This window comes from Longimicrobium sp., assembly GCA_036389795.1.
In the GTDB taxonomy this organism is placed as follows: Bacteria; Gemmatimonadota; Gemmatimonadetes; order Longimicrobiales; family Longimicrobiaceae; genus Longimicrobium.
Window position 1 is genome coordinate 1 of the sequence record DASVWD010000069.1, and the last position, 44934, is coordinate 44934.

36 protein-coding genes are annotated in these 44934 nt (G+C 73.3%); 27 read left to right on the top strand and 9 right to left on the bottom strand.

Features of this window, described 5'->3' with window-relative positions; all coding sequences use genetic code 11:
• Window positions 1–340: 340 nt before the first annotated feature.
• Window positions 341–2065: an amidohydrolase gene (locus VF746_08315; protein ID HEX8692406.1), complete on the bottom strand. Its 1725-nt coding sequence runs from the start codon at window positions 2063–2065 to the stop codon at window positions 341–343.
• 631 nt (window positions 2066–2696) lie between these two features.
• Between VF746_08315 and VF746_08320 the strand changes: the two genes are divergently transcribed.
• From VF746_08320 to VF746_08330, 3 genes are all read left to right on the top strand, one after another.
• Window positions 2697–5171, top strand: coding sequence for a hypothetical protein (locus VF746_08320; protein HEX8692407.1), 2475 nt, complete (start codon window positions 2697–2699; stop codon window positions 5169–5171).
• A 1-nt stretch (window position 5172) separates the two neighbouring features.
• On the top strand, window positions 5173–5475 hold the full coding sequence (locus VF746_08325; GenBank protein HEX8692408.1) for a DUF1360 domain-containing protein: 303 nt from the start codon (window positions 5173–5175) through the stop codon (window positions 5473–5475).
• Window positions 5476–5603: 128 nt separating this feature from the next.
• On the top strand, window positions 5604–5804 hold the full coding sequence (locus VF746_08330) for a hypothetical protein (GenBank protein HEX8692409.1): 201 nt from the start codon (window positions 5604–5606) through the stop codon (window positions 5802–5804).
• Between the two features lie 81 nt (window positions 5805–5885).
• Here the strand turns inward: VF746_08330 and VF746_08335 are convergent, their stop codons facing one another.
• Together VF746_08335 and VF746_08340 are read right to left on the bottom strand one after the other, a co-directional pair.
• Window positions 5886–6158 carry a DUF4254 domain-containing protein gene (locus VF746_08335; GenBank protein ID HEX8692410.1) on the bottom strand — a complete coding sequence of 91 codons (273 nt, stop codon included), beginning with the start codon at window positions 6156–6158 and terminating at the stop codon, window positions 5886–5888.
• Window positions 6151–6366 (bottom strand): DUF4254 domain-containing protein, encoded by a 216-nt coding sequence (locus VF746_08340; GenBank protein ID HEX8692411.1) that lies wholly within the window; start codon window positions 6364–6366, stop codon window positions 6151–6153. Before VF746_08340 ends, VF746_08335 begins: the two co-directional genes overlap by 8 nt.
• 179 nt (window positions 6367–6545) lie before the next feature.
• Here VF746_08340 and VF746_08345 point away from each other — a divergent pair, with 179 nt between their 5' ends.
• Window positions 6546–7604 carry a glycosyltransferase family 9 protein gene (locus VF746_08345; protein ID HEX8692412.1) on the top strand — a complete coding sequence of 353 codons (1059 nt, stop codon included), beginning with the start codon at window positions 6546–6548 and terminating at the stop codon, window positions 7602–7604.
• Window positions 7601–8692 carry a glycosyltransferase family 9 protein gene (locus tag VF746_08350; GenBank protein HEX8692413.1) on the top strand — a complete coding sequence of 364 codons (1092 nt, stop codon included), beginning with the start codon at window positions 7601–7603 and terminating at the stop codon, window positions 8690–8692. The genes VF746_08345 and VF746_08350 overlap by 4 nt, the downstream gene beginning before the upstream one ends.
• 113 nt (window positions 8693–8805) lie before the next feature.
• Here VF746_08350 and VF746_08355 read toward each other — a convergent pair whose 3' ends face one another.
• Window positions 8806–9588, bottom strand: coding sequence for a lipopolysaccharide kinase InaA family protein (locus tag VF746_08355; protein HEX8692414.1), 783 nt, complete (start codon window positions 9586–9588; stop codon window positions 8806–8808).
• Between the two features lie 173 nt (window positions 9589–9761).
• Here VF746_08355 and VF746_08360 point away from each other — a divergent pair, with 173 nt between their 5' ends.
• From VF746_08360 to VF746_08435, 16 genes are all read left to right on the top strand, one after another.
• Window positions 9762–11318, top strand: a complete 1557-nt coding sequence (locus VF746_08360) for a response regulator (protein ID HEX8692415.1) — start codon at window positions 9762–9764, stop codon at window positions 11316–11318.
• The gene (locus VF746_08365) at window positions 11315–13201 is read left to right on the top strand and encodes an ABC transporter ATP-binding protein (GenBank protein HEX8692416.1); all 1887 of its coding nucleotides are present in this window, start codon (window positions 11315–11317) and stop codon (window positions 13199–13201) included. Before VF746_08360 ends, VF746_08365 begins: the two co-directional genes overlap by 4 nt.
• Before the next feature lie 357 nt (window positions 13202–13558).
• Entirely contained in the window at window positions 13559–14686 is a 1128-nt protein-coding gene (locus VF746_08370) for a DegT/DnrJ/EryC1/StrS family aminotransferase (protein HEX8692417.1), read from the top strand.
• A gap of 166 nt (window positions 14687–14852) precedes the next feature.
• Window positions 14853–15959, top strand: coding sequence for a glycosyltransferase (locus VF746_08375; GenBank protein HEX8692418.1), 1107 nt, complete (start codon window positions 14853–14855; stop codon window positions 15957–15959).
• 2 nt (window positions 15960–15961) lie between these two features.
• The gene (locus VF746_08380; protein ID HEX8692419.1) at window positions 15962–17614 is read left to right on the top strand and encodes a hypothetical protein; all 1653 of its coding nucleotides are present in this window, start codon (window positions 15962–15964) and stop codon (window positions 17612–17614) included.
• Window positions 17611–18765, top strand: a complete 1155-nt coding sequence (locus VF746_08385; GenBank protein ID HEX8692420.1) for a glycosyltransferase — start codon at window positions 17611–17613, stop codon at window positions 18763–18765. Before VF746_08380 ends, VF746_08385 begins: the two co-directional genes overlap by 4 nt.
• A 16-nt stretch (window positions 18766–18781) precedes the next feature.
• Window positions 18782–19891 carry a glycosyltransferase gene (locus VF746_08390; GenBank protein ID HEX8692421.1) on the top strand — a complete coding sequence of 370 codons (1110 nt, stop codon included), beginning with the start codon at window positions 18782–18784 and terminating at the stop codon, window positions 19889–19891.
• Entirely contained in the window at window positions 19888–21633 is a 1746-nt protein-coding gene (locus tag VF746_08395; protein HEX8692422.1) for a hypothetical protein, read from the top strand. The genes VF746_08390 and VF746_08395 overlap by 4 nt, the downstream gene beginning before the upstream one ends.
• 347 nt (window positions 21634–21980) lie before the next feature.
• Window positions 21981–23045 carry a glycosyltransferase family 9 protein gene (locus VF746_08400; protein ID HEX8692423.1) on the top strand — a complete coding sequence of 355 codons (1065 nt, stop codon included), beginning with the start codon at window positions 21981–21983 and terminating at the stop codon, window positions 23043–23045.
• A 374-nt stretch (window positions 23046–23419) separates the two neighbouring features.
• Window positions 23420–24436 (top strand): lysophospholipid acyltransferase family protein, encoded by a 1017-nt coding sequence (locus tag VF746_08405; protein ID HEX8692424.1) that lies wholly within the window; start codon window positions 23420–23422, stop codon window positions 24434–24436.
• Window positions 24433–25425: a glycosyltransferase family 2 protein gene (locus VF746_08410; GenBank protein ID HEX8692425.1), complete on the top strand. Its 993-nt coding sequence runs from the start codon at window positions 24433–24435 to the stop codon at window positions 25423–25425. The genes VF746_08405 and VF746_08410 overlap by 4 nt, the downstream gene beginning before the upstream one ends.
• A gap of 37 nt (window positions 25426–25462) precedes the next feature.
• Window positions 25463–26230 (top strand): DUF3108 domain-containing protein, encoded by a 768-nt coding sequence (locus VF746_08415; GenBank protein ID HEX8692426.1) that lies wholly within the window; start codon window positions 25463–25465, stop codon window positions 26228–26230.
• Between the two features lie 25 nt (window positions 26231–26255).
• Complete coding sequence (locus tag VF746_08420; protein ID HEX8692427.1) at window positions 26256–27263, top strand: hypothetical protein; 1008 nt, start codon at window positions 26256–26258, stop codon at window positions 27261–27263.
• Between the two features lie 326 nt (window positions 27264–27589).
• Window positions 27590–28585 (top strand): DUF2332 domain-containing protein, encoded by a 996-nt coding sequence (locus VF746_08425; GenBank protein HEX8692428.1) that lies wholly within the window; start codon window positions 27590–27592, stop codon window positions 28583–28585.
• Between the two features lie 221 nt (window positions 28586–28806).
• On the top strand, window positions 28807–29673 hold the full coding sequence (locus VF746_08430) for a hypothetical protein (protein ID HEX8692429.1): 867 nt from the start codon (window positions 28807–28809) through the stop codon (window positions 29671–29673).
• Entirely contained in the window at window positions 29670–31886 is a 2217-nt protein-coding gene (locus VF746_08435; protein ID HEX8692430.1) for a neutral/alkaline non-lysosomal ceramidase N-terminal domain-containing protein, read from the top strand. The genes VF746_08430 and VF746_08435 overlap by 4 nt, the downstream gene beginning before the upstream one ends.
• 361 nt (window positions 31887–32247) lie before the next feature.
• Here VF746_08435 and VF746_08440 read toward each other — a convergent pair whose 3' ends face one another.
• Together VF746_08440 and VF746_08445 are read right to left on the bottom strand one after the other, a co-directional pair.
• Entirely contained in the window at window positions 32248–32847 is a 600-nt protein-coding gene (locus VF746_08440; protein ID HEX8692431.1) for a hypothetical protein, read from the bottom strand.
• A gap of 196 nt (window positions 32848–33043) precedes the next feature.
• Complete coding sequence (locus VF746_08445) at window positions 33044–33964, bottom strand: DUF5996 family protein (protein HEX8692432.1); 921 nt, start codon at window positions 33962–33964, stop codon at window positions 33044–33046.
• Window positions 33965–34245: 281 nt separating this feature from the next.
• On the opposite strand from VF746_08445, the gene VF746_08450 reads away from it, so the two are divergent.
• The 6 genes from VF746_08450 (at window position 34246) to VF746_08475 (ending at window position 38333) form a co-directional block, all read left to right on the top strand.
• Window positions 34246–34866, top strand: coding sequence for a helix-turn-helix domain-containing protein (locus tag VF746_08450; GenBank protein ID HEX8692433.1), 621 nt, complete (start codon window positions 34246–34248; stop codon window positions 34864–34866).
• Complete coding sequence (locus tag VF746_08455; GenBank protein HEX8692434.1) at window positions 34859–35458, top strand: DUF1579 family protein; 600 nt, start codon at window positions 34859–34861, stop codon at window positions 35456–35458. Before VF746_08450 ends, VF746_08455 begins: the two co-directional genes overlap by 8 nt.
• Before the next feature lie 6 nt (window positions 35459–35464).
• Window positions 35465–36271, top strand: coding sequence for an SRPBCC domain-containing protein (locus VF746_08460; protein HEX8692435.1), 807 nt, complete (start codon window positions 35465–35467; stop codon window positions 36269–36271).
• A 181-nt stretch (window positions 36272–36452) separates the two neighbouring features.
• The gene (locus VF746_08465) at window positions 36453–37064 is read left to right on the top strand and encodes a hypothetical protein (protein ID HEX8692436.1); all 612 of its coding nucleotides are present in this window, start codon (window positions 36453–36455) and stop codon (window positions 37062–37064) included.
• A complete protein-coding gene (locus VF746_08470) occupies window positions 37048–37251 on the top strand; it encodes a hypothetical protein (GenBank protein ID HEX8692437.1) in 204 nt (67 codons plus the stop codon). Before VF746_08465 ends, VF746_08470 begins: the two co-directional genes overlap by 17 nt.
• A 206-nt stretch (window positions 37252–37457) precedes the next feature.
• Entirely contained in the window at window positions 37458–38333 is an 876-nt protein-coding gene (locus VF746_08475) for a DUF5715 family protein (GenBank protein HEX8692438.1), read from the top strand.
• Window positions 38334–38479: 146 nt separating this feature from the next.
• Here the strand turns inward: VF746_08475 and VF746_08480 are convergent, their stop codons facing one another.
• The 3 genes from VF746_08480 to VF746_08490 all read right to left on the bottom strand — a co-directional run bounded on the left by VF746_08480 (window position 38480) and on the right by VF746_08490 (window position 44660).
• Complete coding sequence (locus VF746_08480) at window positions 38480–43423, bottom strand: hypothetical protein (GenBank protein ID HEX8692439.1); 4944 nt, start codon at window positions 43421–43423, stop codon at window positions 38480–38482.
• Between the two features lie 632 nt (window positions 43424–44055).
• Window positions 44056–44232 carry a hypothetical protein gene (locus VF746_08485; GenBank protein HEX8692440.1) on the bottom strand — a complete coding sequence of 59 codons (177 nt, stop codon included), beginning with the start codon at window positions 44230–44232 and terminating at the stop codon, window positions 44056–44058.
• A gap of 122 nt (window positions 44233–44354) precedes the next feature.
• Window positions 44355–44660: a hypothetical protein gene (locus VF746_08490; protein HEX8692441.1), complete on the bottom strand. Its 306-nt coding sequence runs from the start codon at window positions 44658–44660 to the stop codon at window positions 44355–44357.
• Between the last annotated feature and the right edge of the window lie 274 nt (window positions 44661–44934).

Sequence of the window (44934 nt, forward strand, 5' to 3'; positions counted from 1 at the left end):
CGCAGGATGCACGCGTTGGCCCCCTCCGTACCTCGCTCTCCGTCGCTGGAGAGAATCGACGTCGGAGGCACTCTTCGCGTGTGAGGCGACCTCACTGACGTCTACGTGCAACAGGATAGGAGAAATCCTGCTGCGGTCAACAGATTTTCAGCGAATCCAACGTTTTAGGCTGAAAAAAGCTAGCACTGGCGCCAAGTTGGTTTCCTGCGTGTAGCTCCGACTGTCGAACGTCTGCGCAGAGGAAGCAGAGGTAGCAGAGGAAAACCACGACAAGTGATGAGTTCTCTGCTTCCTCTGCTTCCTCTGCTGACTCTGCGTGAGGCTTTGCTGTTTCCCGGGCCTACTTCCGGAACACCACCCGCCCGCCGACGACCGTCAGCACCGGCGCGGCCTTGAGGATCTCGACCTCGGGGATGGTCAGGAGGTCGCGGTCCCAGACGACGAGATCGGCGAGCATCCCGGGCTCCAGCGTGCCCTTCACCTTCTCCTGCCACTCGCCGTACGCGGGCGTGGCGGTGTAGAGCCGGATCGCCTCGGCGCGGGTGAGGCGCTGCTCGGGGAGCCAGCCGCCGGGGGGAGTGCCGGGCTCCTCGCGGCTCTGGCGGGTGACGGCGGAGTAGATCCCCTCCACCGGCGGCATCGGCTCCACGGGAAAGTCGGTGCCGAAGATGACGGTGGCGCCGGCGTCCAGGAGCGAGCGCCAGACGTACGCCCCCTCCGCGGCGCGCTCGCGGCCGATGCGCGTCTCGGCCCAGCGCATGTCGCTGGTGGCGTGCGTGGGCTGCATCGACGCCAGCACCCCCAGCCGCCGAAAGCGGGGGATGTCGGCGCGGTCGAGCACCTGCGCGTGCTCGATGCGGTGCCGGCGCTCGCGCGGGCCGTTGGCGCGGGCGGCGCGCTCGAAGGCGTCGAGCACCTGGCGGTTGGCGGCGTCGCCGATGGCGTGGATGATCACCTGCAGCCCGGCGGCGTCGGCGGCGGTCACCAGCGAGTCGAGCTCGGCGTCGGTGTGCTGCGGCAGCCCGCGCGTGGAGGGGTCGTCGGAGAACGGCTCCAGCATGGCGGCGGTGCGCGAGCCGAGCGTGCCGTCGGCGTACGCCTTCAGCATCCCGATTCTCAGCCACTCGTCGCCGAAGCCGGCGGTGATCCCCAGCGCGCGCATCGCCTGGATCACGCGCATCTCCAGCGGGTGCCAGGCGTAGACGCGCACGGTGAGCGAGTCGCGCTGGCGCAGCTCCCGGTAGACGGCCACGTCGGTCCCCGAGGCGCTGGTCTGCACGCTGGTGACGCCGCTCCTGGCCGCCAGCTCCAGCGCGGCGCGGATGGCGCGGCGCACCTGCGCTCGCGTGGGGTCGGGGACGTGCCGGGCCACCAGCTCCTCGGCGGACTCCTTCAGGATCCCCGTCGGCTCGCCCGTGCGCGGGTCCTTCACCACCTCGCCGCCGGACGGGTTCGGCGTGGCGCCCGTCACCCCGGCGATGCGGAGCGCCTCGGAGTTCGCCCACGCGGTGTGGCCGTCCACGCGGGAGAGGAGCACCGGGTTGCGCGGCGCCGCGCGGTCCAGCACCTCCTTGGTCGGCCAGCCGCCGGGGCCGAGCTCGGAGGCGGGGAGGCGCGTCTGGTCCCACCCGCGCCCCAGGATCCACTCGCCGGGCTGAGCCTGCGCCGCGGCCGCCGCCACGCGCCGCTCGATCTCGGCCACCGAGGTGGTGCCCAGCAGGTCCACCGCCAGCAGCGCCGCCCCGCCGGAGGCGAAGTGGATGTGCGCGTCGTTGAACCCCGGCGTCACCAGCTTCCCCGCGAGCCGCACGACCTGGGTGCGCGGCCCCACCAGCCGCCCGATCTGCGCGTCCGTGCCGACGGCCACCACGCGGCCCTCCCGCACCGCCAGCGCCCGCGTCACCGTCCCGGCGCGGTCGGCCACGAACACCTTGCCGCCCAACAGCACCATGTCCGCGAACGGGCCCTGCGCCGGCCCGGCGGCGTTCGAGCGAGGCGTCTGCTGGGCGGTGGCCGCGGAGGCGGCGAGCAGGAGCGCGCCCGCGGCGAGGAGGATTCGTCTCATCGGGATAGATCGGCTGAGGGATCGGTGTCGGCACATCATACGTTCCAGCCGCCCCGCTCACCAGATTGCGCGGCGGGCCGTCCCGATCCGCGGGTTGCAGTCGGTGGGTGCGAACCACCGCCTACTCTACTTCCGCCGGTTGGATGGAACTCTCTTCGCTGACCCTGCGCGTCCTGCCCCTGTCCCACGGCGTCCTCTGCGCCATGCTGGTGGACGGGATTGGCGCCGGCGGCATGCGTACTCCGGCGAGACAGGCGGCCGGTGAGTGGCGCCGCCCGCGGGCGCACCGGGGGTGGCCGGTGCCCTGTGCCATCCCTGTCCCGAAAGCGTGGTGCGCGCACGCCCCATTTTCCTCCCGCACTCCAGCGCGGCAATCCAGAAACGACGGTTCTCGTGTCCACCAATTGCATGAAACCCGTGTCGTTTAGACCGTAAACAGATCTGGCGTGACATTTTAGGCCCGGTGCTTGCCTTCCGCCCCCGTGCCCACCTGGCGCCCGGCCGCACGGCTCCCCGCTCGCGCCCGCGGCTCCCCCCGCCCGCACGGCGCTGCCCCTTCCCTCCAACCGGAGAACCTCACTTCCCCGCGCGTCCCGGAGCTTTCATTCTCTCCCTTTCAGGAGCACCCACAATGAGCAATGAAGAAGAAGACCCGCGCGCGCGCCGCACCGAGGCGCACGCCGCCGCGTCACAGCCGGAGCCGGGCTTCAAAGAGTTCATGGAGGCGTACGCGCCCGCCCTCCGCGCCGGCACCGAGGAGGCGGCCGGAGACGTGGCGCTCGCGGCGGGGCTGGAGGACGAGGTCGAGATGGCGGCGCAGGTGGCCGCGCGCTTCTTCAACGAGGAGACGGCCCTGCGCCTCTTCCCGGCCGAGGCCCGCGAGGTTCTGGGCGACGCGCAGCGGTGGCGCTGGTGTCTGCTGTACGTGCGCTGCTGCTGGATGTTCGGATGGCTCGTGTGCCGCGGCTGCCGCGACTTCCGGGCGCTCGCCTACTACCTGTACCGCTACCTGCTCTGCGTCCGCGAGGCGGTGGGAACGCCGCTGGGCGAGCGTCAGCTCACCGAGGCCGAGCGCCGCGACGCCGAGCAGCTCATCCACGCCTTCGGCGAGATCTACCAGGAGTGGCTGGCCGAAGAGCAGCTCAACGTGCGCCTGCTCACCAGGGCCGGCGACCCGGAATCCCCCAGGGCGGACTGGTGGACGGTGGGCGGGAAGTTCGACTGCTGCCGCGACGACCGCTTCGCCGCGCAGGTGTTCGAGCGCCTGCTGAGCGCCGCCAACGCCCCGCTGATCCTGGGGAGGGAAGGCTTCACCGCCCACCAGCGCGACCCGTTCTTCTGGCTCTGCCGCTGCTGGTGCCTGGCCGCGGTGCGCTTCGGCTGCTGCCTGGCGTGCGCGCGCACGCGGAGCCAGATCCTGGCCTGCTACCGCGAGTACCAGGCGGCGCTGCGCGACTGTTTCCGCCCGCTCCACTGCGAGCTCACGGGACCGCACGGGTGCGTGGCCGACGAGCTGGAGCCGAACGTGGGTGGCTTCGCGGTGCCCGTCGTCGGCACCGCGGCCGGCGCCTTCTTCGCGGGCTACACCATCGAGTGGCGCTTCGTGGAAGGCGATGCCTGCGACCAGGGCGGCGGCTGGCACAGCGACCACGTCGTGTACCCCGGGGGCGGCGGCAGCGGCACCGTCCCGGTGGTGGGCGGCGTGCTCGGCTGGATCGACACCACCACCTTCACGGCGCGCTCGTACGAGGTGCGCGTCTGCCTGCGCTCCGCGCTCGGCGCCGCGCCGCCCTGCTGCTGCACGACCTTCAACCTGTTCCGGCACCTGGTGTGGATCGACCACGTGGGCGGGGCGCCGGTGCGGACGCCGCCCGGGCCGTTCGTCTCCAGCGCGCCGATCGTGAGCGGCAACCCGGGTGGGCACGTGGTCCCCGTCGGCTGCGATTTCACGGTGCACGGCAGCGCCTGGGTGGGCGAGTGCAACGACCGGAAGATCGAGTGCTTCGACCTGCGCTACGGCGTCGGCTGCCTGCCGGGGCCGCTGGACCCGGGGTTCACCCCGGCGGCGTTCACCGGCTCGCTCCTCCCCACGCCGGTGTGCTACACCCCACCCGACGAGGCCGGGAAGCGCGCGCCGTGGAACCAGGTGATCTCGGGGGTGCTGACCACGCAGCTGGTGCAGACGCAGATCCAGCTCCTGCCGCTTCCCGCGCCGCCGATCACGGTGTGGAAGCTCCACGACTTCTGCTTCCACAGCGCCTCGCAGCTGCCGTCGTGCCCCGACCGCCACCACCCGTGCCGCAGCGGCCTCTACACCCTGCTGCTGGACGTGCGGGACACGCAGGGACACCACTACTACGACACGCAGTGCGTCTGGATCGACAACCAGCCGATCCACGCGCAGCTGGCGGGCTTCGCGGGCGTGCCGAACTGCAGCAGGCTGCTGCTGAAGAAGCTGTCGGGCGGGGCCGGCTGCGGCACGCCGTGGCTGGGCCAGCTGATGGGCGTGGCGTTCGACGAGCTGATCGACCCGTTCGATCCCACGTACCCGAGCGACAACTTCCACTACTACTCGATCTGGATCACCCGCGGCTGCCCGGGGGGCCCCACCTGGCAGATCCCCATCACCCCCGACCTGGTGAACTTCCACGCGGACGCGCTCACCGGCGCCGTGGACCAGCACCGGGGGACCTCGCGGGTCGGCGATCCCGGCAAGCGCTGCTGGCAGACGGCGGGGTGCCCGCCGGGGCCGCCGAACTGGCCGGTGGTGCCGATGCACTTCTACGGGCCGCTGACCGCCTTCGACCTGCGGGCGTTCGACGCGGTCTGCGCCGCGAGCCTGGCGCCGCCCTTCGCGCCGCCCCCGGGGTTCGCCCTGAAGCGCGGCGAGTGCTGCCCGTACACCATCCAGCTCTACGTGCGGGACCGGACGCGCAGCGACTGCACCCCGGGGTGCCACGAGAAATGGTCGGCGCCGTGCGCGGTGTACGTCTGCAACGACCTGGGTCCGAAGGGGCTGGGGGTGGAAGCGCCCCTGGACGCGGAGGCGGCGCAGCCGGGGCCGGGCTCGGCGCTCGGTGGAAAGCTGGACACGCTCGAGGGCTGACGTGGAGGCGTGGCTGAGGTTCGTGCTGGCCGTCCTCGCCGTCTGGCGGGTCACGCACCTGCTGGCGGCGGAGGACGGCCCGGGCGAGGTGGTCGCCCGGCTCCGGGCGCGCCTCGGGGCTGGCCTCCTCGGCCGCCTGATGGACTGCTTCTACTGCCTGAGCGTCTGGGTGGCGGCGCCGTTCGCCGGGTTCGTGGCGCAGCGGCCGGTGGACCTGGTGGTCGTCTGGCTTGCGCTCTCCGGCGGCGCCTCGCTGCTGGAGCGAGCCACCGCGCCGCGGGTCGGCATCACGCCGCTCGACTGAAACGAATCACCGGGAGGTTCCGAATGCCGTGCTGTGGACAGAGTCGTGCCGCGTTGGCGGCAGAGGCCGCGCGTCCCGCCGCCTCGCTGTGGGTTCCCCCCGCCGCCGTCCCGACCGCTCCCCCGCCCGTGGAGGCGGCCGGGGAGGCGCCCGCTCCGCCGCCGCCCGCATCGGTCAGGGTCCGGTTCAACCACGACCGCCGGGTGCGGGTGAACGGTCCCGTCAGCGGGCGCGAGTATCTGTTCTCCGGCGCCGATCCCGTGCAGTCGGTCGACGCGCGCGATGCGGACGGACTCGTGGACACCGGCCTGTTCAGGCGGGTTTACTGACCGGGCCGGGCGCCGCCCGGCAGGCGCTCGTCGGCCGCCCGTCCGTCCTCCGCGCGGCCCGATGAAACAGGCGACTTTCCGTCAGGTGGACGGCCGGCGGTACTGCGGGTCGTTGTACATCTTGAACTGGCGGTAGACCTTCGGCACCACGCGGCCGGCGGCGATGTCGGAGAGGAGCGCGGTGAGCTCCTCGGCCAGGTCGTCGCGCTGGAGGCGCAGCACCTCCAGGCGCCGCTCGCACGCGGCGCGGAACTCGGGGGCGGCGTCGCTTCGCTCGGCCTGCTCGCGCATGTGCCAGATCTTCAGCTCCATGATGGAGATCTTGTCGGCGAGCGAGCCCACGGTCTCAGCCACCGGCGCCTCCGCGCTCGGCGCGCACGGCCTCCAGCACGGCCTCGTCGATGCGCTCGATCAGGTCGTTGCGGCGCTGGTTCAGGCGGTCGACGGCGCGCTTGGCGGCCGCCACCTGGTGGTCGTCGTCGGAGCGCGCCCTGTCTTCTTCGTGCCACAGCTCGACGTTGGTGGCCGCCAGCCGCGAGATCAGGGCGCCGATCGTTTCCATCGTCTCCACGAAGGCCGAAGTCCTTTCCGCTATGGGGGATGTGAGGCCCGCCATTCTAGCCGCGCGGCGCACCCGGCGCCATCCCGGCGGGGTTGCCGCGCCCGCACCGCGGCCTATCTTCCGCCCCCGTCCTGCCCGCCGCCCGGGCCCTCCCCCGTACGTCCAGCGCCGAGACGCACTTGCCCGACGCGCCGCCGCGGCTCGGCCGCGTGTGCATCGTGATGATGAGCGCCCTGGGAGACGCCGTGCACGTCCTCCCCGTGGTCAACGCGCTCAGGCGCCACGACCCGGCGGCGCGCCTCACCTGGGTGCTGCAGCCCGGGCCGGCTTCGCTGGTGCGCGGGCACCCGGCGGTGGACGAGATCGTCGTCTTCGAGCGCGCGAAGGGGTGGCGCGGCTTCGCGGAAGTCGGGCGGGCGCTCCGGGCGCGGCGCTTCGACCTGCTGGTCGACCTGCAGGTCTACTTCAAGGCCAGCGTCGTCACCGCGCTGGCCCGCGCGCCGGTGAAGCTGGGGTTCGACCGGGCGCGGGCGCGCGACTGGAACTGGCTGGTCACCAACCGGAAGATCCCGCCGCACGCGCCGCAGCACGTGCAGGAGCAGTACTTCGAGTTCCTCCATGCGCTCGGCGTCGACCCCGAGCCGGTGGAGTGGAACCTGGGCCCGTGGCCGCACGAGCGCGCCCGCCAGCGCGAGCTGTTCGCCACGATCCCGCGCCCGGCGGCGCTGCTGGTGATCGGGAGCAGCCACCCGGAGAAGGAGTGGCTCCCCGAGCGGTGGGCGGCGCTGGCGGACGCGCTCGCGGAGAGATACGGCCTCACCTCCGTGCTGGCCGGCGGGCGCTCGCCGCGCGAGCTGGAGACGGAGCGCGAGATCGTCCGCCTGGCGCGGCATCCGGTCGTCTCGACCCTCGGCGCGCCGCTCAGGGACCTGGTGGCGCTGATCGACGGGTCGGCGCTGGTCGTCTCGCTCGACACGGGGCCGATGCACATGGCGGTGGCGATGGACGTGCCCACCGTGGCGCTGATGGGCTTCAACAACCCGAAGCGCGTGGGGCCCTGGCGCCGCTTCCACGACCTGCTGGTGGACGCGTACGGCGACCCGGGCGAGGACTACCCGGTCTCGATGCAGAAGCGCCCCGGCCGCATGCGCCGCATCACCGTGGACGACGTGCTGGAGCGCGTGGAGCGCTGGCGCGAGCGCTACGCGGACCGCCGCCCGGGTCCGGGGGCGTCGTGAGCGGGGCGCCATCCGATCCGCCGCGGGAGGTGGCGGTGGTGATGCTCACGGCGGTGGGCGACGTGGTGCACACGCTTCCCGTCGTCCGCTCGCTGCGCGCGGCGTGGCCGGGGGCGCGGATCACCTGGGCGGTGCAGCCGGGGCCGCTGGGGCTCCTGGAGCCGATCGGCGCGGCGGACGAGCTCCTGGTGTTCGACCGCAAGGCGGGGGCGCGCGGCTTCCGCGAGCTGCGGCGGCGCGCGGCCGGGCGGCGCTTCGACCTGGTGCTGACGCTGCAGAGTTACCTGAAGGCGGGGATCGTGGCCACGCTCCTGTCGTCACCGCGGCGGGTGGGCTTCGACCGGCGGCGGGCGCGCGACCTGACCTGGCTGCTGACGAACGAGCGCATCCCGCCGCGGCCGCGGGCGCACATCCAGGACGAGCTGCTGGAGTTCCTCGACTACCTGGGCGTCGGGCGGCGGCTGGAGTGGGGAGTGGGGCCGACGGAGGAGGAGCGCGCGCGCTACGCCGGGCTGCTGCCGGAGTTGGACCGGCCGACCGTCGCGTTCGTGGTGGGGACGAGCAAGCCGGAGAAGGAGTGGCCGGCCGAGCGGTACGCGCGCCTGGCGGACGCGCTGGCGGGGGACCTGGGCGCGCGCACGGTGCTGGTGGGGGCGAAGTCGGCACGCGAGGAGGCGGTGGCGGAGACGATCCGGCGCGCGGCGCATCCCCCGCTGGACCTGCGCGAGTGGGACCTGCGGCGCGTGGCGTACCTGCTCGACCGCGCGGACGTGCTGGTGAGCCCCGACACGGGTCCGCTGCACGTGGGCGTTGCGCTGGGCACGCCGTCGGTGGCGCTGATGGGCTACACCAACCCGAAGCGCTTCGGCCCCTACCGCCGCTTCCACGACCTGCTGATCGACGCGTTCGGCGACCCCGGCGAGGACTACCCGCTCACCGCGAAGAACCGGCCCGGGCGGATGGAGCGCATCACCGTCGAGCAGGTGGTGGAGAAGGTGGAGACGGCGCTGCGGCGGTATCCGCGGTCCGCCGCATCCCCGCGATCTCCCGATTCCCAATCCCCCGACCCTCCGCAATCCCCCGGTTGAAAGCCGGGGGCTACAACGGCACAAAGTCCGCCTTCGCGGACTGCGGGGCAGGGTGTGGGGTGCTTTGGGGCTGGCTTTGGCGCGGGCGGGGGCGGTCGAGGCAGGCCTCGCCCCTACGGTGTTTTTCGTGCTTTCGTCAGGTCCACGCCGGGGGGCCAGTCGGGGCCGTAGCCGTCGCGGAAGGCAGACCAGGCGTCGGGGGGGATGGGCGCGCGGAGCTTGCGGGCGGAGCGGGACAGGCGGCGCAGGTCGCGCTCGCGGCAGGCGGGGGAGACGGGGCCGGCGGAGACCTGGGCCCGGTCGAAGTCGAGGAGGTAGACCACCCGCGCGCCGCCCTCCTCCGCCACCAGCAGGTTGCGCAGGTTGAGGTCCGGGTGCGCCACCCCCGCCGCGTGCATCAGCCCCACCTGCCGCCCCGCCTCGCGCAGCACCTCCCGCCGCTCGTCTTCCGCAGCGTCCGCCAGGAAGGCCGCCGCGTTGCGCGCGTTGGGGATCAGCACGGTGGCGAGGAGCGCGCGGTAGCCGGCCAGGCGCGCCGGGCGCTCCACGGCGGCGATCACCAGCGGCGCGCGCACGCCGCCGGCGCGGGCCCGCTCGGTGGCGCGCAGCTCGTCGAAGGCGCGGTTGCCGCCGAAGTACAGCTCGCGGTTGAAGTGCCGCACCAGCCCGCCCCGCCGGTAGCGCCGGAGCACCGCCCGCTCCCCGTTCGGCAGCTCGACCACGGCGTGCGCCTCCCGCCCCCCGGCGACGATTCCCGCCCGCACCGCGCCCTCGGAGTTGGCGACGACCGCGGCGGCGTCTTCCCAGCCGCCGCGCACCAGCAGGCGCGTGCGCCCGTCCTCCATCGGGACGAAGCCGGTGATCGGCGGCTCGGCGGGGCGCGGGGTGCGTGGCATGGGCGACCAACCTGCGGGGTCGAACGGCAGTGCGAAAGTGCGAAAGTGCGAGAGTGCGAAAGTTGAAAGGAACGACACCCGGCCGCCCGCTGTACCCTGTCCCCTGTTCCCTGTCCCCTGCGGTTCAGACGTCGCGTTGACCGCTTCCGTTGCAGCGGCTAGGTTTTCCACATATGCCGGCTCCCGCGAAGCGCCTCCTCTGGGTCGACGACGAGATCGACCTCCTCCGCCCCCACCTGCTCTTCATGCAGGGGCGCGGCTACCACGTCGACGCCGTCTCCAACGGCGACGACGCGCTGGAGCTGCTGCGCATGTCGCCCTACGACCTGGTGCTGCTGGACGAGCAGATGCCCGGCCGCTCGGGGATGGAGGTGTTCGACGAGCTGCGCCGGCTGGACGCGCGCGTCCCCGTCGTCATGGTGACCAAGAGCGAGGAAGACCGCACCATGACCGAGGCGATCGGCCGCCGCGTGGCCGACTACCTGGTCAAGCCCACCTCGCCCCGCCAGGTGCTCTCGGTCGTCACCCGGCTGCTCGAAGGCCGCCAGATCCAGCAGCAGGTGATCGCGCGCGACTTCGCCTCGCGCTTCCGCGAGCTGAACGCCGAGCACGGCGCCGCGCGCGGGTGGCGGGAGTGGTGCGCGGCGTACTCGGAGCTGGTGGACTGGGAGCTCAAGCTGCGCGCCGCCGGCGAGACGGGGCTCCTGGCCTCGCTGGAGACGCTCCTCGACGACTTCCGCCGCGAGTTCTGCCAGTTCGTCTGCGACGAGTACGCCGGGTGGGTGAACGGCGCCGAAGACCGCCCGCCGCTCTCGGTGGACGTGGTGCCGCAGTACCTGGAGCCGGTGATGGGCACCGGGCGCACCACGTTCTTCGTGATCATCGACTGCCTGCGGCTGGACCAGTGGCGCACCATCGTGCCGCTGCTGGAGCCGTTCGCGCAGGTGGAGGAGGCCACCTACTACTCGATCCTCCCCACGGCCACGCCGTTCTCGCGCAACGCCATCTTCAGCGGGATGTACCCCGACCAGATCGCCGAGCGCGTCCCCGGCTGGTGGGGGTGGGACGGCGAGGGGAGCCTGAACTCGTTCGAGGGCGAGCTGTTCCGCGAGCAGGTGCGGCGCCTGGAGGGGAACCTCCCCGTGCACTACGAGAAGGTGTTCGAGGCGGGCGACGGCGAGTCGCTGCTCCGCCGCCTCCCCGGGCACCTCTCGCAGCCGGGGGTGACGGCGGTGGTCTTCAACTTCGTGGACCAGCTCACCCACGGCCGGTCGGAATCCGCCGTGCTGATGGAAGTGGCGCGCGACAAGGAGGCGCTCAGGGCGCTCACCCGGCAGTGGTTCGAGCGCTCCGAGGCGCTGGTGGCCATCCGCACGGCGCTGCAGAAGGGCATCCCCGTGCTGGTGACCACCGACCACGGCTCGATCCACTGCCACCGCCCGGCCACCGTGTTCGCCAAGCGCGACACCACGCAGAACCTGCGCTACAAGTTCGGCGACGACCTGCGCGCCGAGGACCGGAGCACCGCCTTCTCCACCAACGACCCGCGCCGGCTGCGCTTCCCGCCGGGGCGCCAGGCGACCAATTACCTGATCGCGCTGGAAGACGTCTTCTTCGTGTATCCCACCAAGCTGCGCCAGTACCAGGCGCGCTACCGCGGCAGCTTCCTGCACGGCGGGATCAGCCCCGAGGAGATGATCCTCCCGGTGGCGCTGCTCACCCCGCGATGAAGCTGTACCTGCGCATCCTGCGCTACCTGCGCCCCCACGCGGGGCTCTTCGCGCTGTGCGTGGGGGCCATGACGGTGCACGCGGCGCTCGACGCCTTCAGCCTCACGCTCCTCATCCCCTTCCTGAACGTGCTCTTCAACGAGGGCGCGGCGGGGCGGACGGCGGAGCTCTTCGGCGGGGGGAGCGGCGTGGTGCCGCGGCTGCTGAACTGGGCGGTGGGCGGCGTGGTGGCGCGCGGCTCGCCGATGGCGGCGCTGCGCGACGTGGTGCTGGTGATCTTCTGCGTGTTCCTGGTGAAGAACCTGGCCCTCTGGCTGCAGGGCTACACCTCCACGCTGGTGGAGGGGCGGGTCACCCGCGACGTGCGCAACCGGATCTACGCGCACCTGCTGCGGCTGGGGTTCCCCTTCTTCCAGCGCACCCGCGCGGGGCAGATCATCTCGCGCGTCACCAACGACGTCGACCAGTTCCGCGGCCTGGTGACCGGCAACCTCACCAAGCTCCTCTCCTCGGCGATCCAGACGCTCTTCCTGCTGGCGACGCTCATCGCCATCTCGTGGAAGCTCACGCTGGTGGCGGTGGTCTTCCTCCCGCCGATGCTGGGGCTGTGGGCGCGCTTCCGCAAGCGCCTGCGCCGGGGCGTGCTGCGCGTGCTGGACGCGGTGGGCGAGGTGGCGGCGCACGTGCAGGAGACCGTGGCCGGGATCCGCCTGGTGAAGGCCTCGGGCGCGGAGGAGTGGGAGGAGTCCCGCTTCCGGCGCCTCACGCAGCGCCACTACAAGGCGCTCTCGCGCAACGACCGCTGGCGCAAGTTCTTCCCGCCCGCGACGGAGATGATCACCGCCACGGCGATCCTGGCGCTGATCTGGTACGGGAGCTGGCTGGTGCTGATCGAGCGCTCGCTCCTGCCCAGCCTGTTCCTCACCGCGCTCCTGGTGGCGGGGCGGATGATGTCGCCGGTGAAGTTCCTGGCCCAGTACCCCGCCCTGGTGCAGCCCGGCCTCGCCGCGGCGGAGCGCGCCTTCGAGCTGCTGGACGCGCCCGTGGAGATCGTCGACCCCGCCGACGCGGCGCCCTTTCCCGGCTTCCGCGACGCGGTGCGCTTCGAGGGCGTGGGCTTCGCCTACCAGCCGGGGGCGCCGGTGCTGGAGGGGATCGACCTCGCCATCCACCCGGGCGAGGTGGTGGCGCTGGTGGGCCCCAGCGGGGCGGGGAAGAGCACGCTGGCCGACCTGCTGCCGCGCTTCCACGACCCCACCGAAGGGCGGATCACGCTGGACGGGGTGGACCTGCGCCGCCTCAAGCTGGCGGAGCTCCGGGGGATCCTGGGGATCGTGACGCAGGAGACCATCCTCTTCCACGACACGGTGCGCGCCAACGTCGCCTACGGGATGCCCGACGCATCGCCGGAGGCGGTGGAGGCGGCGGCGCGGGCGGCCAACGCGCACGACTTCATCGCCGCGCTCCCGCAGGGCTACGACACGGTGCTGGGGGAGAAGGGGACGCGCCTCTCGGGCGGGCAGCGCCAGCGGATCGCCATCGCGCGGGCGCTGCTGCGCAACCCGCCGCTGCTGATCCTGGACGAGGCCACCAGCGCACTCGACACCGAGAGCGAGCGGCTGGTGCAGCAGGCGATCGAGGAGGTGATGGAGCACCGCGCGGTGCTGGTGATCGCGCACCGCCTCTCCACCGTGCGGCGGGCGGACCAGATCGTGGTGCTGGACGCCGGCCGCATCGTGCAGCGCGGCACGCACGACGAGCTGCTGGGCGAGGAAGGCCTCTACCGCCGCCTCTACCGCCTCCAGTTCGCCGCCGACGAGGGCGCGCGCGCGGAAGACCGCGAGGCGCTGGAGGTCGCCGCGGGCGACGAGGCGGCGGACTGAACGCGCGACGGATTCGGTGCGGCGGCGGGGTGCCCCTCTCCCCCCGGCCCCCTCTCCCACGAGGGGAGAGGGGGAGAACTGCTTGCGGGGGGCTGCGTTTCGCGCGATTGCCTCGGATGTCATTCCGAGCGGCGCCGCGGCACCGGGGCCATCGACACACTGAAGCCCGGCGGCGCCCGAGGAATCTACTCACCCCGCCGGGTGGACGGCTCCGCGCACGGGTCCGGCCTCGTGGCAGCCGCGGGTAGATTCCTCGGGAGCCCGGATGGCGACGGTGCAGACGCGGGTTCGGCGCACCGGGCTCCGCTCGGAATGACATACCGACGGATGAACATACAACCGCATTCGGGCAGATAGATGAACGTTCCGCTGCTGGACCTGAAGGAGCAGTACCGCGCGGTCGCGGACGAGGTGATGGCGGCCGTGCAGGGGGTGATCGACGACCAGCGCTTCATCCTGGGGCCGGTGGTCGAGCGCTTCGAGGAGGAGGTGGCGGCCAGGCTCCGGGTGAAGCACGCCGTCGGCTGCGCGAGCGGGACCGACGCGCTGCTGCTGGCGCTGCGCGCGTTCGACTGCGGCCCGGACACGGAGGTGATCGCGCCGCCCTTCACCTTCTTCGCCACGGCGGGCACCATCCACAACGTGGGCGCCCGCACCGTCTTCGCCGACATCGACCCCGACACCTTCAACCTGAGCCCCGCAGCCGCCGAGGCCGCCGTCACCGAACGGACGCGCGTCGTGGTCCCCGTGCACCTCTTCGGGCAGATGGCCGACATGGCCGCCTTCCGCGCGCTCGGCGACCGGCGCGGGATCGCGGTGCTGGAGGACGCGGCGCAGGCGATCGGCGCGCGGCAGCGGCTGGGGAACGGGCGGTGGATCACCACGGGGACGCTGGGCGACGCCACCGCCTTCTCCTTCTTCCCCACCAAGAACCTGGGCGCGTTCGGCGACGCGGGGATGACCGTGACGAACGACGACGTCCTGGCCGAGCGGCTGCGCAAGCTGCGGGTGCACGGCGGCCGGCAGATGTACCACCACGAGATGGTGGGCTACAACTCGCGCCTCGACGCGCTCCAGGCCGCCGTCCTCTCCGCCAAGCTCCCCCACCTGGACGGCTGGAGCGCCAGGCGGCGCGAGCACGCCGCGTTCTACGACCAGGCCTTCGCGGGCGTGGACGGGCTGGTGACGCCGGTGGTGCGCGAGGGCAACGAGTCCATCGTCAACCAGTACACGGTGCGCGTCCCCGGCGGCCGCCGCGACGCGCTGCGCGACTTCCTCACGGGGCGCGGCGTCGGCAGCTCGGTCTACTACCCGGTGCCGCTCCACCTGCAGGAGTGCTTCGCCTACCTGGGCTACCGCGAGGGCCAGTTCCCCGAGTCGGAGCGCGCCTGCAGGGAGGTGCTCTCGCTCCCCGTCTATCCCGAACTGGCCGACGCGCAGCGGGAGTACGTGGCGGACACGGTGCGCGCGTTCTTCGGCGCGTGAGCCGCCGTGAACCCGTAGGGGCGAGGCCTGCCTCGCCCGGCGGATGGCGGCCCCGGTGCGGTAGCCAGGTCTCGCGCTCGAGCCGGCTGTGTACGTACTCGCAGGCTCGCCCCTACGGAACACCCGCGCGGGCGATGCCGTCCGCGCGAACCGGCGGCGAGAGAAGGTGCGCGTGTACATAGCGGCGCACCTGGGGACGCGCATCTGGGGCGGGGCGGAGCGCGCGACGACGCTCCTCCTGGCCGGGTTGCGGAAGCGCGGGCACCGGGTGCAGCTCTTCTGCAACGAGCCGCTGGTCGCCGAGAAGGCCGCGGCGATGGGGGTGCCCGCGCGCGTCCTGGCGATCGGCGGGGACGCGGCGCTGCCGCACGCGCTGCGCTTCGCGCTCGTGCTGCGAAAGGACCGGCCGGACGCGCTGGTCGTCGCGGGGTGGAAGAAGGTGCCGCTGGCGTCGCTGGGCGCCCGGCTGGCCGGGGTGCCGCGCGTGGTCGCCCGGGTGGGGCTGGAGGGGCACGCGCCGCGCGGGCCCAAGTACCGCCTGGCGCTGCGCTGGTGGGTGGACGCGGTGGTGGTGAACGCCTCGCGGCTGCGCCCGGCCTTCACCGCGCTCCCCGGGTGGACCCCGGCGCGCGTCCCCGTCATCCACAACGCCGTGCACCCCCACCCCGCCCGCCATTCGCCCGCCGAGGTGCGGGAGCGGCTCGGCATCCCGCCGGGCGCCCCGGTGGTCGGCGCCGTGGCGCGGCTGGCGCGGCAGAAGCGCTTCGACCGGCTGCTGGAGGCGGTGGCGGCGCTCCCCGCGGACGTGCACTGCGTGCTGGCGGGCGAGGGGAGGCGGCGCGAGGAGCTCGAGGCGCTGGCGGATCGGCTGGGGCTCGGGACCCGAGTGCACTTCCCCGGCTGGCGCGCCGACCCGGCCGACGTGCTGGGCGCCTTCGACGTCTTCGCCGTCACCTCCGACAAGGAGGGGATGAGCAACGCCATGCTGGAGGCGCTGGCGGCCGGCGTCCCCGTGGTCAGCACCCCCGTGAGCGGCGCCGACGACGCGCTGGCGCCGCTCGCGGACGGCGCGGCGCCGGGGATCGTGACGCGCGGGTTCGAGGTGGAGGAGATCGCGGACGCGCTGCGATCCGTGCTGGAGGATCCCGGGCGCCGCGCGGCGATGGCGGACGCGGCGCGGCGGGCGGCGGCGGAGCGCTTCGACTTCGAACGCATGCTGGACCGGTGGGAGGCGGTGCTCGGCGGCGGACGACCGGCGGACCCCCCGAAGTGACGATGGCGACGAACCTCGAAAAGATGGAGGCGGCCGGGCGGCTTTCGCCCGAGGCGCGCCGCTGGCTGCTGGCCGCCGGCGCGGCCGCGCTGTGCCTGCTGGCGGGCGCGGTGCTGGCGCTGCTGTTCCCGGGGCTGACCGCCCGGCCGGGGCGCTCGGTGCTGCGCGACACGGTGCTGGTCCTGGTGGCGCTCTGCGCCCTGGTGCCGGCCCTGGCCGCGCTGGCCCCGCACCGCGCGGCGCGCTGGCTCGAGCCCGCGACGGCCGAAGGGCTCGGCGCCATGCGCGGCTGGATCGCCGCCATCCTGCTGGCCAACGTGCTCTGGGAAGACCTGCCGAGTTCCGCCTACCTCCCCCGCGGGATGCTCGACCTGGACCGGCACTGGCTGGTGGGGCTGCTCCACGGCCTCCCGATCGGCTTCGACGCCTTCCTGGCGAGCCCGGCGGCGCTGCGGGTCTACGAGTCGGCGACCGCGCTGCTGCTGGCGCTGGCGCTGGTGGGGCTCTTCACCCGCTGGACCGTGCCGGCGGCGGCGCTCGCCTACCTGCTGTTCGCGAGCATCTTCCGGGCGTACTCGTGGTCGTACCACATGGGGCTGGTGCCGCTGTACGCGCTCCTGCTCCTCGCCCTCACCCCCTGCGGCGACGCGTTCTCGCTGGACCGCCGGCTGCGCGCGCGGCGCGGCCTGCCGGTCCCCCCCGCGCGGGAGCCGACCCTGCGCTACGGGGCGGCGCGCCTGCTGGTGTGGACGGGGATCGCGCTGCCCTACGGGATGGCGGGCTTGAGCAAGCTCCGCAATACCGGGCTCTCGTGGTGGCACGGCGAGCACATGAAGCAGATGCTGGTCTCCACCGTGGTGGAGCCGATGCACTTCGACTTCCAGGTGACGATCGGGCTGCTGCAGGCGCCGGGCTGGGTGTTCGGCGTGCTCGGGCTCGCGGCGCTGCTGGGGGAGGTGACCTTCCCGCTGGTGCTGGTCAGCAGGCTGGCCCGCAAGGTCCTGCCGCTGCTCACGGCGGGGATGCACGTGGGCATCCTGCTGATGCAGAACATCCTGTTCCCCGACCTGATCGCCATCCAGGCGGTGTTCTACGACTGGCGGCCGCTGCGGCGGCGGCTGGCCGGCTGGCTCCCGGGCGCGCGCGGGGCGGAGGCGGCCGCGCCGGGCCCCGTCCCCGCGACGGCCCCGGCCCGGCACAGCGTGCGGTCCTTCGTCCCGCAGACGCGCGCGATGCAGGCGTTCCTGGCGGTGGCCTTCCTGGCCTGGGCCACCCGGACCGAGAAGTTCCCCCTGTCGGCGATGCAGATGTTCAGCCGCCCCTCGCCGCCGGAGCCGGTGCAGTTCGTCCGGCCCCTCGTCCGCTACGAGGACGGCAGGGTGGAGCCGGCGCGCTTCGAGCGGTGGATCGGCGCGATGGCGGACACCCGCTACCGCTGGCTCCTGCGCGACTGGGGCAGGCACCCGGAGCGGATCGCGCTGCTCAGGGAGTTCCTCGACGCCTGCGCGCGCCGCGCCAACGCGTCGCCGGGGCCCCGCGTGCAGGGCTTCGTGCTGGAGGTGCGCCGCTGGGACTTCCGCCGCCGGCCCGGCGACCCCGGCCGGGGGGAGCTGGTGGCGGTCCTGCGCCACGACGTGGCGCCCCCGGCGCCATGACGGGGGCTCCCCTCAGGGTGGCCTTTCACGTGGAGGGCGCCACGATCCGCGGCAACGAGCGCCAGCTCCTGGAGGTCGCGCGGGAGCTGGGGGAGCGCGGCCACCGGCTGGTGGTGTCGTGCCGGGCGGGAGGGCCGGTCCAGGCCGCCTTCGAGGGGGCCGGCATCCGCACGACGGGGGTCCGCCCCCGGGGGGACCTCGACCTCGCGAGCGCCGCGCGCTTCGCCCGGTGGCTGCGGCGGGAGCGGCCGGACGCGGTGCTGCTCACCTCGTGGAAGCGCGCGCTGGCGGCCGGCTGGGCCGCGCGCCGCGCCGGGGTGCCGCGGGTGGCGCTGAGGGTCGGCGGGGTGCACGCGATCCCCCCGGGCGCCCGGGGGTGGAAGTACCGGCGCGCGCTCGTCCGGTACGTGGACGCGGTGATCGCCAACTCGAGCCTGGTCCGGGAGCACCTGCTGGCGCACGTGCCCGGGCTGGCCCCGGGCGCCGTCTACCTCGTGCCCAACGGCGTGCGCCCGCGCCCGGCGCCGCCCGCGCCGCTGCGCGAGGAGCTGGGGATCCCCGCCGGCGCCGTGCTCGCGGCGGCCGTGGGGGGGCTGGAGCCGCGCAAGGGCTTCGACGTCCTCCTGCGCGCGCTCGCCTGCGCCGGAAGGCCGGACCTGCACCTGGTGGTGGCGGGCGAGGGCCCGCGGCTCGAGGCGCTCCGCGGCCGGGCCGGGGAGCTCGGGGTGGCCGGCCGGGTGCACTGGCTGGGCCAGCGGGCGGACGTGCCGGCCGTGCTGTCGGCGGCGGACCTCTTCGTGCTGAGCAGCCGGAGCGAGGGGATGTCGGTGGCGATGCTGGAGGCGATGGCGGCGCGGAGGCCGGTGGTCTCCACCGACGTCGGGGGGGCGCGGGACGCGCTCGCCCCCCGCTCCGCGCGCCCGGCCGCGGGGTGGATCGTGCCGCCGGGCGACCCGGCCGCCCTCGCCGGGGCGATGGGGGAGGTGGCGGACGGCCTCGGCCGCGACCCCGCCGCCGTGCGGGCGCGGGTGGAGGAGGCCGCCTGGCGCCTGCGGCACTGGTTCACCGTCGAGGCCATGGTGGACGGGGTGGAGGCGGCGCTGCGCGGCTCGCGGGAGGCGGCGCCGCCCGGGACGGATCCCGCGCCTTGACGGGGGGCGGGCGGCCATGAAGGTGGTGATCCAGAACAACAGCCGCGTCTGGGGCGGCAACGAGAAGTGGCTGGCCACCCTGGCCGCCGGGCTGCTGGCGCGCGGCCATCGGGTGGTCGTCTCGTGTCGCCGCGACGGGGCGGTGCGCCCCGAGCTGGAGCGCCGCGGCATCCCCACGGCCGCCGTGCGCCCCGGCGTCGGCGCGGACGTGGTGCGCGGGGTCCGCTTCGCGCGCTGGCTGCGCCGCGAGCGCCCCGACGCGCTGCTGCTCACCTCGTGGAAGACGACCGCGTGGGGCGCCTGGGCCGCGCGCCGCGCCGGCGTGCCGCGCGTCGTGGTGCGGCTCGGCATCGTGCGCGGACTCCGGCGCCGCCGCCACGCCCGGGCGTTCCGCCGCGCCGTCCATGCGCTGATCGTCAACTCCGCCGAGATCCGCGACGAGTGGCTGCGCTCGGCGCCGTGGTTCCCCGCCGGGGCGGTGCACGTCGTCCTCAACGGCATCGTCGTTCCGCCGCCGCTGCCGCCGGAGGAGCGGGCGGCGGTGCGCAGGGAGCTGGGCGCGTCGCCCGACGCCTGCCTGGTGGCGGGGGCGGGGCACGTCCACCGCCGCAAGGGCTTCGACCTCCTGCTCGAGGCCTTCGCCCGCGCGGCCGTCCCCGACGCCGAGGCGGCGATCCTCGGCACCGGGCCGGAGGAGGTGAGGCTGCGCGCGTGGGCGGAGTCGCTGGGGATCGCGGAGCGCGTGCGCTGGCCGGGGCACCGGGGCGACGTGGTGCGCGTGCTCGCCGCCTGCGACCTGTTCGTGCTCTCCAGCCGCAACGAGGGGATGGCGAACGTGATGCTGGAGGCGATGGCCGCCGGCACGCCCGTGGTGGCCACCGACGTCAGCGGCGTGCGCGCGGCGCTCGGCGAGCAGGGCGGGCGCCCGCCGGCCGGGTGGATCGTCCCGCCCGACGACCCCGCCGCGATGGCGGAGGCGATGCGGGCGGTCCTGCAGGGCGACCTGGGCGAGGTGCGGCGGCGCGTGGAGGAGGCCTCGTGGCGGGTGGCCCGCTGGTTCGGCGTGGAGCGGATGGTGGACGAGGCGGAGGCCGTCCTGCGCGGCGACGCCTCCGCGCGCGGATGAGCGACTTCGTCTTCTCCGCCCGCCGCCGCGCGCCCGGCGAGCTGCGCGCCTGCCTGGAGCGCTACCTGGCCCCCGTCGCCGCCGACGTCGAGGAGCACCACGGCGACTGGGGCTCGCTCGCCGTCGCCCTCTTCCCGCACGATCCCGGATCCGTCGTCGTGGACGACGGGCGCTTCCTGAGCGTGCTGGCCGGCGAGCCGGTGGTCCGCATCGCCCCCGAGCCGGCGGGGCTCGCCTGGCGCGGCGGGCGGCGGCGCGCGCTGCACGACCTGCTGAAGACGGAGCGCGGCCTCGCCTGGGACGACCACCTCGACGGCCACTTCGCCGTCCTCGGCGTCGACAAGGATACCGGAGACGGGATCGTCCTCACCGACCTCTTCGCCTTCATCCCCCTCTTCACCGCGACCGACGCGGAGGGCGCGCTGGTCGTCGGCACGCACGTGGACGCGGCGGCGCGCGCGGCGGGGAGGAACCGCGACGTGGACCCCGTCTCGGCGGCGGACCTGGCGGCGACGCTCACCTGCACCTTCCCCCACACCCTCTACCGCGGCGCCCGGCAGGCGATGCCCGCCACCGCGCGCCGCTTCGGCCGCGGGGGCTGGGTCGACGCGGGCCGCACCTTCTGGCGGCCGGAGGAGCGCAACCCGTTCGCCTCCGTGCGCGAGGCGGCCGCCGCGCTGCGGGAGGCGGTGGCGGACGACCTGCGCGTGACGTGCGACGGGCTGGACGAGGCCGGCATCCTGCTGAGCGGCGGCGAGGACTCGCGGGCGCTCCTGGGCGCCGTGCCGCCGGGGGTGCGGGTGCGGCCGATCACCTACGCGGACTGGGAGAGCCGCGAGGTGCGTATCGCGCGGGCGGTGGCGCGGGCGCACGGGGCGGAGCTGGTGGTCGGCCGGCGGAGCCCCACGCACTACATGGACGGCTTCGAGGCGGTGGCGTCGCTGGTCGGCGGCCATCACCTCTTCATGGACGTCCACGGCTACGGCTTCCAGGACCGCCTGGGAATGCGCGATCTCCCGGTCGTCTTCGGCGGCCTGTCGTCGGATTCGCTGCTCAAGTCGCAGTACGGCGTGGAACGGCGCCCGGGGCCGCGCCCGCCCGTGGCCGTCCCCCGCGAGCCGATGCTGCGCGAGGAGGTGCTGCGCGAGGTGGAGGCGCGCAAGACGGCGTTCCGCGACTGGCTGGCGGAGATGCGGCCGGAGACGGCGGACGAGTGGCGGGTGCTGTGGCCGCTGGGCATGCGCAAGCACGGCGGGAACCTGGACGGCAACCGCCGCCTCTTCCGCAGCCACGAGGTCTACCACGCCGCCGCGGTGGTGAAGCTGGCGGCGGCCGTCCCCCCGGCGTGGAAGCGGCACCGGCGCCTCTTCCACCTGGCGATGCGGCCGTTCTTCGCGAAGACGCGCTGGGTGCCGCACGGGAGCGTGCGCTACCCGGCGTTCGGGCGCTGGGCGAACCTGCTGCTGGTGCCCGGGCTGGCGGCGGCGCGGGGGGCGCGCGCCGTGCTCTCCGGCGAGCTGCGCGCGCGGCACCGGCCATGGCCGAAGTGGAGCAGCGTCGCGCTGTCGCCCGAGGCGGACCGCGCCCGGCGCGAGCACCCGCTGCTGCAGTCGCCGCTCGCGGAGATCTTCATCCCCGCGCCGCCGGAGGAGGTCGACGCCGCCGTGCGCCGCTGGTATCCGCTGCGGCAGCTCATCCTCCTCCAACTCGCCTACCTCACGCGGAAAGCGAGGGAGGATTGAATGGGGGCGACCAGGGCCGGGCGAATCAATTCGCTGCAACAACCACACGAAGTCCGCCTGCGCGGACTAGCGGGCTGCGCCCGCGCGCTTCGCGCCCGGACCCGGCCTGCCGGTGCCGAAGGCGGCCACCGCGCCGAACCAGCCTGCGAAGGCAGGCTTCTCGCCGTTGTTGCCGCGGCTTCAGCCGCCCTCGCCAGGGCTGCGTCGCACGAAGGCCGGCCTCTTCGCAGGGCGACCCATAGATCCTTCGGGCGCCGCCCGGCTTTCCCGCATTCCGAAGGGACGGTGCAGCGGCGCCCTCAGGATGACATCGATAGGGGGCTGAGGAAGAGCGGCGGAGGCCCCGCGTGAGCGAGCTGCGCTACCCCTCGCGCCGGGTCTGCGTGGTGCTGCTTACGGGGCTGGGCGACGTGGTGCAAGGGCTGCCGGTGGTCAACGCGCTCAAGGACGACGACCCGGAGCGGCACATCACCTGGGTGGTGGAGCCGATGCCCGCGCCCGTCCTCCAGCCCCACCCGTCGGTGGACGAGGTGGTCGTCTACCGCAAGAAGCTCGGGTGGCGCGGGCTGCTGGAGCTCAGGCGGAACCTGGCGCGGAAGCGCTTCGACCTCACGCTCAACCTCAACGTCTACTTCAAGAGCGTCTGGCCCACGCTCTTCTCCCGCGCGCCGCACCGGCTGGGCTTCGACCGCGCGCGCTCGTTCGACTACACCTGGCTGGCGGCGAACCACCACCTGGACCCCCGGCCGCGCGGCCACACGCAGGACGGGTTCCTGGAGTTCGTGGAGCACCTGGGGATCCGCAATCCCGGGGTCGAGTACCGCATCGCCATCACCCCCGAGGAGCGGCGCGCGCAGGCGGAGTACTTCGCCGCGCTGGAGGGCAGGCCCGTCGCCGCGCTCGTCCCGGCGTCGGCGATCCGGCGCAAGGACTGGATGGCGGACCGCTACGCCCGCCTGGTGGACGCGCTGGAGCACGACTTCGGCTTCCGGACGATGCTGGTCGGCGGGCGCGGCGAGCGCGAGGTGGCGATCGCGCGGGAGATCGTGGAGCGGGCTTCGACCAGGCCGGTGTGGGCGATGGGCGACCCGATCCGGCAGATGATCTGGCAGCTCGACGGGAGCAGCGTGGTGATCGCGCCCGACACGGGGCCGCTGCACCTGGCGCGCGCGCTGGAGGTGCCGGGGATCGGGCTCTTCGGCCACACCAATCCCTGGCGCTGCGGGCCGTACGGGCGCGACTACGCGGAGCTCTGGATCGACCGCTACACCGATCCCGGCGCCGCGCCCGACCCCGGCCGGCGCGACCCCAGGCACGGCCGCATGGAGCAGATCACCGTCGAAGACGTGCTGGAGCGCGTCCAGCAGGCGCTCCCGCGCATCCGCGCGCGCGACGGAGCGCGACGTCGGTAAGTCACCGCACTTTCCTCCGGCATCGGCGCGGCGGCGGGCGGCCCCCGCCCTGGCGCCTGGCGCGCCTGTCCCTCTCCCGAACCTCAGGGGAGGGACTTCGGCGCTTCGCGCGACGGGTGGGACGCGGGCTTCTGCGCGCCCGGTAGACTCCCACCCCGGCGCGGGTTAGTTTCGCCGCGGGCCCAGGAGCTTCCCTGGAGGCGGGAGGCTGGCCGCGGGGCGCGAAGCGCGCGGGCGCAGCCCGCCAGTCCGCGAAGGCGGACTTCGTGTAGTTGTTGCAGCGAATTCATTCGCCCGGGACGGGTGCCGCCTGCGGAGAGCGGCGGCTCCCTCGGGATGACATTCTCACTTTCGGCTGAAGCGTTTTCAGATAGATGGCGGAAACGACGACGGCGGCGAAGCGCGCCGCGAAGCCCGCGGAGAAGCGGCGCCACTCGCCGGCGCACCGGGTGGAGTACGCGCTCGCCCGGACGCTGGAGAAGGCCGTCTCCACGCTTCCGGAGAGCGCGGCGGACGCGTTCGGGCGGCGGATCGGGGGGATGGTCTACCGGATGGGGATCCGCAGGAAGGTGGTCGAGGCCAACCTCCGCCTCGCCTTCCCCGAGCAGCCGGACGAGTGGATCCACCGCACCGCGCGCGCGGCGTACCAGCACCTGGGGCGCGAGGCCGCCGCCATGCTGCGCCTGGCGAAGCTCGACCCGCGGGCCGTGGTGGAGCGCACCGTCCCCGTCGGCTGGGAGGAGATGGAGGGGGCGCTCTCGGAGGGGAAGGGGTGCCTGCTGGTGACCGGGCACTACGGCAACTGGGAGATCGCCGCCGCCACGGTCGCCTCGCGCGGGGTGCCGATCGCGGCCATCGTGCGCCGCCAGGGGAACCGGCTGGTGGACGAGCGGCTGGACCAGCTCCGCCGCCGCCTGGGCGTGGAGACCATCTACCAGGGCGAGGCGCCTTCGCGCGTCCCCCGCGTGCTGCGCGGGAACGGCGTGGTGGGGATCGTGGGCGACCAGGACGCGCGGCGCGCCGGGATCTTCGTCCCCTTCTTCGGCCGGCCGGCGTCGACCCACCGCGGGCCCGCGCTCTTCGCGCTGCGCCTCGGCGCGCCCATCTTCGCCTGCGTGGCGCGGCGGCTGCCGGAGGCGGGGGTGCGCTACGAGGTCTCCGGCGAGCGCGTCCCCGTCCCCCGCACGGGCGACCTGGAGGCCGACGTGCGCGCGCTCACCGCCCTGCTGGCGGCCCGGCTGGAGGCCCAGGTGCGGCGCGCTCCCGAGCAGTACTTCTGGTTCCACCGGCGCTGGAAAACCGAGCCGCGGGCGGAACCCGCGGCGAACGATCGGGGTACCGGCGGCGCCCCCGGGGCGGCCGGGGACGACACCGGCGAGGACGACGCGTGATCTACATCTGCATCCCGGCGCTCAACGAGGCCCGCACCGTCGGCGTCCTCCTCTGGCGCATCCGCCGGGTGATGGACGAGTTCCCGCGCGACTACCACGTCCTGGTGCTCGACGACGGCTCCACCGACGACACCCCCGAAGTCCTGGCGCCCTACGCCCGCGTGCTCCCGCTCACGGTGCTGCGCAACGAGCGGCCCACGGGGTACGCGGCCGCGCTGGAGAAGCTGATCCGCGAGGCGGTGCACCGCTCCACGCACCCCAAGCGCGACGTGGTGATCACCCTCCAGGCCGACTTCACCGAGAGCCCCGACGACATCCCCCACTTCATCAAGAAGCTGGAAGGCGGGGCCGACGTGGTGGGCTCGGTGGTGGCGGGCACCGAGGGCGAGCTGCCCCGCTCGCTGCGCTGGTCGCGCAAGGGGCTTCCCTGGCTCGTGGGACGCGCGCGGCTGCCGAAGGAGCTGGGCGATCCGCTCTCGGGGTTCCGCGCGTATCGTGTGGCGGTGCTCAGGCGCGCGCTGCAGGACCGCGACGGCCGGCCGCTGCTCACCCGCGGCGGCTGGGCGGCCAACGCCGAGCTCCTCCTCTCGGTATCGCCCCACGTGCGGCGGGCCGAGGGGGTGGAGGTGTCGCTCCGCTACACGCGGCGCCAGCGCGAGACGCGCTTCCGCCCGTGGGGCACCGCGCTGGAGCTGTGGGACCTGGTGCGCCGGGCCCCGCGCCGGCCGGCCGCCGCTGCCGCGGTGGAGGCCGCGCCGCCGGCGCCCGCCCCGGGTCCGAAGCCGGCGCACGGCCACAAGCCGCCGACCGGCCCCCGGCCCCCGCAGGCGCCGAAGCCGGCTCCCGCCATCCGGGCCGCTGCCCCGCAGCCGCAGGCCGAGGAGGGCGTGGAGGGCGAAGCGGCCCCGGCCGCCGGGCCCAAGCGCAGGCGCTCGCGCTCGCGGCGCGGGCCGCGCAAGCAGCCGCCCCCCGCGGGCGAAGCCGGTTGAGACACTCCGTTCATGAGCGGTCGTGGAGGATAGCGTGATGAAGACGATTCGCAGGAAGCGATGGGCGGTGCTCCCCGCGCTGGCGGCCGTGGCCGTGCTGGCGGGGGCGGCGGCGCCCCAGGACGGCTCCCGCGCCACGGCGCGCCACCCCTTCGGCGCCGGCGAGCGCGCCGAGTACCAGGTGCGGCTGGGCGCCGTGTCGGTGGGCAGCGGCACCATCGAGGTGGTGGGGACCGAGACGGTGGGCGGCCAGGCCACCTACCACGCCCGCATGCGCGTCTCCGGCGGCTTCGGCCCCGCGCGGGTGAACGACCGCTACGAGAGCTGGATCGACACCGACGAGCTCTTCTCGCGCCGCTTCCGCCAGCAGGTGCAGGAGGTGCGCTACCGCCGCGACCGCACCTACGACTTCTTCCCCGAGCGCATGACCTACCGCCGCGAGAACGGCGACACGGGGACGCTGGCCAGCAACCGGCCGCTCGACGACCTGTCGTTCATGTACTACGTCCGCACCCTCCCGCTGGAGGTGGGCGACGAGTACACGCTCAACCGCTACTTCAAGGAGAGCGGAAACCCGGTGGTGGTGAAGGTGGTGCGCAAGGAGACGGTGCGCGTGCCGGCCGGGACCTACCGGACCATCGTGGTGCAGCCGGTGATCCAGACCGACGGCCTCTTCGGCGAGGGCGGCCGCGCGGAGATCTACTTCTCCGACGACCGGCACCGCATCCCGGTGCTGATCAAGAGCCGCGTCCCCGTGGTGGGCTCGCTCACCATGTCGCTGCGCAGCTTCCGCCCGTCGTCCTGATCCCCCACGCATCCGGCCGACCGACGTGACGAGCCGCGACGGCAGTCCTGAAGGGTCCGCCCCGGGGAGCCCCCCCGAGGCGGACCTTTCGCGTCTCACCACCGTCCCCGTGGCCGGGCGCCCCAACCGGGTGCTGGCCGAACAGTTCGCCGCGCCCCCGCCCGCCGACGCGGGGGGGCGCACCTTCGGGGCGTTCCTCGCCTCGCTCCCGCGCATCCTGCAGGCGGAGGCGTTCCTGCAGGTGGCCGACGCGGTCGCCTCGGCGGCGGAGCGGCGGAGGACGGTGCTGTGGATGCTGGGCGGGCACGTGGTGAAGACGGGGCTCGCGCCGCTCCTGGTGGACCTGATGCGGCGCGGGGCGGCCACCCACCTGGCGTCGAACGGCTCGGCGGCGATCCACGACTACGAGATGGCGCGCTGGGGCGGAACCAGCGAGGACGTGGAGGCGGGGCTGGCCGACGGCAGCTTCGGGATGGCCGAGGAGACCGGGCGCGACATGAACCGCGCCTTCGAGCGGGGGATGCGCGAGGGGTGGGGGATGGGCGAGTCGCTGGCCCGCGACCTGGCGGAGCGGGAGGATCTCGCGTACCCGGAGCTGTCGATCCTCCTCCAGTCGCACCTGCTGGGCGTGCCGTACACGCTGCACCCGGCGATCGGCGCGGAGATCATCCACCAGCACCCGGCGGCGAACGGGGCGGCGATCGGCGAGACGGGGCACCGCGACTTCCGGCGGCTGGCGGCGGCGCTGGAGGGGCTGGACGAGGGCGGGGTGGTGATCAACCTGGGCTCGGCGGTGGTGATGCCCGAGGTGTTCCTGAAGGCGCTCACCATCTCCCGCAACCTGAACGGGGGCCGGCCGCGCGGCTTCACGGCGGTGGACTTCGACATGCTGCGCCACTACCGCCCGCGGGTGAACGTGGTGGAGCGCCCCACGCGCACCGGCGGCGGCCGCGGCTTCCACCTCACCGGCCACCACGAGCTCATGCTCCCCCTGCTCGCCTGGGCCCTCGCCGAGCGGCTGGACGGGCGGTAGGGCGCGGCGCTGCTTCGGCTGGCTCCGGCGCGGCCGTGGGAGCCCCCACCCTGGCGCTGCGCGCCGGTCCCTCCCCCGAACTGCAGGGGAGGGACTTCGGCGCTGCGCGCGACGGGCGCGACGCAGGTCCCCGCCTCGTACCGACGATCGACCGACCAGACCGTTCTCTGTCATTCCGAGGCCCGATCACACGGAACCAGCATCCGCACGGATGACGGCAGGGCCGAGGAATCTTCTCACCTTGCCACGTGGGCTGGGCGCGGCAGCGGCACGGATGCTCGCTCGCCTCGTCACCATCAGTCCGAATCGGCTGCGGGAGATCGCAGGTGAGTGACTCGATCGACGGCCAGGAAGAGCCGTTCGCGCAGATCCGGGCGCGCTACCTCGACTTCGCGGAGCACGAGGCGAAGGGGGTGTCGCCGCTGTACGAGGAGCTGGCCCGGAGCGTGGCCGAATCGGAGGCGCTGCTCCGCTTCGTCGCTTCCCTCCCCGCGGCCAAGCAGCAGCCCAACCTCGTCTTCGCGGCGGTGCGGCACCTGTACGGGACGCCGAGGGATCCACGGCACTTCTCCCGGCTCGTCGCGGATCACCCCGAGCCCATCCGCCGCCTCGTCCTCGCGCGCGGCACGCAGACCAACGAGCCGGGCCGCTGCGCCACGCTGCTGCCGGCGTTGGCTCGGCTTCCGCAGCCCCTCGCCCTGCTGGAGGTGGGCGCGTCCGCGGGGCTGTGCCTCCTGCCTGACCGCTACGCGTACGACTACGGTCGAGTCCGCCTGGAGCCGAGGGCTCCGGGCGCTCCGCCACCGCCCGTGTTCCCGTGCCGCGCCAGCGCCGCCACGCCGATCCCCGCCGAGCTGCCGACGGTCGTCTGGCGCGCCGGGCTCGACCTGAACCCGCTCGACCCGTCCGACCCGGAAGAGGCGGCCTGGCTGGAGACGCTCGTCTGGCCCGGCCAGGAGGCGCGCGCCGAGCGGCTGCGGGCCGCGATGCGCCTGGCCCGGGACCACCCGCCCACGGTCGTCAAGGGCGATCTCGTCCAAGACCTGCCTGCACTCGCGGCCACGGCCCCGCGCGAGGCGACGCTCGTGGTCTTCCACTCCGCGGTGCTGGCCTACGTGGCGCCGGGGGACCGGGACCGGTTCGTGCGCCTGCTGGCGGAGCTCGGCGCCGTCTGGATCAGCAACGAGTCGCCGCGGGTGCTCCCCGAGATCGCGGCGAAGCTTCCCACGAAGCCGCCCGAGGACCGCTTCCTCCTCTCGGTCGACGGGGGGCCCGTCGCCGTGACGGGTCCGCACGGCCAATCGATCGACTGGCTGCACTGACAAGCCTCACACGGAGTTAACGGAGTCAACGGAGAACGACATGAAGTTCCTCCGTTAACTCCGTTGACTCTGTGTGAGGCATGCCGTTGTGGATCTTGATCCGACACGACCCCTTGCCGCCGCGGCAGCGCTTCGTACCTTGATGTCGTGGCTCCTCCGTCGCGCCGCCGCCTCATTCCGCCGCGTCTCTCCGCTCTCCCGATTCCCCCGCTCCAGCAACGATGACGACGCATCGCGCGCCCCGCTGGCGCACCCGGCTCCTCCTCGCCGCCGCCATCGCCGCCGCGCCGACGGACGGGGCGGCGCAGGTGCGGGCGGGGGTGGACCTGGTGGTCTCGGGCGACTACGTCTGGCGCGGCATCACCCGCGCGGCGCCGCACACGCTCCAGCCGGCCGGGTGGGTGACGGCGGACGCGGGGCCGGGCGTGCTGGCGCTCGGGGCGTGGGCCGCCTGGGAGGTGGAGCGCGCCGGCCCGGACGACCTCACCCTGGCGGGGCGCGACCTCCGCTTCGGCGAGGTGGACGTGTGGGGGCAGTACACCCACCGCGTGCTGGAGACGGACGTGACCCTGGGCGTCGTCCACTACCGCTTCACCGGCGACGAGGCGAGCGGCGGCCTGGGCGAAGAGGCGAGCACCAGCGAGGCGTACCTCCAGCTCTGGCCCCGCGCCGGCCTCCTCCCCTTCAGCCCCCGCACGGCGCTCTACTGGGACCTGGAGGAGAGCCGCCGCTACCTGGAGGCGGACGTGACGCACTGGCTGCCGCTGGCGCCGTTCCCCAACGCCCCGGCCACGCTGGTGCTGCGCGCGCTGGCCGGGTACAGCTTCGACCCGCCCGACGCCCCCGAGACGGCGCCGCTGCGCACCTTCGCCGGCGCGGGGCTGACGCACGCCGACCTCTCCGCCGCGGTCGTGCTCCCGCTCGAGGACCTGGTCGAGGTGCCGCTCACCCTGCACGGGGCCGCCCACCACCAGTGGAGCGAGGACCCGGCCACGCGGCAGCGCACCCTCACCGCCGCGAGCGCCCGCCGCTGGTGGTTCGAGATGGGACTCTCGTACGCGCCCGGGCCGCCGAGGAGGATCCGATGAGCCTGCAGTTCGCCCGCGGCCGCGCCCGCATCTCCGTCGTCTCCGGGTGCCTGGCCGTCCTCGCCCTGGCCGGGTGCGTGCCGAGGCGGGGGCAGCTCCCCGCCGCCCCGTCGCCCGGGGCCCAGCCCCAGCCGATGGGGCTGCGCGCGGGGTTCGCGGCGGTCGACATCACCCCGCCGACGGGGCCGGCCATGATCGGCTACGGGCCCGAGGGGAAGCGCGGCCGGGGGTACCGGGGGCGGCTCTACGCGCGGGCCATGGTGCTGGAGGACGGGTGGGGCGAGCGGCTGGCGCTGGTGCAGGTGGACCTGGACATGCCGTCGCTCCTGGTGCACCGGTGGGCGGCCGCGCGCACCGTGGACACCGCGCGCGTCGGCGCCGACCGGCTGCTGATCGCGGCCACGCACACCCACAGCGCCCCGGGGCACTTCCACGGGATGGCCGGCTTCGACACCTTCGGCGCCTCCGAGCCGGGGTACGACAGCCTGCTCACCGTGTTCCTGGTGGAGCGCATCGCCCACTCCGTGAACGAGGCCGCGCGCGACCTGCGGCCGGCGCGCGCGGCGTGGGGGACCGAGCCCGTCTGGGGGCACACCCGCCTCCGCAGCGTCAGGGCCCACGACCTGAACGCCCCGCCCTGGAAGTCGCCCTACGCCCCGCCTCTCGGGCTGACCCGCGAGCAGGAGGGGGTGGACCCCGCCTGGACCATGCTGCGCGTGGAGACCTGGGACGAGGCCGGCCGGGGCTGGGCGCCGCGGGGGGCGTTCAGCGTCTTCGCCATCCACGGCACCGCCGTTCCCGCCCCCAACGACCTCTTCGACCCCGACGTGCAGGGGATCGTGTCGCGGCGGCTGGAGGCGCACGTCGACTCGCTGAACGGCGGCCGCCCGGCGGGCTTCCGGCGGCGCGCGGTGCACGTCTTCGCCAACGGCGCCGAGGGCGACGTCTCGCCCGACGTCCCGCGCGAGACGCGCTGCCCCGCCCCCACGCTGGCGTCCACGCGGCGCCCCACCGGCCCGCGCACGCCCCCGCAGCCGCAGGGGTGGAGGGATCCGCCGGACCCCGTGCTGCGGGCGTGCCTGACCCTGGCGCGGCGCTGGGCCGACTCGCTGGGGCGCGCGCTGGCGGGCGGCGCGGCGCGGCAGTTCGACGCGCTGGGCGCCGCCATCGCCGCCGACACCGCGCGGGCGCGCGGGCTCCGGATCTCGCGCGCCTTCGAGACGGTGGGGCTGCGGGGGCGCGAGGGAGAGACGCCGCTTTGCGCCACGGCGCTGGTGGGCAACGCCCTGGTGGCGGGCGCGGAGGACGGCTATACGCGGCTGCGGGGCTGGAAGCCGCTGGGGGTGATCGGGTCCGGGCTGGGGATCGTGCCGGGGACGCCGCTGCCGCGCGGGGACGACTGCCAGGACCCCAAGCGCCCGTTCCTGGGCCCGCTCCAGCCGATCGTGATCGGCAAGGACGGGCTCCCGCACGTGGCGCAGCTCTCCGTGGTGCGCATCGGCGACCGGGTGCTCGGCACCGTCCCCGCCGAGCCCACCACCACCGTGGGCGGGCGGATCCGCGGCGCCATCGCCAGCGGCGCCGGGGTGGACCCGCGCGGCGTGGTGCTGGTGGGGCTGGTGAACGGCTACATCCAGTACGTGACCACGGCCGAGGAGTACGCGGTGCAGTACTACGAGGGCGCGGCCACCGAGTACGGCCCCGGCACGGCGGAATTCCTCCGGGGCGAGCTGGGGCGCCTGGCCGCCACCGTCCCCGCGGGCCGGCCGTCTCCCCCCGCCGAGGTGCCCCCGCTCCCGGCGCACCCCCCGCGCCCGAGGCGGCTGACGGAGCGCGCTTCCGGCCCCGCGGCGGTGGAGCGGCGCTTCACGGAGCTGCGCTGGGAGGGCGACTCGCTGCTGGTGGCGCGCTGGAACGACGTGCGCCCGGGCCGCTTCGTCCCCGCGGACGGCCCCGTGCTGGCCATCTACCGGCAGGTGGGCTCCGACTCGGTGCTGGTGACCTGGGACGACGACAACGAGCTGGAGGTGCGCACCCTGCACCGGCTGGGGCGCCGCGGCCAGCTCTGGGAAGCGCGCTGGATGCCGTGCCGGCTGAAAGCGGGCACCTACCTCGTGCGCCTGCTCGCGCGCTCAGGGATGGACAGGGTGGAGCGGACGGTCCCCGGGACCGTGCAGGAGCGCCATTGCACCGTCTCCCCGCGCCGGGACTGAATGGCTTCTCCCTGATCCGCAGGAGACAACCGCTTGTCACACGCAGAGTCAGCAGAGGAGTTCTCTGCTGGCTCTGCGTATTTCGCGTCTCTCGCGAACCATGTCATTCCGAGCGGCGCCGCGGCACCAAAGCCGGAGCTCACACCTGGGCCGGGCGGCGCCCGAGGAATCTACTCACCCCGCCCGGATGCCGGTTCCGTGCCTGGACCCGGCCTCTTTCCGGCCGCGGGTAGATTCCTCGGGAGCCCGGCCGGCTTCGGTGGCGAGCGAGAGCTCGGCGCATCGGGCTCCGCTCGGAATGACAGCTTCCCGATGCGCGGCGAATCCCAGAAGACGGTAGGAGCCCCGTCGTTTCAGGAACCTACGGCCGGGCGGCTGCCGGCAGGTACTCGGGCGGGAGCTGGAGACTGGGACTCTCCGCCTGCCAGAAGACGCTGATCACCCACCAGCGGGTGCCGTCGTGCATGAGCTGGATGCTGTTGATCCCGCGGATGGTGGTCCCGTCCGTCTCCAGCCGCCCCTCGTAGGTGCTGGTGACGTGCGCCAGGCTGCCGAAGCGCTCCAGGCGCCGCGCGATCTCGCGCTCGCGGAAGCCCACGCGCTCCAGCCTGGGCCCATGCAGCGCGATGTAGTCGTTCACCTCCATGATGCGCACGGCCACCCCGCCGCCGGGGCGCGGTCCCAGCGGCATCAGCCGCCCGCCGGGGACGAAGAGCGAGCGCATGCGGTCCCAGTCGCGCGCCTGCCCGACCGGGCCGGAGATCACGTCGTACAGCGCCGCGATGATCGCGTCGATCGAGCCCACGTCCTCCGGCCTCGCCGGCGGCGTGATGACGATGACGGGCGGCGTGGGAGGAGGCGCCGCGCTCTGCTGCGCCGCGTTCTGCTGCGCCAGGAGGCCTCCGGCGCTGAAGGTGAGGGACGACACGAGGACGAAGACAACGGGTGCGATCCGCCGCATGGAGACGCTCACGGGAAGGTGTGGAGAGTTGGGTCGGACGGATGAGGAAAGTGCCGACGCGGAGCCGGCCGCGTCAACGTGAGGCCATGCTTTTCCTGATCTCACACAGAGGACACGGAGGACACGGAGAAACTTCGAACGCGTTGTTTTTCTCCGTGTCCTCCGTGTCCTCTGTGAGAATCGAGTTGTTTTCCAGCTACCACGCGCACTCCAGTGCCGCGCGGTCCCAGCGCAGGAGGTCGGCGGCGGCCTCGTAGGTGGTCTGGAGGAACTCGGTGAGCCTGGCGTCGGGGTCGTCCACCGTGCGCACCGCGTCGTAGGGGAGGAGGAACTCGCGGAAGTCGCCCGACCAGAACGCCTCCGCCGGCCCCACGCGCGCCGCCGCGAGCCCCTCCGGCTCGGGGTAGGCGTACGAGTAGAAGTACGCCGAGCGCGCGGCCCCGCCGCCCGGCCAGAACCCCGCGCTGCTCACCTCGTGCGAGTACGCCTCGCGCGTGATGGCGTCGGGCACGCCGGGCACCCCCGGGTGCGGCGGCGCCGCCCGCCCCGAGAAGCGCGTGACCGCCAGGTCGAAGCTCCCCCAGAAGAAGTGCACCGGGCTGCACTTGCCCAGGAACCGCCCGCGGAACTCCTGCATCACCCTCTCGCCCTGCGCCAGCGCCCGCCAGAAGCGGTTGGCGTACTCCGCGTCGTAGCTGGCGTGCACGGTGTCCTTCTCGAAGGGGATCGGGTCCGGCACCTCCACCGGCGTGGTGTAGATGTCCACCTCCACCCCGACCTCGCGCAGCCTCGCCATGACCTCCGCGTAGAAGTCGGCCGTGGTGCGCGGCGCGAGCGCCACCCGGCGCGCCGCCCCGTCGCTGCACAGCACGTGGAGCACGTGCTCGACGAAGTCGAACTCCAGCTCGAAGGTGCGGTCCCGGTAGGGGATCGGCGAGGTGGTGAGGCCGCGCGCCGTCACGTAGAGCGGCACGTGCCACCAGTGGTTGATCTTCGGCGCCAGCTCCAGCCGCACCTTGCCGGCCACCTGCGTCCACATGTGCAGTGTGTCGCGGGTGTCTTCCCACGCGTCCAGGTCCAGCTCGGGCCAGGCGGCGCCGCGGATGGTCGTTGCCATGGTGCCTCGGGTCGGGGTGGAGGAGAGCGGAGGAGCCTCTACAAGAACCCGTCCCGACCGCTCCGGCAAGCCGACAGGAGCTTCCACGACAGAACGCCGCACTCCGCACCGCAGGCGTAAAGTCTACCCTCTCCCAGACTTGGGAGAGGGTTGCCGCTCTAAGGCGGCGGGTGAGGGCCCCCGCGCGAGCTTGCTCGAAGGTGAGGGGGCCTCCCGCCGATGTTACTCCGCAAAAAAAGTTCTCCTTGACAAATTAATTTGTCAATAGCATCCTGTCTCCCATGAGCAGAGCCGCCGCTTCCGCCGCGCTCCAGGTGGTGCGCGAGTCCGGGCAGGCCGCCGCCATGCTGCACCCCGAGCGGGTGCGGCTCCTGGGCGAGCTGGCCGAGCCCGAGTCGGCCGCGGGGCTGGCGCGCCGGCTCGGCATCCCCCGCCAGCGGCTGGGCTACCACCTGCGCGAGCTGGAGAAGGAAGGACTCGTGGAGCTGGTGGAGGAGCGGCGCAAGGGCAACTGCACCGAGCGCCTGGTGCGCGCCACCGCCCGCTCGTACCTCATCAGCCCCGAGGTGCTGGGCCCGCTGGCCGGCGAGCCCGCGCGCGTCGCCGACCGCTTCAGCGTGAGCTACCTGATCGCCGTGGTCGGCCGCGCGCTGCGGGACCTGGCCGTGCTGCGCGCCCGCAGCGAGCGCGCGGGGAAGAAGCTGGCCACGCTCACCCTGGAGACCGAGGTCCGCTTCGCCACGGCGGCCGACCGAGCCGCCTTCGCCGAAGAGCTGGCCGACGCCGTGGCCCGGCTGGCCGCGAAGTACCACGCCCCCGACGCCCCCGGCGGACGCGCCTTCCGCTTCTTCCTGGGCGCCCACCCCACGATCACCCGCACCGAGGAGGACCCCGATGCCTAGCCCCGCCCCGCGCGCCGTCCTGGTGGCGCTGGCGCTCTTCGCCGCTCCCGCCGCCGCCCGCGCGCAGGAGACGCCCACCGACCCGGCGCGGCAGGCCGAGATGGCCGCCATGCTGGAGGCCGCCCGCCCCGGTCCCGAGCACGCCCGCCTGGCCGCGCTGGAGGGCACCTGGGACGTGGCCCTGCGCATATTGGGCGGGCCCGGCTTCCCGCCGATGCAGGCCGCCGGCACCGCCAACAGCCGCATGGTGCTGGGCGGCCGCTTCCTCCTGGTCGAGTCGAAGACCAGCGAGGGCCCGGAGATGGAGAGCCTGACCATCCTGGGCTTCGACCGGCGCGCGAAGGAGTACACGCTGGTGGGCTACGACACCGGGGGCACCTTCTACGTGACCGGCGCCGGCCGGTGGGACGAGGCGGCGCGCACCATCACCTACTCGGGCGAGTCCCGCGACCCGTCCACGGGCCACGTCGAGGCGTACGACCTGGTGATGCGCCAGGAGGGGCCGGACCGCTACACGAAGGAGATGGTCATGAGGATGCCCGACGGGGGCCGCTTCAAGGTCTTCGAGGCCGTCTACACCCGCCGCCGCTGAGCCGCCATGTCCACCATCGACGAGGAGACGCGGGGGACGCGCCCGCCCGCCGAGGTCGAGATCCGCATCGCGGCCCCGGTCGAGGAGGTGTGGCGGGCGCTCACCGACGCCGAGGAGCTGACGCGCTGGTTCCCGCTGGAGGCGCGGGTGGAGCCGGGCGCCGGCGGGTCGGTGTGGCTGTCGTGGGGCGGGGCGTGGGGCGACGGGTCGCGCATCGAGATCTGGGAGCCCGGCCGCCGGCTGCGCTCGGTGAGCGAGCGCGCCGACGCCGAGGGGCGGCCGGTGCTCATGGCGGTCGACTATCACCTGGAGCCGGCCGAGGGGGGCACGGTGCTGCGGGTGGTGCACTCCGGCTTCGGCCGCGGCGCCGAGTGGGACGACGAGTACGACGCGGTGAGCCGCGGGTGGAAGTTCGAACTGCGCAGCCTGCGCCAGTACCTGGAGCGCCACCGCGGCACCCCGCGCCGCGTCGCCTGGGCGCGGGTCGAGACGGGGCTGCCCAGGGAGGAGGTCCACCGCCGGGTGATGGGCCCCGAGGGCCTGGTCGCCGAGGGCTCGCTCGCCGGGCTGGAGGAGGGCGACCCGTACCGCATCGCCGCCGCCACCGGCGACGTCTTCGCGGGCCGCGTGCTGATCAACCGCCCGCCCGGCGACTTCGCGGGCACGGTCGCGAGCCTCGACGACGCGCTCCTGCGCTACGTGCACGAGGTGGGCACCGTCAACATCTGGCTGGCCACCTGGGGCGTCGCCGAGGAGACGGTCCGCGACTTCGAGCGCCGCTGGCAGGCGAAGCTGGAGGGGTTGCTGGCGTGATCCGTCCGGGCGACTGAAGTCGCTGCAACAACGGCAGGAAGCCTCGCAAACCGCGCGAGGCTGTGGGGGCAGCCTGCCATGCGAGAGTTGTGGGACTGGCCGCCCGCCGGGTATTCTGGTGGGTGGTCTTCCTCGTCCACCGCTCCGCGACCGAATGCCATCTCCCCGAAACCCGCACGCGGTGATCATCGCCGGGCCGAACGGTGCGGGCAAAAGCACGCTGGCACCCAGCCTGCTCGTCGGCGAGCTCGAGGTGGGCACGTTCGTCAACGCGGACGTGATCGCGCAGGGGCTGGCCGGCTTTGACCCCGCCTCCGCCGCGATCCAGGCGGGCCGCATCGTACTCGAGCGGCTGGACGGGCTTCGCCGCGCCGGCGCCGACTTCGCCTTCGAGACGACGCTCTCCGGGCTGTCGCTACAGCGCACGATTCACGACCTCCATGACTCTGGTGACAGTACTGACCTCTTCTACCTCTGGCTACCCGATCCGGAGATGGCGGTCAACCGCGTGCGGCAGCGTGTTCGGTTGGGTGGGCACAGCGTTCCGGAAGAAGACATACGCAGGAGATACTTCCGCAGTATCCGCAATTTTGATATGGTGTATCGAAGGATTGTTTCTCGGTGGTGGCTTTATCAGGCATTCAGACCTCTGGAGTTGCCCGAGCCTCCTTTGATCGCAAAGGGGACAGGTGAATCCATCATGGAGATCAGAGATGCACAGGCGTGGGAGCAGATCCAGATCCAGAGTGCTGAGGGCGAGCGACGCGGGAGGGACAGTGGCGCGCAACCGTAGCCCGAAGGACATTGACGCGATCCTGAGCGACGAGCGAGCGATCAACCGTGCAATGAACGCCGCCTTCGCGGAAGCCGTGCGTCGGCACCGGCAGGCGAACGTCCCGCTGCTGGTCCAGAAGGGAGGCCGCCCGGTGCTGGTCTCCCCCTTCGATGTCCGTCTGCCCGGCGAGGATGCCGCGGAGTGACGGCGGTGTAGTTGCCGTTTGCGGTTGAAGCCTCACGTGGTTTGTGAGGCTTTCTGCTTTTGTTGCTGCGACTTCAGTCGCCTTTGGACGAGGACCTTCTCCAGAATACGGACGGCGACGGACTCGAAGATCGTGTAGATGGTGATGTGGCATGCATCTGGCCCTTGCTGCCCGCCGTTCACCGGAACGGCTGCACAGAGGATGCGATGCACGCGATGCGACGCTGGATGAGGGCGGCGGGGCTGCTGGCGATTCTCGCCGCGGGTGGCTGCGTGGACGACGAACATGCCGGCTACGCCGACGAGCCGGACGAGCCGCGGGCACGCGTCGTCCGGCCGGCGCCCGCGCGCCCCGTGACCGTGGCGGATCCTGCGGCGGTGCGGGCCCGCGTCGCCGCCGAGAGCGTGGCGGTGGAGAGGGCCTTCCGGCGCGTGCGCAGGCTGCGGGCGCGGGAGGTGTCGGAGCTGCGGCAGGACAGGAACGCGAAGCAGGTGGCCACCGCCGAGAGGCTGGGCGCGCGCGTCTCCGGCGAAGCGGAGATCCAGCGGCGGGTGCGCGAGGGCCGGCTGGTGGCGCTGGGCGACAGCACCGAGCACTGGGTGCTGCGCAACATGGACCACTCCTCGCCCTACGTGACGCCGGACGCCCGCGCGATGCTGGTGGAGATCGGCCGCCGCTTCCACGCGCGGCTGGACCGCCTGGGGCTGCCGCGCTACCGCTTCAAGGTCACCTCCGCCCTGCGCACCGACGAATCGCAGGCCGACCTGCGCAGGACCAACGACTACGCCGCGCGCACCACCAGCTCGCACGAGTTCGGCACCACCGTCGACGTCTCGCACGAGCGCTTCGCCGCCCCGGCCCCGCCCGCGCGCGACACACTCGCGCCGGAGGCGCGCGAGGTCGAGGAGGAGGCGCTGGAGGCGGTGGAGAAGGCCAACGCGAAGGCGCTCCAGGCCGAGCTCGGCCGCGTGATCCTGGAGATGCGGAGCCAGGGCGCGCTCCACGTGATGATGGAGAACAAGCAGCCGGTCTACCACATGACGGTGGCGCGGCGGCTCGCCGGCCCGGGCGGCTCCAGGTGACGGCCGCGGCTGAAGCCTCACGGGGTTGGTGAGGCTTCCTGCTTTTGTTGCTGCGACTCGAGTCGCCTGCAACGACGGGTGGGGGCGCCTCGCGGCGCCCCCACCCGTTCGCGTCGCCCGTCGGCCGGGCGACGGTGGAGGGTGGATCAGAAGACGGCCGGGAGCGTGCCGACCGGGACCACCCGCAGCAGCCCCCAGATCCCGCCGTCGAAGTGGAACGACGTCTGGTCGCGCCACAGGTAGTCGCCGCGGATGCGGAAGCGGCCGCCGGCGCCGTTGCGCAGCTGGATGTCGTAGTGGTTCGACGGGCCGTGCCCCGACAGCATCCCCTTGCGCTCCGACAGCGGGTTGAAGGACACGTCGGTCGAGTTGTCGATGTACGGCTCCTCGTCCCAGATGTGGCCGTGCAGGTTGAACACGCTGTTGCGGGCGTGCCCGCCCGACAGGAGCACCCGGAAGAGCGTCTGCTGCCCGTCCTCGGAGCGGAACACCGGCGTCTGCGGGTCGCCGCCCACCTGACTGTTGGAGAGCGACTGGGCGAAGTTGAAGCCGCGCGTGGTGGTCAGCGGCGTGTCGGGCGCGTAGCCCAGCCGGAACCAGAGCGGCTCGGTGCGGTAGTTCGCCCCCTTCTGCCCCGAGTCCTCCGGGTCCTCCGCCTCGGCCAGGTTCGGGATCGGCGCGTTGTTCCAGCGCAGGTTGAGGTCCGTCTGGTACAGCAGCACGTGCTCGCGGAACACGCGCCCCGTGTTGTCGTCCACCACCGACGCCGACGCGCGCGAGGCGGCGTCCTCGAAGAAGCGCACGTTCGGCCGCCAGACCACCAGCCCGCCGATGGCGCCCTTGCTGGCGTGCTCGATCGGGTCGGCCGGCATCAGGTTGGCCGCCCCGAACGCCACCGGCACCGCGATCAGCGAGTCGTTGCGCGGGAAGAGCCGGCCCGCGTACCACTGGTACGTCTGCGTGCCGCCCGGGGCCGCCGTCTGCACGGGGTTCCTGCCCACGTTCATCCCGTCGCTCCGCGACACGTCGTAGGAGAGGAGCTGCGCGTGCAGCCCCACGTTCCCCGACGGGAAGACGTCGTTGGCGTTGAACTGGTCCACGATCATCGGCAGCGTGTTCCACCCGAGCGAGTCGGGCGGCGCCGCCGGCAGCCGGTTGCGCAGCGTCACGTTGATGCACTCGCCGGCCCGCGCGCGCAGGACCAGCGGCTCGATCGGCACCGTGGACCCCAGCACCCCGTTCGCGTTCAGGTCCGAGGTGCGCACGTACATGATGGCGTTGGGGTCGTAGATCGGCCCGCGGCCGTTGGGGTCCGAGCGCGAGTTGTAGACCAGCCGGTTCCCCGTGTGCGGCAGCGCGTTCCTGGCCAGCACCGCCGTCACGTCGAAGTTGCGCGCCGGCGCCGTCGTCGGGCAGACGCCGTTGAAGCTCGACGCGTTGCGGGGGATGATGTTCACGCCCGCCGCGTTGTTCGGCAGCCGCAGCAGCTGGAACGTCCCGCTGCCGCGCTGCGACACGCGCAGCAGCCCCCACATCCCGTTCCACAGGTCGTCCGTCGCCGAGCCGGCCCGGTACAGGTAGTCGAGCTCGGGGCCCACGTTGTTGCGCGGCAGCGGCGGGAGCACGAACTCGAAGTGCTCCGAAATCCCCATCATCTGGCTGTTGCGGAAGCCCGAGTTGGCGTACGAGGGCTCGAACAGCCACTGGGTGCCGTTCACGCTGAAGTTGTGCCCCTCCTCGTGCGCCCCCACCAGGATGCGGATCTGCACCTTGTCGCCCTCGTACGCCCGCATCATCGGGGTGAAGGGGTCGCCCGCGACCACGCCGCGCCGCTGCGGGTAGGGCCCGAAGGCGTTCAGCAGCGGGTCGGCCCGCGTCACGTTCGACGAGAAGGCGAAGGCCAGGTCGCCCGCCTGCCCCGCCGCCTGCGTGTTGGTGGACGGGTTGCGCACCCGGAGCGCGATCGGCTCGTTGCGGTAGTTCACCGTCATCGTGCCGGGGTCGTCGGCGCTGATCAGCTCCGGGCACGGCGGCGGGAGCGTCGACGCCACGTTCGGGTTGGGGCTCGGGCAGTGCCCCTCGCGGATCGGGGGCTTCAGCAGGTCCTGGATGTTGTCCTCGAACTTCCCGGCCGGGTTGACCGCCTTGGCCGGGTCGGCGATCCCGGGCGTCGTGACGCCGGTGGAGGGGTCGGTGAAGTTCCTCCGCGTGTGGTTCGACCCCGCCTGGTACGACAGGGTGAAGTCGGCCACCTGCACGGCGAACTCGCGGTAGCTCGAGTCGGTGGGGACGGTGAGGATGTCGGCCCGCCAGCTGGTGGGCCCGCCGTCGAAGCGCCCGCCGAAGAACACCCCCGTCTCGGGGTCGCGCCAGGTGGAGCTGTCGGGCTCCACCAGGAGGCCCGCGTAGAGCCCCGCCTGCTGGTGCGTGGAGGGGCCGAAGTGGTCGTGGGTGAAGACGGTGCGCAGCGTCCGGTCCTGGTTCTGGAGGTTCAGGACGTTGTCGGCCAGCCAGCGCTGGATCGTCTCCTGCGCCCCCACCCACTCGCCGTTCGGCCCGTTGCCGAAGAAGGGGTGCGCCCTGGCCACCGGACAGACGAAGCGCCCGTCGCGCGGGTCGCCGCTGTCGAGGCCCGTGCACCCGTTCTGCAGGCGGATCGCCCGCACGCGCTCGCGGGTCTCGCCGGGGCTGAACGAGCCGTCCTCGTAGTTGAAGCCGTTGGCGGCGCCGTCGCTCGAGGTCACATCGAACTTCACCAGGTGGATGTGCTGCCCGATCACGTCGGTGGGAGTGCGCACCTGGAAGTCGTCCAGCTCGTACTCCTTGGGCACCAGGTTCACCAGGTGGTAGACCAGGCAGTCGTCGCTCTGGGCGCGGATGAACATCGGCTCCGGGGCCTTGAGCGCCTGGCGGATGGAGTCGACGTCGGCCCAGAGGGCGAACATGCGGTGCTGCGGGAAGTGCCAGCCGGCCTTGTTGTACTTCGCGTCGATCTGGAAGCTGGCCGCCTTGTAGCGCCGCAGCTGCCCGAAGGGCCGGCCGAAGTCGTCCTCGCAGGGGTCGGCGTACGGCGCGCCCGCCACGGGCGGACGGCCGTTGGTGATGAACGTGTCGGCCACGACCGCCCCGGTGGACGGGCTGAAGCGGAAGGTGGGGTGCGAGCGCTGGGCGTGGAACGCCATGGCCTGCAGCTCGAGCGCGGTGCCCGTCTCGGCCAGCGAGTCGGCCACGATGCGCTCGTTGTCCTTGTGGAAGTCCAGCCGGTTGATCGGCGGGAAGCTGGACACGCCGTCGCGCACCACGTGGCGCGGCAGCCCGCCGTCGAACTCGGTGTCGAGCGGCGGCTTGGGCGGCCGGTGCCCCGCGATGCCGGGGATGTAGAAGGGGTAGCCCGGCTGGGTGGCCGTGGGCATCGGCGCCAGCGCGTAGTTGGGGATCGGCACCACGGCGGGGATCGGCGTGCCGGCCGCGATCTCGCCGTCCGGCAGCGCGCGCGCGCCCGCCACGGGGCGGCCGTCCTCGCCCAGCCGGGTGCCCTCCTCGAAGACGTCGTGGTTCCTCCACAGCCCCCACATCCCCATGGCGAAGTGGGGATAGAAGTGGCAGTGGAAGATGGCGTCGGCCGGCGTCTTGTTCCGGTTCGACGAGCCGTCGTAGGCGATCTCGTAGGTGAAGCCCGCGCCGGGGCCGATCGCCTGCGAGTCCAGGTACGTCGAGTTGTCAGAGTCCGGCGTGTGCAGCCACTGGTGGGCGTGCAGGTGGAAGATGTGGTGCTCCTTGGGCCCCGCGTGGATGTTCCTGAACTTGACGTGGTCGTTCATGTAGCTGTGGTACACGTTCGACGGGTCGTCGGGGAAGAACACGCGCGTGGCCTTGGGGCCGGGGTCGGGGACGCCGTCGCCGTTGGCGTCGTGGTCGGCGGGAACGTCCACGATCATCGCCGGATCTCCCACGGCCCACGAGGTCAGGAAGAACTCCTCGTACTTGCACTCGTTGCAGTCCCACATCGGCCCCACGCCGAAGCGGTTCCCCAGCACCTCGGCGCCGATCCCGCCCGTGCCGTAGTTGATGGCGAAGGCGTCTCGGCCCGAGTGCAGGGTGTGCTCGAAGCGCGGGTCCTCGAAGACGTTGTTGAACGCCTGCACGATCCCGATCTCGTCGTGGAAGACGATGGTGAACTCGCGGAAGGGGCGGTGCCGGTCACGCTCCACCCGCACGGCCGGGTAGGTGCCGGCGGGGAAGTTCCCCTTGCCGGGCCCGGTGATGATGGCGGTGAGGTCGGAGTGCTGGATGACGTTGTTCAGCAGCATCTTGAGGATCGGCCGCCCGGCGAGCAGGTGCCCCGTGGGGTAGACGGCGTCGTAGTTGATCACCGGCTGCCCGCCGGGGGTGCGGATCGGGTTCCCGGAGGCGTCCTTGCGGGTGGCGAGCAGGAGGTCGGCGGCGGTGAGCTGGCTGCGGTACCACTCGGCGCCGCGCGGCTCCACGTTCACGGCGCCGAAGAGCCCGCGCGACAGCGTCCCCCCGTCGCCGTCGCCGCCGGTGGTCTGGCCGGTGCTGTAGAGGAGGAAGGCGCCCTCGCGCTCGGCGTAGTAGGTGTAGGTGCGGTCCTGGCCGGGCCCGATCAGGCTGCTGGCGTTGGCCCCCACCCAGCTCCCGTCGTCGAGGATGCCGGTGACGAGTTGCATGCCGGCCACGTGCGCCGAGATCTGGCGGGTGGCGGGCTGTTCGCCGCGCGGATTGGGGGAGAGCCAGTTGATGAGGTGGATCTGCAGGCAGTCGCCCACGTTCATGCGCAGCGTGATCGGGCGCGGGCGCTTGTTCTGCCGCAGGCGGACCGTCCCCGGCCCGGGCGGCTGCCGTACGCCGTCCTCGCCGGGGAGGCCCTCGACGTCCTGCTGGAGCGCGTACATCATCGCGTCGGGGTCGCGCGCGCCCAGGCGGTTGTAGAAGATCGCCTCGTCGAGCGCGACGACGTCGGCGCGGATGGTGCGCTCGCACTGCGCGGCTGCCTCTCCCGCGGCCACGGTGGCGGCCAGCGCCGCCGCGAGCGCCAGGCGCGCCCGGGCGGGACTTCGCTTCCCGGTCATAGATCTCCCTCCACCACCAGGTGAGACGGCGGCACGGGCGCCTGCGCTCGAGCCGTCGCCGCGCGACGATCTGCATCCCCCCGGAGGGCCCGAGGGGAGCGTGGCGGGTGCGCGCGGGCACCCGCCCCGGGAAGTGGAGAGAGGCGGAGATCCCCAGGAGGCAAGCGCGGGACCGGCGGGCGCGGCGGGACGGAAGCGCCACCCCGACAAAGTGTTACGTCCGCCATGCGGGAGAAACATCGGGCGCGATCTGCACATCATCTGTGCAGGCGCGCGGGCGGGGCGCATCGAAAGCATTCGCGCGTGGGACGAGGCGCGGTGGCGGGGGATGGGAGGAGGGGTGGAGGGGCGGGGGTGACCGGGGGGCGGGCCTGGGTCAAAGGCGGCTGAAGCCGCGGCAACGGCAGAAAGCCTCGCAAACCGCGCGCGGCTTCGACTGCCCGACCGCGTTTCTCGCCCATGCGTCAGCGCGAGCCGTCCGTCGCGAGCACGATTCCAGACGGAGCGGCCCGTGCTCGCCCGTGGCGGCCTGCGGGCTGCCTGAGCGCGTGCGGGGAAAGCGGTCGCAGCCCGCGCGAGGCGCCAGCACTCGCGCGGGCCGTTCGTTCGCATGAAATCTGCCGGGTGGGCGATCAGCAGAGGTTGGTCGTGCAGGTGTTCCGCGTCTCGCAGCAGTATGTGTGATAGGCCTTGGTCACGACGAAGAGCGCCTCCTGCCCCTGCACGGTGCCGCGCGCCTCGTCCACCTCGGTGGTCGAGAACGAGCTGACGGCCAGTGTGTCGACGTCGAGCTTGAGCTTGCGGTCCATGGTTCCTCCACGTCTGTGGGGTGTTGCCCGCCACGACTGCGCAGGAGCGCGACAGCCGCGGCGGAATTCGAATGCGCGGGGGCGGCTCTCGGGAGCCGCCCCCGCGTCGTTCACCCGATGCGCTAACAGACGTCTCTGCTCGCCGGCTCGATGCACACGGCGTAGCCGTCGGTCCAGGAGCAGCCCGCCTGGCAGGTCTGATAGAAGGTATCGGTCGACAGGCAGGGATCGTCGCAGGTCTCGCCGCCGCACGTGTCCACGCACGTGCCCTGGCAGGTGCCGTAGCTCGTGGCGTACTGGCACTGGCAGTAGGAGGTGAACCCCGTGTATCCGTGCGCGTGCACGGTGCCGCGCGGGCTCTCCACGCGGGCGGCGGTCTCGAACGACTCCACGGCGAGGGCGTCCACGGACAGCTTCTTCCTGGGCATGCGAATCCACTCCATCTGTGGGACGGGAAGGCGCGGCACCCGCGGACGCGGGCGGCCCCACATCATCGAATAAACCGGCTCCAAATGCAAGTGGTTTGCGTGAAGCCGGATTCTGCCACTGATCGTGCAAAGCAGATGTCATCCTGAGTCTACCACCGCGCTGCGCGCGACCAGGGAGGATGAAACGGGTGTGGGAGCATAAATTGGGCGGGTGGCGTCGGCAAAGAGGTCGGTAAGCTCATTGGTGCGAGAGAGCCCGTTCCTGAGTCAGACC

Excerpts from the sequence above, each read along its gene's own strand:
- VF746_08315 (HEX8692406.1), bottom strand. The coding sequence starts at position 2,065 with ATGAGACGAATCCTCCTCGCCGCGGGCGCGCTCCTGCTCGCCGCCTCC.
- VF746_08320 (HEX8692407.1), top strand. The coding sequence starts at position 2,697 with ATGAGCAATGAAGAAGAAGACCCGCGCGCGCGCCGCACCGAGGCGCAC.
- VF746_08340 (HEX8692411.1), bottom strand. The coding sequence starts at position 6,366 with ATGGAAACGATCGGCGCCCTGATCTCGCGGCTGGCGGCCACCAACGTC.
- VF746_08355 (HEX8692414.1), bottom strand. The coding sequence starts at position 9,588 with ATGCCACGCACCCCGCGCCCCGCCGAGCCGCCGATCACCGGCTTCGTC.
- VF746_08360 (HEX8692415.1), top strand. The coding sequence starts at position 9,762 with ATGCCGGCTCCCGCGAAGCGCCTCCTCTGGGTCGACGACGAGATCGAC.
- VF746_08365 (HEX8692416.1), top strand. The coding sequence starts at position 11,315 with ATGAAGCTGTACCTGCGCATCCTGCGCTACCTGCGCCCCCACGCGGGG.
- VF746_08370 (HEX8692417.1), top strand. The coding sequence starts at position 13,559 with ATGAACGTTCCGCTGCTGGACCTGAAGGAGCAGTACCGCGCGGTCGCG.
- VF746_08380 (HEX8692419.1), top strand. The coding sequence starts at position 15,962 with ATGGCGACGAACCTCGAAAAGATGGAGGCGGCCGGGCGGCTTTCGCCC.
- VF746_08385 (HEX8692420.1), top strand. The coding sequence starts at position 17,611 with ATGACGGGGGCTCCCCTCAGGGTGGCCTTTCACGTGGAGGGCGCCACG.
- VF746_08390 (HEX8692421.1), top strand. The coding sequence starts at position 18,782 with ATGAAGGTGGTGATCCAGAACAACAGCCGCGTCTGGGGCGGCAACGAG.
- VF746_08395 (HEX8692422.1), top strand. The coding sequence starts at position 19,888 with ATGAGCGACTTCGTCTTCTCCGCCCGCCGCCGCGCGCCCGGCGAGCTG.
- VF746_08405 (HEX8692424.1), top strand. The coding sequence starts at position 23,420 with ATGGCGGAAACGACGACGGCGGCGAAGCGCGCCGCGAAGCCCGCGGAG.
- VF746_08415 (HEX8692426.1), top strand. The coding sequence starts at position 25,463 with ATGAAGACGATTCGCAGGAAGCGATGGGCGGTGCTCCCCGCGCTGGCG.
- VF746_08430 (HEX8692429.1), top strand. The coding sequence starts at position 28,807 with ATGACGACGCATCGCGCGCCCCGCTGGCGCACCCGGCTCCTCCTCGCC.
- VF746_08435 (HEX8692430.1), top strand. The coding sequence starts at position 29,670 with ATGAGCCTGCAGTTCGCCCGCGGCCGCGCCCGCATCTCCGTCGTCTCC.
- VF746_08440 (HEX8692431.1), bottom strand. The coding sequence starts at position 32,847 with ATGCGGCGGATCGCACCCGTTGTCTTCGTCCTCGTGTCGTCCCTCACC.
- VF746_08445 (HEX8692432.1), bottom strand. The coding sequence starts at position 33,964 with ATGGCAACGACCATCCGCGGCGCCGCCTGGCCCGAGCTGGACCTGGAC.
- VF746_08450 (HEX8692433.1), top strand. The coding sequence starts at position 34,246 with ATGAGCAGAGCCGCCGCTTCCGCCGCGCTCCAGGTGGTGCGCGAGTCC.
- VF746_08455 (HEX8692434.1), top strand. The coding sequence starts at position 34,859 with ATGCCTAGCCCCGCCCCGCGCGCCGTCCTGGTGGCGCTGGCGCTCTTC.
- VF746_08460 (HEX8692435.1), top strand. The coding sequence starts at position 35,465 with ATGTCCACCATCGACGAGGAGACGCGGGGGACGCGCCCGCCCGCCGAG.
- VF746_08475 (HEX8692438.1), top strand. The coding sequence starts at position 37,458 with ATGCACGCGATGCGACGCTGGATGAGGGCGGCGGGGCTGCTGGCGATT.
- VF746_08480 (HEX8692439.1), bottom strand. The coding sequence starts at position 43,423 with ATGACCGGGAAGCGAAGTCCCGCCCGGGCGCGCCTGGCGCTCGCGGCG.
- VF746_08485 (HEX8692440.1), bottom strand. The coding sequence starts at position 44,232 with ATGGACCGCAAGCTCAAGCTCGACGTCGACACACTGGCCGTCAGCTCG.
- VF746_08490 (HEX8692441.1), bottom strand. The coding sequence starts at position 44,660 with ATGCCCAGGAAGAAGCTGTCCGTGGACGCCCTCGCCGTGGAGTCGTTC.